Origin of the sequence: Aureimonas sp. Leaf454 (assembly GCF_001424685.1) — a bacterium.
Taxonomy (GTDB): Bacteria; Pseudomonadota; Alphaproteobacteria; order Rhizobiales; family Rhizobiaceae; genus Plantimonas.
This window is the reverse complement of the sequence record NZ_LMQT01000012.1, coordinates 453911-502430: the sequence shown is the minus strand read 5'-3', so window position 1 is coordinate 502430 and position 48520 is coordinate 453911. Positions and strand designations below refer to the sequence as shown.

The window sequence follows — 48520 nt, the reverse complement described above, 5'->3', positions numbered from 1 at the left end:
CTGGGCCGACATCCGCTCGGAATGGAAGTACGACGCGCATTCGGACATCGGCTTCGGCAAGTCGTCCTTTGTGGATGCCTCGTCGGGCTACGACCCGTTCAAGATCGCCGGCGGCGCTCTGACGATCACCGCGGTTCCCGACGCCACGCCCTACGGCTACAAGGGGAGCTGGGAGTCCGGGCTGATCCACACGAAGGAGAGCTTTTCCCAGACCTACGGCTACTTCGAGATGCGGGCCGACCTGTCGGATGCGGTCGGCTCGTGGGACGCGTTCTGGATGCTGCCCGTGGACGGCAAGAAGACCGCAGCCGGCTGGCAGGAGCTCGACATCGTCGAGCACTACGGCGCCTGGAACAAGGGCGTCTACAGCCACATTCACACCACCGACAAGTCGATTGCGAGCCAGGATCTCCAGGTCTACAGCGACAACACCGACACGACGAAGGGCTATCACACGTTCGGCCTGGAGTGGAACGCGAAGACGCTGAACTTCTACGTCGACGGGATCCTGAAGGGCACGCGCGCGACGCCGAACGACATGCACAGCGAGATGTATCTCCTGGCGAACCTCGCCACCCAGAGCACCGCCAAGGCGCCGATGTCGATGAGCATCGACTACATCCGTGCCTATTCCAAGGACCCGAACGCCGTCGCCGTCGCCCTCGACACCGTGTCCGCACCCGACGGAAAAGACCCGGGACTCTACGGCGCGACCTCGAAGGTCGTCGCCGCCGAGACGCCCCCAATGACATCGTGGCTTTGTCTGCNCCGCCAGATCCACCCGCGCCTGCCATGAAGGGCTATCACACGTTCGGCCTGGAGTGGAACGCGAAGACGCTGAACTTCTACGTCGACGGGATCCTGAAGGGCACGCGCGCGACGCCGAACGACATGCACAGCGAGATGTATCTCCTGGCGAACCTCGCGACCCAGAGCACCGCCAAGGCGCCGATGTCGATGAGCATCGACTACATCCGTGCCTATTCCAAGGACCCGAACGCCGTCGCCGTCGCCCTCGACACCGTGTCCGCACCCGACGGAAAAGACCCGGGACTCTACGGCGCGACCTCGAAGGTCGTCGCCGCCGAGACGCCCGTCCCTACGGATCTCGAGACCCTTCCGGTCCAGGCGCCGCCGGTCCCGGTCAATCCGACGCCGGCGGCTCCTCAGCCGACGACGTCGCCCGCCGTTACGCCGGTTCCCTCGCCGGCCGCCGTTGCGCCGCCCGCGGCGAGCCCGTCCGTGACGAACCCCGGACTGGTCCTCATGGGGACCGACGGTGCCGACAGGCTGACGGGCAAGGCCGGCGATGACGTCATCCACGGCGGAGCGGGCCGCGACGAGATCATCGGCGGCGCCGGTGCCGACAAGCTCTATGGCGGCGACGGCGACGACGTGATCCGCGCCGACGCCGACGACACGGTGATCGACGGCGGAGCCGGTCGCGACATCCTCTACGTCCAGGGAACGAAGGGCCTGACGCTCGATCTCGGCAAGGCCTCCATCGAGGAGGTCATCGGCGGTGTCGGCGACGACCTCCTCGATGGATCGCGCAGCACGGCGAACCTGAAGCTCCAGGGCGGAGAGGGCGACGACACGCTGATCGGTGGGTCCGGACGGGACGAGATCTTCGGCGGCGCGGGTGCCGACAAGCTCTATGGCGGCGACGGCGACGACGTGATCCGCGCCGACGCCGACGATACGGTGATCGACGGCGGGGCCGGTCGCGACATCCTCTACGTCCAGGGAACGAAGGGCCTGACGCTCGATCTCGCCAAGGCCTCGATCGAGGAGGTCGTCGGCGGGGTCGGCGACGATCGTCTCGACGGCTCGCGCAGCACGGCGAATCTGAAGCTGCAGGGCGGTGAGGGCGACGACACGCTGATCGGCGGGTCCGGCCGGGACGAGATCTTCGGCGGCGCCGATGCCGACAAGCTCTATGGCGGCGACGGCGACGACGTGATCCGCGCCGACGCCGACGATACGGTGATCGACGGCGGCGGCGGACGCGACATCCTCTACGTCCAGGGAACGAAGGGCCTGACGCTCGACCTCGCCAAGGCCTCGATCGAGGAGGTCGTCGGCGGTGCCGGCGACGATCGTCTCGACGGCTCGCGCAGCACGGCGAATCTGAAGCTCCAGGGCGGAGAGGGCGACGACACGCTGATCGGCGGGTCCGGCCGGGACGAGATCAGGGGCGGCGCCGGCAACGACACGCTCTACGGCGGCCTGGGAAGCGACATCCTGTCGGGCGGGGCCGGCGACGATCTTTTCGTCTTCAACGCGCCGAAAGCGGGGAACGTCGCCAACATCACCGATTTCGAGAAGGGACAGGATAAGCTGGTCGTCGATCTCAGCGCCTTCGGCTGGTCGCACGCTGCCGGCGCTCTCCCGGCCGACGCCTTCTTCGCCAGCGAGACCGGACGCGCGGCCGACGACCATCATCGCATCCTCTACAACGCCAAGACCGGAGACATTTCCTACGACGCCGACGGCAGCGGCGCAGGGAAGGCGATCGTCTTCGCCCATGTCGACGCGAAGATCCAACTCGCGGCGAGCGATTTCCAGCTGATGGTCTGATCAGGCCCGGCGCGCCGGCCCGACGCTACCGGACCGAGAAGGCGGCCGCGATCAGCGGCCGCCTTCTCGCGTTCGCAGATTCAAACGATGGGCAGGCCGGAGCTTGACGGACGAAGGCCCGCTGGAAAGCCGGCGCGCCCGGAACGGTGCACCCGCGCCCGTTCGCCTCGCGTTGGCCCCGCGCGCCTCGCATCGGGCGTCCAACCGGACAGGCGATCCGCTCTGCGGAACGCAAGCGAAGGGGTTTGTTCGCAGATGCAGCATTGGAGCCGCTGGTTGCGCTGCGCTGCAGGATCGAGTAATCAGCAGGGTGAGATTACGAATGTCCGAGCCGATCGGTCCTGGACAGGATGCTGCAAGCGGAGATCGATCCTTAGCACGTGATCCGTGAAACTCGTCATTGGCCGGGGCCAATCGAGGTGTGATGACTGCTATTCCCATCGCGATCTATTGGGGACTTGCCGTGTGGGGGCTGCTGTCGTCGCGGCCGGTGCTCCTCTACCTGTTCATGGGGTCCCTCGGCTTCTCGTCCTTCGCCGTCATTCCTCCCGCCGTGACCGCCGGTCTGACCTTCGTTCCGGCCACGATGACGGCCTTCCTCATCATCCTCAAGACCTTCAGCAAGAAGCAGCGGCTGCTGATCGCCATCGGTTCGTCGTTGAAGCTGAACCGCTTCGGAATCCTGCTGATCTTCCTGGTTCTATCCTTCGTCGTCACGCTCTTCATGCCGCGGATCTTCGCCGGCACGGTGCAGGTCGTCACGATGTCGGGCGCGACGGTGGCGCCCCTCTACCCGACGGTGCAGAACATCTCGCAGCTCGCCTATCTTTCCATTTCCGTTCTGGTCGTGATCGCCCTGAGCCAGGTTCTCAGCACGCGCGAGATGCGGCAGACGGCGTTGAAGGCGATCGTGGTCGGCAGCTGCCTCACCATCCTGACGGGCCTTCTGGACTATGCGTCGCAGTTCCTGCCGATCGGCCCGGTGCTGGAGATGTTCCGGACGGCGAGCTACGCGATGCTGGTCGACGCGGAGATGCTGGGCGGCAAGCGCGTCGTCGGCCTCGCGCCGGAAGCGTCCGCCTTCGGCAGCGTCTGCCTCTCCCAGCTTTGCCTTCTCTATTTCCTGCGGCGAGGCATGGCCGACGACTTCATCCGGGATCGTGTGATCCCGGTCGCGATCGGCCTCCTCGTCGTCCTGATCTGGCTGTCGACATCCTCCGCCGCCTATGTCGGGCTCGGGGTCTTCGCCGGTCTCGCCTGCGTGGAATGGCTGATCCGGATGTTCGATCAGCGCTACAACCCCCTGCGCAAGCGCCAGCTCGGTCTCGAATTCGGGATCGTCGCGACGGCCATCGGTCTCCTCGCGCTCTTCATGCTGGTCAATCCGAGAGTGATCGACGGCGTCCTGAACGCCATCGACGAACTGGTCCTGAAGAAGAGCGGATCCGACAGCTACATCGAGCGCAATATGTGGACGGCGGTGTCGCTGAACGCCCTTTTCGAAACCTACGGCCTAGGCGTCGGGCTCGGATCGACGCGCGCCTCGAACATCTTCGTCGCCGCCGTCAGCAGCGTCGGCGTGTTCGGCGCGATGGCTTACTTCGGCTTCATCGGCCAGTGCTTCCTGATGCGGGCGGACCCGCGGGATCCTGAGGCCGTGGTCCTCCTCAGCGCTCTGCGCTACGCCCTGATTCCCCCCTTCGTCGTCGGCGTCCTCATCGGAACGACCGCCGACTTCGGCCCGATCGGAGCGTTCCGCTACGCGATGATGATGGCGATCGGCTTCGGCGGCATGACCTATGCCTGGCAGAGGAAGCTTCCCGTCCGCACGTCGCTGAGAACCGCCTGATGCTGGGTCGCAAGGTCGCGTTGGGTGCAATTTGGCTGGTGATGGCCAAACTGGCCACTCGCTCGCTCGATCTCCTCTCCATGATGATCGTCGCAAGGCTTTTGGTGCCTGCTGACTTCGGTCTCTTCTCGTTGGCCGCCGGCGTGCTTCTCATCTTCGACGCTCTGACCGATCTCTCACTTTCGAACGCCATCGTTCAGATGAAAGATCCCCAGCGTTCGGCCTACGACACGGCGTTCACGCTGAATGTCATACGCGGCGTTATACTGGCCATGGCCGTCGTCGGAACCGCTGCGCCTTTCGCGAGCTACTACGGAGACCCCCGTCTCGAAGATCTCCTCACCTTTCTGGCGATTGTCCCGCTGGTGCGGGCATTCGTCAGCCCGAGACTGGCGCATTGGCAGCGAGAATTGAATTTTCGACCGCAATTCTGGACAGAGGCGAGCGGCACGTTCAGCGCCTTCCTCGTGTCCGTCGCGATCGCTGTCGCGACACGCAGCTATTGGGCGCTTGCCGCTGGTCTCGTCGCTTCTCCAGTGGTTGCGGTCGTCCTGTCTTATATCGCTGCCCCATATCGACCGCGCTTTTCCATCGCATCGTGGCGGGACATCATCGCCTTTTCCAGTTGGTTGACCCTTGCTAACGGTGTGAACACCTTGAACTGGCAAGCAGACCGCTTCTTTATTGGAAGTCGGCTTGGAACATCGGTGCTCGGGCAATACACGGTGGGCAATACGCTCGCTAGTCTGCCGACCAATACGCCGGTTGTGCCCATCATGCAGGCACTTTATTCGGGTTTTGCAAAGATATCGAACGATCTGCCCCGACTGCGGGCGGCTTATCTCTTTAGCCAAAGTGCAGTTCTCGCGATCGCACTGCCGATTTCGATTCTCGTTTCCGTTCTAGCAGAACCCATCATTCTGATCGCACTTGGTCCGGAGTGGCATATCAGCGTCGTGGTTGTCCAATACCTGGCACCTGTGTTCGCTATACAGATGATGGCAGGCCCTGCGCAGTCGATTGCGATGGTTTCTGGTCAAACGAAGCAACTCCTGAAGAGGGATCTGTGGATGCTTGCTATCCGACTTCCTCTCATAGTAATTGGTCTTTACATGGGCGGCTTATTCGGTGTGATCATCGCACGAATATTCAGTGGAGTTTTCGTGATATGGCAAAACCTAATTTTGGTGCGGAACATAATCGGTGTATCGATCCTCAGGCAAGCTTTCGGTCCCTGGAGAACCTTTATGGCGGCGATTTTGCTGTACGGGTTTCTATTGGGATTTCTTCCCGACTGGACAGATATGCCCGCGTCACTCGATGTCGAAACGTTGGCCCTCAGTGCCGTCGTGATCGCAGCGGGTCTTCTTTTGTACGCGTCACTTCACATCCTCCTCTGGCTCATCGGACGGCCCGAGGCCTCTTTCGAGGGGAAAATTCTTCAACGAATTGGAAGTTTTCATCGAAGGAACAAAGAGCGCAGAGCTCTTCGCAACCTTGGTTGAGATTGAACAAGACTAAGAAACGGGCTGAAGGTGACGAATGAGCAATGATACTGATGCGGCGAATGCCGGCCATGCCGGACGCCATGTTTCGGCGGCGGTCATCGACGAATTGAAGTCGATGATATTCTCCGGATTGGACGATCTCGTCGATCAGGAGGATTTCGCACTGCTCGATTTTCCTGGACACCCGAATGTAGGGGATTCCGCGATCTGGCTTGGAGAAGTCGCTTACTTCCGCGAGCGCCAGTCCAAGTCGCCCGCCTACGTCTGCGCTCTGAACTCATACTCGGCCGACAAGTTGAGAGAGCGCGTACCCAACGGGATTCTATATCTGCATGGCGGCGGAAATTTTGGGGATATCTGGGAGTCGCACCATTCCTTTCGCGAGATGATTCTCAACACGACGAAAGGACGGCGGATCGTTCAGTTGCCGCAATCCATACATTTTTCCTCTACCGCCCGACTTGACCAAATGGCGCGCCTCATCGAGGCCCACGGTCAATTTACATTGCTGGTTCGCGACCAATACTCCTTGGATCTCGCTCAACAGAAGTTTCTGTGTGAAACCCGACTGGTTCCGGACATGGCCTTCTGTCTTGGCCCGCTGAGTCCAAGCGCCCCATCGATTGATGTCATGGCATTGCTGCGCACGGATGTGGAGAAGATAGAACGTGCCGTCGTTGCACGTGACGGCGTTGCTTTCGAGGATTGGCTCGACGAAAATCTGACCTCGGTCCGTTTCAGCAAGTTGCTGGGCATGATGACGTCGACCATCGTCGCCGGTCCGGCCTCTGCGGAACTCGGGAAATTCAATGCTGGTGCCAACAACCGTTTAAGGCGTGGGCTGCGCCAACTCTCACGTGGCCGAACGGTCGTTACCGATCGACTGCACGCGCACATTCTTTCGGTGCTGCTTGGGCGCCCTCACGCGGTGCTAGACAATAGTTATGGAAAAATTAGTCGCTTCATGGCCGCCTTTTCAGGGCGCAGTCAACTCGCCAGAAGTTTCGTTTCGTTGGACGAAGCCTTGAGTTGGGCTAAGAAAGAAGCTTCTGATAAAAAACCAGAATAGCGGAAATTACAAGACGATGCCAATAGTTTCTTGCATTTTGCCTGTCTACAATGGCGAGCGGTTCTTAGCAGAGGCGATCGACTCTATACTCAGGCAGACGCTCGTCGATTTCGAGCTCATCATCATCAACGACGGCAGCAAAGACGGTACGGCATCGATTCTGGAAGAAAAACAGCGAAGCGACAGTCGGATACGTATCATCAATCAGCTTAATGGCGGTATCGTTTCTGCGTTGAATGCCGGTTTGGCGGAATGTCGTGGCGAATACATTGCTCGGATGGACGCCGATGATATCTCCATGCCTGGACGCTTTGCGTTTCAAGCGCATTACCTCGATACGCATCCGGGCTGCGTGCTGGTCGGAGGCGTCGCCACAACGCGCGAGCTGGGCGAAACCGCGAGCGAGCGGGTCACCGGCGGACCGCACAAGCGTACCGATCTGACGGTATTTCCGCCGAAGATCGCAGTTTCGGTTCATCCTTTGATCATGGTGCGGCGTACGGCGTTCGAAGTCCTAGGTGGCTATAGAGCAGAGTTTCCGCATGCCGAGGATTACGATCTCTTCATCCGCTTGGCAGAGCTCGGCACACTCGACAAACCGGACGAGGTGGTTCTCATCTATCGACGGCATGAGGACGCAATTTCGATCCGGAACATAGAACTGCAGGAGCGCAGTGCCGCTCGCGCGGAAATTTTCGCTATTGCCGAGACCGGGCAAGGGCCGGTGCCGGAATGGCTTTTCGAGGCTTACGTTCGCTATCGTATCCTACGCCGCTACAAGCGGGTGGATGCTAGACGAATTGAACCTCTGATTCGCCAAGCGTGGCGAGATCTCTTCGACCTGACGCCGACCCGTGTCTTCTCACGACGGTACTCGCAACTGCGGATGCGGTTCGCGAAAGTGATTCTGGGTTATTATTGGAAAGGTCTGAAACGCAGATAATCGAACATCGGCGAACGGACGGTATCACGGATCGTCAGCAGATCGACATCAAGGCTTCGTACGAGGATCGTGCGGCGCTGCCGCACATCGTAGGACTTGAAGGCCGAGTGCCGCTTGATGAGCCTATCCTGAAACCGGGAAACGATAGGCGTAGCTGTCATTTTCGTCATGTTTTTGCACGTTGGTGGCACGCCTTCGGACGGCAACGCCGTTCGACATTCTATAAATCAGTATGGGTCCAGACGAAGGCAGCGGAAGGATGGGCCTCATGCCATCAGAAAGAGAAGCGTGCTGAGACGTCGTCCGCCGACTGGCGCAATCTGATAGCGATATGACCGCGCTTCAATCTCGGATGACGGAAACGGCTTCGCCGGTCGCGCCGTGTATCGGCACCGGTCGCTCCGCTCGCAAGGCTCCGCAAGTCTGCAGGTCGGTATCCGTCAGTCCGAAGGGCCGGATGAACCCGTCCGGACGGTTTCGACGGCGGGATCCATCTGGACCTGGAGCGTGTCGCCGCCCTGCAGGACCGTGTCCTTGTCGATCTCGGTCGTGGTCGGCGCGCCCGCGATGGTCGTGGTGCGGAAGAAGCGGATGCCGACCCGGAAATTGCCGGCGCGGTCGATCAGCTTCTCCGGGGCGATCACCGAGGACTCCCGAATGAGCTGTTCGCCCTGGGCGATGCCGATTTCGGCCTTCGAGAGCTCGGCGCGCGCGCTCTGGAGCTCGTTGGCGGCCTGGGTCTTGAACTGGGTGACGACGTCGGCGCCGAGCCGCTCCGCTTCGTTGGCTTCGAGCTGGGCCGCGAGGCGCGCGTTCTGGAGATCGAGGACGCGGCCTTCGAGATCGGACAGGGTGCGTTCGAGTTCGAAGCGGCGGCTGGCCACGGTGAGGCCGCGCCCGACGAGGGATTCCACGCCATCGAGCTGCTCGCGCGCGAGCTTGACCTGCCGGTCGAGATTGATGGACTTCTCGTCCAGCGACTTCAGCTGCTCGAGAGACAGGGAACGACGGCTGCGAAGGCTCTCGAGCTGCGACTCCCGAGCCTGCTTGCGGATCTCCAGAAGCCGCTGCTCCTCGGGCAGGAACGCTTTCGCCCGATCCGCCAGCGGTTGCTTTGCATCCAGCTCGATCACCGTGCCGTCGGCGAGCTCGGTTTCCAGCCGATCGATCCGCGCGACGAGGCGGGCCGCGCTGTCGCGCGCGACGTCGAGGTCGGCTTCCGCCGTGATGATCTCGCGCTCAAGCCGAAGGGTGCCGTTGCCGCCGCGATAGAAGCCGCCGGCCAGTGCCACCGCCTCGATCGCCGTGAGGCCGGGCGTGAAGTCGACCTTGCCCGGCTGCTCGACGCCGCCGATGATGTAGATCGGCGAACGCCCCACGATCTCGACGCCGACATCCGGCCGCAGGGGAAGACTGAGATTCTTGCGGAGGCTCTCCGCGATCACGCGGGACAGGTCGGCGGTCGACTGACCGGCGACCGAGATCTCTCCGGCGAACGGCATATTGATGGTGGCGCCGGGCTCGACGGCATATTCACCGCCGACGGCCGTCCACTCCTTGTACTCGCCCTTGGCGGGCAGCCACTCCAGCACCTTGATCGACAAGCGGTCCTGTGGCCCGATCTGGTTGCGGGCTTCCTGAGCATTCGCGCTCGTGGATAAAGCCGCGATGCAGAGAAAGGCACCGGACAGCAGCTGCTTCATATCGAGAATAGATCCGTTGGTTCGAGAGCGTATAGCCGTCCTCTGCGCCTCAATAGGTTCCTTTGCAAGCCAGAACGGCCGGCACGGTTTTCACGATGATGGCGATGTCGTTGTTGAACGACCATGTCTCGCAGTAGGTGCGATCGAAGGCTACGCGGGCGTCGTAGGACGTGTCGCTGCGCCCCGAGACCTGCCACAGACCCGTGAGGCCCGGGCGAGCCGCGAAGTAGTGCCCGACATAGGGACCGTAGTAGCGCAGTTCGTCCTCGACCACCGGACGGGGGCCGACGATGCTCATGTCGCCGCGCAGGATGTTGATGATCTGCGGCAGCTCGTCGAGGCTCGTCTTGCGCAAGAAGGCGCCGATCGCCGTGACGCGCGGATCCTTGCGGAGCTTGCGGCTGCTTTCCCATTCGAAGTGGGCCTGCGGGTTCTCCGCGAGATGGGCTCGCAGGACCTCGTCCCCGTTCGAGACCATCGTCCGGAACTTCAGGCACTTGAAGGTCTTGCCCCCGAGGCCGACGCGCTTGTGGCCGTAGACGGCGCCGCCGGGCGACGAAAGCCGGACGAGGAGAGCCAGAAGGATCAGGAGCGGCGCCAGGACAAGCAGTCCCGCCGCCGAGAGCGTGACGTCGAGCGCGCGCTTGCGCCAGTCACCGATGACGCTCGTCGGCTCGGCAGCGGATGCGGAACGATACAGGATCGACAACGAGGGTTCGGACGGTGCGAAGGCGGCGCTCGAAAGTTCGTAACGAGCGTTATTCATGGATCGTTTTTCGGTCAGCACCAGGATGCTCCTTGCGACTGCGTTCATCGCTATAATGCACCGCAGCATGCGCCGAGCCAAATCGATTGAAATGCAGCAATGAACCGTTACCGCGCGTTATCCACGTGCAATTCGTAAGGAATGTAGATCATCTTGCAAGACTTACGCGTGACGACGACCGGGGAATTTCGGGCGACCGCAAGACAGCGATAAGATCAGGCTTGTTTCCGATCTCGTCGGGCCGCGATGCACCGAACCATGATGCATCGCGGCGCGCCTTTACAAGCGATTCATGCAATTCAGTGAGCGAGGAGTTGCGACGAACATTTCATTTTTAATGGAATGCGTCGAAGATGAGGCGGGCGCTCTGTCGAATTGGGCGGCATGCATGCCATCATTAGGTGGCTTGCATAAAATTTACCATGCAACCATTCATAAGACGATCACAATTGATTTTGTCTCGACTTTTCAGTGGGATGGGGCGAGACTGCGAGTCGTCGCGATGCCGATTCCATGGTCACCTCCGAGGTGGGCCTTTCAGCCGGGTCACATGGCTGCATAGCAGAATTGCAAATTCGCGGGCACTAATTGTCCGTTCGGACAGTTCCAACCTTTCGGTTCCCCAGCGGAACCATGCCGGGTTCCGTCCGGATCACCAGCGGGATTTCGCCCGGCGGAGATGGCCGGCCCGGCCTGTTGCCGCGTGTTTCCCGCGTTTCCGGACGATACCGGTTCTTTCCGGGAGGCTTGGACCCGTCGGCACTGATGGCAGGAGGTCCAGCAGTCGACCTCGCGCATGGGACACCCAGCACGTGGGTACACTCACGTTGGAACACTGACGATTTGACCTGAGGCCCGGTTGAATGACATGGAGGCTTACGTGTCGGAGGGCCGTCAGCTCCATGCCGTCCGCTGTCCGCCGATGCGGCTCGCGGCCATCGACCTGGACGGATCTTCCGGCGAAAACCCGTCGCGGTCTCCCTGCTCCCGCATGCCCGTCACCTGCCCGTTTGGAATGGATCGCCATGTTGAAGAATGCCGTGATCGCCGTTGCCATCGCGACCGCCGGACGCCGTGACGTGCTTGCCGATACGATCGACCATCTTCGCCGTCAGGAGCGGCTGCCGGACGAACTCCTCGTCTGCCCGGCCAGCCCGGACGACGTGGACGCGGATCGGTTGTCTCTCGCCTTTCCCGAAGCTCGGATCGTGACCGGCCGGCGGGGCCTTCCCGCCCAACGCAACGCGTTGATCGAGGCCTCCGGCGCGGACGTCATGGTCTTCATCGACGACGACTTCCTTCTGGCGCCGGACTTCCTGATCGAAGTCGGCCGCCTCTTCCGAGAGCGGCCGGACGTCGTCGTCGCGACCGGCCATGTCCTTGCCGACGGCATTATGTCAGCCGGTCTCGAGTTCGACGAGGGAGCGTCGATCGTTGCGGCAGCCGGACCGAATGCGGGCGGGGAGCCGGCCGACACCTACAATGCCTATGGCTGCAACATGATCGTGTGGCTGGAGCCGGTGCGCCGGCACGGCATCCGCTTCGACGAGGTCCTGCCGCTCTATGCCTGGCAGGAGGATGTCGACTTCAGCCGGCAGCTGGCGCCCTTCGGGGCCATCGTCCTCGCCCCCCGTCTGCGCGGCGTCCATCTCGGCACCAAGCGGTCTGGACGCAGTCCCGGCCGGCGTCTCGGCTATTCGCAGGTCGCCAATCCGATCTACCTCTGGCGCAAGGGCACCCTGTCCTCACGCCACGCCTTCGGCCAGGTCGCCCGCAACCTTGCCGCGAACGTAACGAAGTCGGCGCGGCCGGAACCCTGGGTCGACCGGCGTGGCCGGCTCCGGGGCAATGTTCTCGGCCTCGTCCATCTCGTCACCCGCCGCCTTAGCCCTTCCAAGGCGACGGATCTCTGATGGCCGTCGACGGAACGGAGACCAGAACGGGAAAGACCGGATTGAAGCCTTTTTCCATCAACGGCCGCTTCCTCTCGCAGAAGACGACCGGCGTCCAGCGCTATGCTCTCGAGATCACGCGCGAGATCGATCGGCAGCTGGGCCCCGGCCGCGAACTGCGGGGTACGCTGATCGCGCCCTGCGCCGTCGATCCCGGCGCCCACCCGAACCTCGCCACCGACATCGCGGCCGGGCCCGGCAACATCTTCTGGGAACAGACGACGCTCGTCCGGCGCGCGAAGGGCATGCTCCTCTGCTTCGGCAACACCGGTCCGATCGCCTACCGCGACAAGATCGTCTGCATCCACGATGCCAATGTCATGCTGGAGCCACAAAGCTATTCCCCCAAATTTCGCGCCTATCTCAGGTTGATCACGCCGCTCGTCGTCGGCACCTCCCGCCACATCGTGACGGTCTCGGATTATTCCGCGCGCATGCTCGCCGAAACCGGCATCGCGCGCCGGCACGACATTAAGGTCGCGCCGAATGGCCACGAGCATGCCTTGAGATGGTCGACCGAAGCCTCCGGCGTCGCGGCCGAATACGGCATCGACCGCCCGTTCGTGCTCCTCGTCGGCAGCCTCGCCGCCCACAAGAACTGGGCTGTCGTCGCGAAGGTCGCGCGCGAACTGGCGGAGAAGGGAATCGACGTCGTCGCCTGCGGCGCGGGCGGTGCCGAGTTCAGCCGTCTCGACGAAGCGGGATATGCGAGTTTCAAGATGCTTGGCCGGATTTCCGACGACGATCTCGGCTGGCTCTATCGCAACGCGGTGTGCCTCCTCTTTCCCTCCACCGTGGAGGGGTTCGGCATTCCGCTCGTCGAGGCGATGGCGCTCGACTGCCCCGTCGTCGCGTCAAACGCGTCCTGCATGCCCTCGATCGTCGGGGATGCCGGTGCGCTCCTCGATCCGCACGATCCCAAACCCTGGCTCGATGCGGTACTTGCCTTGAGTGGGGCCCCCGAGCGGCGGCGGCTGTTCGTCGAACGGGGCCGCGAACGCGTGAAGCAGTTCTCCTGGGCGAAGTCGGCCGCGGTCTATCTGGATCTGCTCTGACGGCACGCGTCACGAGGCTTGCGCGGGAGCGCTGCCGGCGGATGGATTTATCATGACAGCGGAACGGTTTGGATCGGAGGGCCGTGGTTCGATATTAAGGAAGCGCAGACTTATCGCGCGGTAAGGTGGTTTTGCGATCACCGACCGAAGAACGTGACCAGACATGCGCTCCGAACTGTCGAACTGCCTCGTTGAATGCCGGGGCGCGTTCCTGTCGATCGGTCTCCTCAGCGGCGTTGCCAACGTGCTGGCGCTCACCGGCTCGATCTTCATGCTGGCGGTCTACGACCGGGTGATCCCGAGCGGCAGCGTCTCGACGCTCGTGTCGCTCGGACTGATCGCGCTCCTCGTCTACGTCTTTCAGGGCCTGATCGACATCGCGCGGGCGCGGCAGCTGACGCGGGTCGGGCTGGTCGTCCAGGAATCCCTCAACGCCCGCATCTACGACACGACGGTGCGCAAGGCGGCGCAGGGCAACGCCAACGGCGCGGGCGCCGTGCGGGACATGGACCAGATCCGCGGCTTTCTATCCTCGATGGGTCCGACCGCGCTCTTCGACCTCCCGTGGCTGCCGATCTATCTCGGCATCTGCTTCGCGTTCCACTGGGCGATCGGGGTGAGCGTCGTGGTCGGCGCGCTGGTCCTCGTCGGGATCACCGTCGTCAGCGACCTCGTCACCAAGGGCCCGTCGACGGCCCTGGAGGAGGCTGTGAACCGTCGCTCCGCGATCACCCTAGCCAGCCAAAGCCAGTCGGAGACCCTGCAGGCGATGGGCATGACGCTCGCGATGTCGGCCTCGTGGAACCGGGTCGGCGAGCGGATCGTCGCCCTCAGCCGCGACATGGCGGACATGCAGGCCGTTCTCAACACGTCCTCCCGCACCGCCCGCATGGTGCTGCAGTCCTTCGTTCTCGCCGTCGGCGCCTACCTCGTGATCAATCAGGAAGCGACGGGCGGCATCATGATCGCGAGCTCCATCCTGTCCGCGCGCGCGCTGTCGCCGATTGAGTTCTCGATCGCGCACTGGAAGAGCTTCGTCGCGGCGCGGCAGAGCTGGACGCGGCTGGACGAGGCGCTGCAGTGCAATCCGGTGGAACGCTCGCCCTTTTCCGTGCCCGTGCCGAACCGCATGCTGGTCTGCGAGGCGATCTCGCTCGCTCCGCCGAAGGTCGGTCGCCTCGTCGTGCGCGATGTCTCCTTCGCCTTGACGGCGGGGGAGGGCCTCGGGATCATCGGCCCGACCGGATCGGGGAAGTCGACGCTGGTGCGCGCGATTGTCGGTCTCTGGTCGCTGGAGATGGGCGCCGTCCGTCTCGACGGCCATTCCCTGTCGCACTGGTCGTCGACCGAGCGGGGACGGTTCGTCGGCTATCTCCCGCAGACGGTCGCCCTGTTCGAGGGAACGGTCGCTCAGAACATCGCGCGGTTCGACGGCGACGCCGACCCGCTCGCCATCGTGCAGGCTGCGCGCGCCGCGGGCGTTCACGACATGATCGCCCGCCTCCCCGAAGGCTACGACACGATGATCGGCGAAAACGGAGCAGGGCTCTCCGGCGGGCAGAACCAGCGACTGGGCCTCGCCCGCGCCCTCTACGGCGATCCCTTCCTCATCGTCCTCGACGAGCCGAATTCCAATCTCGATCACGACGGCGAGGCAGCGCTCCAGGCGGCCATGCTGGCTGCGCGGGCGCGCGGCGCCATCGTGCTGATCGTCGCGCATCGACCGAGCATCCTGTCGGCCGTCGGTCACGTGATGATTCTCGGCGAAGGCCGCGTGCAGGCGTTCGGCCCCCGCGACGAGGTGCTGGAGAGGGTGTCGGGTCGCGGCGCGGCTCCCCTTCGGACGGCCGCCGCCGGCAAGGTAGGATGACGCCATGATCGCGAAGCTGCGTCAGATCGCAACGTCCGGCGGCGAGAGCGTTCGCGAGAGCGGCACCGTCCACGCGCTCCATCCGAGGACATTCGAGACGGTTCCGTCGCGGCGCCCCGAGGCGGCGACGCTCGAAGCCGTCCCGGTGGAACGGACGGGGAGCTTTCGCTCCCTTCGGGGGACGATGCGGACCACCGGCTGGATCGCCGGCGGTTTCGTCGCGACCCTCGTCGTCTTCCTGTCGCGCACGGTGATCGCGGGGGCGGTGGTCAGCCAGGGCGTTCTCGTTGTGGACACGGGCGCCAAGAAGATCCAGCACCAGAGCGGCGGCGTCGTTCGCGAGCTCCTGGTGTCGGAGGGGGACCGGGTGAAGGCGGGGCAGCCCCTGGTGGTTCTCGACCGCGTCGTCACGGACGCGCAGTCGGCGGCGGTGGCGAGCAGCCTCGTCCAGAAACAGGCCCGGCTCGACCGCCTCATCTCCGAGCGCGACGGCGCCGAGACCCTGACCTTTCCGAGCGTCCAGCCGCCGGTTCTGCGCGGGCACACCGCCTTCGAGCGCTTTCTCGATGTCGAGCGCCGCCAGTTCGAGATCCGCCGCCAGGATCGCGACGGGCAGCGGCGGCAGCTCCTCGAACGCGTCCGGCAGGCGGAGGACGAGATCGGCGGCAATGCGGCGCAGTTCGCGGCGGTGTCGCGCGAGGTGGAGGTGGTCGAGCGCGAACTGTCGGGACTGCGCGCGCTCTTTCGCAAGAAGCTCGTCACCAACGAACGCCTGTCGGAGATCGAGCGGAGCCTGGCTCAGCTGGAGGGGCGGAAAGGGTCCCTTCAGGCCGCCATCGCCTCCGGCAAGGGGCGGGTCTCGGAAATCCAACTCCAGATCCTTCAGGTCGACCAGACGCTTCGATCTGACCTCACCGACCAGATCTCCCAGACCCAGCAGGAGGTCTCCGACCTCGCGGAACGGCGCGTAATCGCCACCGAGGCGCAGCAGCGTAGCGTCATCATCGCACCGCAGGACGGCGTCGTGCACGAACTCGCCATCCATACGATCGGCGGCGTCATCCAGCCGGCCGAGGTGCTGATGCTCGTCGTGCCGGAAGCGGACGCCCTCGTCGGCGAGATCCGGGTGCGGCCGAACGACATCGACCAGCTCTTTCCCGGCCAATCCGCCGAGATCCATTTCTCGGCCTTCGATCGGGGCACGACGCCCGCACTCAACGGAACCCTCGCCCGCGTGTCGCCGGATCTGGAGCAGGATCCCCGAACGGGCGCGATGTTCTACAAGGCGCGAATCAGGCTGGCGGCGGGGGAACTCGGTCGGCTGGGGGACTTGCCGCTTGTCGCCGGCATGCCGCTCGAAGTCTTCGTTCGCACGAGCGACCGCACGATCGCGTCCTATCTCACCAAGCCGTTGACCGACCAGATCAGCCGTTCGTTCCGGTGACGCGGTCGGCCGACAGCATCGTCCCGAAAACTGGACTCGAAGTTCGGAAAGACCGATGCTTCGATTCAAGCCGTAACAGCGTCCTTCGCGCGACCGAAAGGACACACGGCGCTCTCATGTGCGGCAAGGTGCGTGCAAACGGCTCGTCCATCCCCTTCGTCGAGGCTCCGGCTTGGGGAGCGGGATCTTCGTTCACATCAAAGGGATCAGGCGCGACGTCCCCTGTGTCCCCGCCGTCCCGGCCTCTAGATGTCGGGCTTGAAGGGAGACGACGATGCCGAGACGGATCGACGACAGGAGTCTCGAACTCCCCGAGCCCAAACGTCGAGACCCTAGGTCCGAAGAGGCTCTCTCGCCGGCGAGGGGCCTCGCGCTGGGCCTGACGCTGTCGGGCGCCATATGGGCCGGGATCGCCGCGCTGTTTCTGCGCAAGGGCCGATGACGCGGCGGGCGGAGTGAACGCCGTCCAGCCGTCGGGTCGCGGCCTGATGGCGTTCGGCGCGGGCCCTGTCGCACGCTGAACGAACCCGTGCCGGACGGCTGAGGACTGCGCAGGCGGGACGCTTGCGCAGTCCTCAATCCTGTTCCGCTTATGCTTTCGCCTCGCCGGGTCAGGCCGCCGGATCGATCCGCGGCGGCACGTTCCAGGGGTTGGCGTCGCGCAGCGCTTCCGGCAGAAGCGCGTCGGCGAGCGACTGATACGAGACCGGTCGCAGGAACCGCGCGATGGCGAGACTGCCGACCGAGGTCGTCCGGCCATCCGACGTCGCGGGGTAGGGGCCGCCATGCACCATCGCATGGGCCACCTCGACGCCGGTATCGAAGCCGTTGGCGATGATGCGGCCGGCCTTCTTCTCCAGAAGCGGCAGCAGCGCCTTCGCCGCATCCCGATCGCCCTCGTCGAGATGGACCGCGATCGTCAGCTGTCCTTCCAGATGCGACACGACCTCCGTCAGGCTGGCCGCATCCTGGGGACGGGTTCGCGCGGCCTTCGGCATCGCTTTCGAAGGGCGCGAGCAAGNCAGCGCCTTCGCCGCATCCCGATCGCCCTCGTCGAGATGGACCGCGATCGTCAGCTGTCCTTCCAGATGCGACACGACCTCCGTCAGGCTGGCCGCATCCTGGCAGCGGATGATCAGCGAGGAGGCGCCGAAGACCTCTTCCTGAAGTTCGGAATGGGCGAGAAACGCCTCGTCCGTCGTTTCGAACAAGGCGGCTCCTTCGCCGCCCTCACCGGGACGACCGCCGGCGAGCGTCTTGACGTTGCCGTGCGAGCCGAGCTTGCCGACACTGTCGCGATAGGTCCTTGCGATGCCGCGCCGTGGTGAGCCAAGGCAATTTCGTCGTCGCGACGGGTCCGAAGACGATCCAGCATCCGACGGGCGGAATCGTGCGCGAACTGCTCGTCTCGGAAGGGGACCACGTGACCGCCGGTCAAACCCTGGTCGTCTTGGACCGGGTCGTTACCGATGCGCAGGCCCATGCGGTCGCCAGCAGCCTCGTGCAGAAGCAGGCCCGGCTCGACCGCCTCATCGCCGAGCGCGATGGGGTGGACACGTTGACCTTCTCCCATGTTCAGCCTCCGGTCCTGCGCGGCCACACCGAGTTCGAAGATTTCCTCGAGGTCGAGCGACGCCAGTTCGACAGTCGGCGCGAGGACCGCAACGGGCAACGCAGGCAGCTCCTTCAACGCGTGTCGCAGGCGGAAGAGGAAATCGCGGGCGATGCGGCGCAACTGGATGCCGTGACCCGCGAGGCCATGAGACCCACAAACGCAGAACCCGTCGAAGTTGAGCGAACCGGTAAAGAAGTTTTGGGGTGTTGGTCGATAGGGTGGAGATGACGGACCCAGTGGCGGAGAACCCGCTGTCGGCCCCCGAAAGCGGACGCAATGGCTTGGACCGGCCTGCGAAAGCCTTCGGTTGGAAGCTGCACCAGGTCGCCTCGACGCAGGCCGTTCGGCAGTTCGGCGGATCGATCGCCCGGCCTTCGCGTTATGGATTTGAAGGGAGACGGACATGCAAAGATTGGTTGCCGATCGAGGCTACGAGCTTCCGATGGTCGAGCGGACGGACCGCCGATCGGACAAGATTTTGAGCCCCGCCCAGGGTCTGACCCTCGGACTGGCCGTATCAGGCATGATGTGGGTCGGTATAGCGGCGCTTTTTTTTTAAAACCGCGACCCTGAAACGGGTCTAGACGTCGCCTCGGGCATGCGGACGACGTCGCCCGCATGCCCGAGGCTTTTGCCGTTGTCTCAAGCCGCAGGATCGATCCGCTGCGGCACGTTCCAGGGGTTGGCGTCGCGCAGCGCTTCCGGCAGAAGCGCGTCGGCGAGCGACTGATACGAGACCGGGCGCAGGAACCGCGCGATCGCGAGGCTGCCGACCGAGGTCGTCCGGCCGTCCGACGTCGCGGGGTAGGGGCCGCCATGCACCATCGCATGGGCCACCTCGACGCCGGTGCCGAAGCCGTTGGCGATGATGCGGCCGGCCTTCTTCTCCAGGAGCGGCAGCAGCGCCTTCGCCGCATCCCGATCGCCCTCGTCGAGATGGACCGCGATCGTCAGCTGTCCTTCCAGATGCGACACGACCTCCGTCAGGCTNGCGCCCTCGGCAGATCGCCGCCGAATTCGTCCGAAGCCGTTGGCGATGATGCGGCCGGCCTTCTTCTCCAGGAGCGGCAGCAGCGCCTTCGCCGCATCCCGATCGCCCTCGTCGAGATGGACCGCGATCGTCAGCTGTCCTTCCAGATGCGACACGACCTCCGTCAGGCTGGCCGCATTCTGGCAGCGGATGATCAGCGAGGAGGCGCCGAAGACCTCTTCCTGAAGTTCGGAATGGGCGAGAAAGGCCTCGTCCGTCGTCTCGAACAAGGCGGCCCCTTCGCCGCCCTCGCCGGGACGACCGCCGGCGAGCGTCTTGACGTTGCCGTGCGAGCCGAGCTTGCCGACACTGTCGCGATAGGTCCTTGCGATGCCGTTGGTGAGCATGGTCTGGCGGGCGGCCGCATCGACCGCGGCTCCCGCGGCCGTCACGAAGTCGTCGTAGCCGTCGCCCGCCGTCGTGAGGATCAGGCCGGGATTGGTGCAGAACTGGCCGGCGCCGAGCGTCAGGGCTGCGACGAAATCCGTGCCGATCTTCGCGCCCCGCGAGGCGAGGGCGTTTTCGAGGACGATGACCGGGTTGATCGAGCTCATCTCGGCATAGACCGGGATCGGCTCGGCGCGGTTGGCGGCGATCTTCATCAAGGCCGTGCCGCCCGTGCGCGAACCGGTGAAGCCGACGGCCTTGATGCGGGCATCGGCGACGAGGCCCTGGCCGATCGCGCGCCCCGTATCGAAGAGAAGGGCGAAGGTGCCCGCCGGCAGTCCGCAATCGGCGACGGCCTTCTGCACCGCCCGGCCCACCAGTTCGGACGTCCCGGGATGGGCCGAATGGGCCTTGACGATCACCGGGCAACCCGCGGCAAAGGCGGAGGCCGTGTCGCCGCCGGCGACGGAGAAGGCGAGGGGAAAGTTCGACGCGCCGAAGACCGCGACCGGGCCGACCGCGATGTTGCGCATCCGCAGATCGACGCGGGGAAGCGGGGTGCGCTCCGGCAGGGCCTTGTCGATCCGCACGTCGAGAAAGCGCCCTTCGCGCACGACCGAGGCGAAGAGGCGGAGCTGGCCGACGGTGCGGCCGCGCTCACCCTCGACACGGCCCCGGGGAAGGCCGGACTCGGCGACGCAGCGGTCCACGAGCTCGGGACCGATGGCGAGGATGTTCTCCGCGATGGCTTCGAGGAAGGCGGCGCGCGCCTCGAGCGAGGTTTCGCGGACCGTGTCGAACGCGGCATCCGCCAGGGCGCAGGCTTCTTCGAGATCGGCCTGCGTCGCGCCGCCGAAGCCCGGTTCCAGCTTTTCGCCGGTGGCGGCGGCGATGCCGCGCAGCTCTCCGTTGGTGCCGCGGCGGCCCTGGCCGTTGATGAGGTTCTCGCCTGAGATGCTCATGTCAGTCATACTTTCCAGTGAAATCATCGAGGACGTCGAGGACGATCTTCCGGTCGTCCTCGAATCAGGATGTCGTTGTAGCGCCTTACTGCGCCCAACGCATGACGAGAGGCTCGACGCGCCGCACCAGTTCGATCAGCCCGGCGCGGGTCGCGGGGTGGATCTGCTCCAGGGGATGGCGGACCGCCTCGCAGGCGATGACGCCGAACTCGGCCATCGCCGTCTTGGCGGCGCGAAGGCCGCACTGGCGGTTCTCGTAGTTGATGAGCGGCAGGATCGTCTCGTAGGCCTCGGCCGCACCCTCACGGTCGCCCGCGCGATGCTTGTCGAAGACCGGGCGGATGAGGTCGGGCAGGAGCGCGCTCGACATCGTGCCGGTGGCGCCCGCATCGAGATCGGCCATCAGCGTGATCGCCTCCTCGCCGTCGAACGGTCCGACGATCGCATCCCCGCCGGCCGCGATCAGCGCCCGAAGCTTGGCGGCCGTCTGCGGCGTCTCGATCTTGAAGTGACGGACGAGCGGCAGTTCCCTGGCGAGCTTGACGAGGAAGGGGACCGACAGCGTGACGCCGGACAGCGGCGCATCCTGCACCATGATCGGCAGGCCGCTCGCCTCGCCGACCCGGCTGAAATGCTCCAGCGTCAGGCTTTCGTCGATGCGCATTCCCGTGCCGTGATAGGGGGGCATCAGCATGAGGAGGCTCGCTCCGCAATCCGCCGCCAGCTTGGCGCGGGCCGAAGCGACCCGCGTCGAGAAGTGGCTGACCGTGACCATCACGGGAACGCGCCCGGCGACATGCTCGATGCAGAGCCGCGTCAGCGTCTCGCGTTCGTCGTCGGCGAGGAGAAACTGCTCGGAATAATTGGCGAGAATGCAGATGCCGTCGACGCCCTGGTCGATCATGCAGTCCATGACGCGGCGCTGGCTCTCGAGATCGAGATCGCCGTTCTCCTTGAAGGGCGTCGGCGCGACGGGAAAGAGGCCTGAAAAGACGGGCGGGGTCGATGACATGGCGTGGGTGTCCCGGACGAGAGGTCATACGGAGCCTCCCGCTCCGTCCGCCGTGTCATAGACGAACGCGCGCCGCCTGTGCAGCCGAAAAATATGATAATTGGCGTCGCCGTGCAGGTGCAGCGGCCGCGGCGGTCTGTCGGCACGTCGCAACGCGTGGGCGGGACGGCCGAACGAGGTGCCACGAAATCGCCGGCGGCGCCGCACGGCCGCGCGCGTGGTATCGGGCGCGGTTCGCGCCCGTCGGAGAGCGCGATCGTCAGTTCTCCCACCGGCAGGTTGCCATCGCCCCTGAACCTCGCCTAGCAAGACGGGGATCGATCCCGGTCGGTCTCCATGGCGCGCTGCGACAGAGAGGGAAATTCGGATGTCGAGCCTGAAATTTGGAACGAGCGGTCTGCGCGGCCTGGTGGTGGATCTCGTCGGTCCCGCGACGTCGGCCTATACGGCGGCCTTCCTCCGTCATCTCGACGGCGCCGCGCTGCCGGGCGGGCGCCGGGTGCTGGTCGGGCGCGACCTGCGGTCGAGCAGCCCGCGCATCGCGGGCGACTGCGTCGCGGCGGCCAAGGCCGCCGGCTGGACGGTCGTGGATTGCGGAGCCTTGCCGACGCCGGCGCTGGCCTTGGAATCCCTGGCGCTGCAGGTTCCCGCCATCATGGTGACGGGAAGCCACATCCCGGACGATCGCAACGGCCTCAAATTCTACACGCCCGCCGGCGAGATCACCAAGGCCGACGAGACGGGAATCCTTTCGGCCTTGAGCGCGGGCGACGCGCCTGCCGAAACGGCCGAGCTCGAAGAGGGGGCCGGCTCCGACGTCCTGGAGCGCTATCGGGCGCGCTACCGCACGGCCTTCGGCCCGACCTATCTCGAAGGTCTGACCGTCGGCGTCTATCAGCATTCGACGGTCGCGCGCGACGTCCTCGCCGAGATCCTCCGCTCGCTCGGCGCGGCGACCGTGCCCTTCGCCCGATCCGACCTCTTCATCCCCGTCGACACCGAAGCGCACCGGCCGGAGGACATCGAGATCCTCGCCGACTTCGCGGCGGAAACCAGGGTCGACGCCATCGTCTCGGCGGACGGAGATGCCGACCGGCCCCTCGTCGCCGATGGCGCGGGCCGTGTGCTGCGCGGCGATACGCTGGGTCTCGTCACGGCCATGGCGCTCGGCGTCGCCGCCATCGTGACGCCCGTGACGTCGGCCTCGCGGATCGAGGCGGCCGCAGCCCCCGCCCGGGTCCGCCGCACGCGCGTCGGCTCGCCCTTCGTGCTGGCCGGAATGGACGAGGCAGCCAAGGCCGGGGCGGGCGCCGTGCTCGGCTTCGAGGCGAATGGCGGCGTTCTCCTCGGCTCGACCGTCGAGATCGACGGACGCAGCCTTCCCGCTCTGCCGACCCGCGACGCGGTTCTGCCGATCGTCGCGGTTCTCGGCGAGATCGTCCGGCAGCAGAAGCCCTTGGCGGAGATCGTCGCCGCTCTCCGGCTCGGCTTCGCCGCCTCCGACCGCCTGAAGGCCGTGCCGAGCGAGATCGGCGCACGCCTCGCCGAGCGCCTGCTCGCCGATCCCGCAGAGGCCGCCGCCTTCTTCGGCGATGTCGGCGAGATCGCGGAGGTCGACCGGCTCGACGGCGCGCGCTTCGTCTTCCGCAATGGCGCGATGGTCCATTATCGCCCGTCCGGCAATGCGCCGGAGCTGCGCTGCTACGTGGAGGCGGACAGCGAGGAGGCCGCAGCGCGCCTCCTGCAGGTCGGGCTCGCCAAGGCTGCCGATTTCGTGACGGCGCAAGGCTGATCCGATCGAGCGTCGACGACATCCGTTACCGGATCGGTTCGCGCCGGATCCGCCTCGGCTTCCCGACCGTCCGGCCGGCCGGCGCGGCAACGACGGGGCTGGGGACGAGGACGGCCGCGCCCGCGTCCGTGCACACGCCGTCTTCATCAAGCCGTGCCAGGATCGACCGATGGGTTCGGAGGGCGCAGGATCGGGTTTCGACGCGCCCGGGGCGGCGAAGAGCCATCGGAGCCGATGCCGTGCCCGGCAGCTCGATCCGTCGTGTTGCGATGCAGAATGTGCGGTGCAATAAGAAAGCGAAGTCTCGCTGACAAGATGCCGGTTCCGTCCTGGACCGGCGGCGTCGGACGAAGGCGGCGGAGCGTCCGCCGCGGAATCCGCGATAGAAGGATGACCTCATGACCACGCGTATCGTTCCGATCATCATGGCGGGCGGCGCCGGCACCAGACTCTGGCCGATCTCGCGCGATTCCATGCCCAAACAGTTCATTTCCCTGATGTCGGGCGAACGCTCGACCTTCGAGACGACGCTTCAGCGCGTGTCCGGCGCCGATTTCGAGCGACCGATCGTCGTGACGAGCGATGCCTTCCGCTTCATCTGCGCCGAGCAGCTGCGGGCGGCCGGCGTCGAGGCCGACATCGTGCTCGAACCCGAGCGCCGCGATTCGGCCGCCGCGGTCGCCGTCGGCGCGCTTCTCGCCGCGCGACGCGATCCGCAGGCGATCTGCGTCGTCCTCGCCTCCGATCATGCCATTCTGGACGGCGGCGCTTTCGTCGCCGATTGTCGGCGCGCCGCGGCGCTGGCCGAGCGCGGCATCGTCATGACCCTCGGCATTCCCCCGACGCATGCCTCCACCGCCTACGGCTATATCGCGCCCGGCGATGCGCTGGACGGGCATGGCGCGCACAAGGTCGCCCGCTTCGTCGAGAAGCCCGACGCCGAGACCGCCGAGGACTTCATCGCCAAGGGCTATGTCTGGAACTCCGGCAACTTCATCTTCCGCACGGACACGATGCTGGCCGAGTTCGAGGCCCATGCGCCCGAGGTTCTCGCCTCCTCGCGTCTGGCCGTCGACGGCGCCGTTCGCGATCTCGATTTCCTGCGGCTCGATCCCGATGCCTTCGCCAAGGTGCCGAAGATCTCCGTCGACATCGCCGTCATGGAGAAGACGCGCCGGGCCGGCGTCCTGTCGGCAAGCTTCGACTGGTCGGACATCGGGTCCTGGGATGCGCTCTACGACATCAGCGACAAGGACGCCGAGGGCAACGTCCTGTCCGGCAATGTCGAGGTCTTCGAGGCCTCGGACAATTTCGTGCGCAGCGACGGCATGCTGACGGCCGTCGTCGGACTGAAGGACACGATCGTCGTGGCCACCAGCGATGCCGTCGTGGTCGCGGCCAAATCCGCGGCCGGCCGCGTCAAGGACGTCGTCGCCTCGCTGAAGGCCAAGGGCCGGCGCGAGGCGAGCGAACACCTGCGCATGTTCCGTCCCTGGGGCTGGTATCAGCGCATCGACATCGGCCAGCGCTTCCAGGTCAAGCACATCTGCGTCAAGCCGGGCGGCATCCTCAGCCTCCAGCGCCACTACCACCGCGCGGAGCATTGGATCGTCGTGCACGGCACGGCGGAGGTGACGGTCGACGGAACGGTGAAGCTCTATCACGAGAACGAGGCTGCTTATCTGCCGATCGGCTGCACCCACCGCCTCCACAATCCCGGCAAGATCGAACTGAAGCTGATCGAGGTCCAGGTCGGCAGCTACACGGGAGAAGACGACATCGTGCGCATCGAGGACGTCTACGCGCGCACCTGACCGGCGCGGCGGCGCGGCGGCTCAGGCCGCGCCATGGAAAGCCTTGAACCAGTCGGCGAAGCGGCGCAGCCCTTCGTCGATCGAGGTCTTGGGATCGTAGCCGAAGTCGCGGCGGCTCGATGCGATGTCCGCGAAGGTCTCGCGCACGTCGCCCGCCTGCATCGGCTTCATCACGCGCTCGGCCTTTCGGCCGAGAGCGTCTTCGAGCACGTCGATGAAGCGGCCGAGCGGCTCCGTCCGGTTGTTGCCGAGATTGTAGATCCGATAGGGCGGCTCGCCCGCAGCCGCCTCCGCCGGGGGCCGATCGAGCACCGCGAGGATGCCCGCGACGACGTCGTCGACATAGGTGAAGTCCCGTCGCATGTCGCCGTTGTTGAAGACCTCGATCGGCCGGCCTTCCAGGATCGCCTTGGCGAAGAGGTAATAGGCCATGTCGGGCCGTCCCCAGGGGCCATAGACCGTGAAGAAGCGAAGTCCGGTCGTCGGCAGCCGGAAGAGATGGCTGTAGGCGTGGGTGATCGCCTCGCAGGACTTCTTCGTCGCCGCGTAGAGCGAGACCGGCCGGTCCGTCCGGTCGCTCTCGGAAAAGGGCACCGCGTCGTTCAGTCCGTAGACCGAGGAAGAGGACGCGTAGACGAAGTGACGGAGCCGGCCGAGCGCCTTGGCCGCCTCGAGCAGAACCACCTGGCCCATCACGTTCGATTCGACATAGGCGTAGGGATTCTCGATCGAGTACCGCACCCCCGCCTGCGCCGCGAGATGGACGATGCCGTCGATCTCGCCGTCCCCCGCGAACGCGCTGCCGATCGCCTCGCGGTCCGTGATGTCGATGCGGCGAAGCGCGAAACCCTCATGGCGCGCGAGGCGCTCCAACCGGGCTTCCTTCAGACGCGGATCGTAATACGCATTGACGTTGTCGATCCCGAGCACGCGTTCGCCCCGCGCGAGCAGCGCTTCGCAGACATGATAGCCGATGAAGCCGGCGGCGCCGGTGACGACGATTGTCATGATGAACGCTGACCTCGCGACGTTGAAGTGTACCGGCCTCATCCCTTTCGGGATGAGTTCGGACCTTCCTGGGCCCATGGGGGCGGGAGCGGCCGCCCCTCGTCCCGGTGGTGCCTTCCTATAGGTCAAGACGAGCTTCCGGACTAGGGCGAAGAGCCGGCGCCGGTGACCCCCTGCGAGCGATGCGTGACCTTTCCGAAGGTCCGCACCGCGCTTCAGCGCCGCGCGGCCCGCGTTTTCAGCCAGCGGTCGAAGGCGACCGCCAGGATCAGGATGACGCCGATCAGGACCTGCTGCGTGTAGGAGGAGACGTTGTTGAGGACGAGCCCATTGACGAGGACGCCGATCAGCGCCGCGCCGATCACGGTGCCGCCGACGCTGCCGATCCCGCCGAAGAGGGACGTGCCGCCGATGACGACGGCGGAGATGACGGTCAGTTCGTAGCCGATCCCGGCGACGGCCTCCGCCGAGTTCAGCCGCGCGGCCAGAACGAAGGCCGCCAGCCCCGAGAAGAAGCCGACGATCACGTAGACCGAGATCACCACGCGGTCGACGCGGATGCCGGACAGGCGCGCCGCCTCCGCATTGCCGCCCACCGCATAGACCGAGCGTCCGTAGCGCGTGTAGGTGAGGACGAGGTGACAGGCGAGCGCGGCGAGCGCGAAGATGATGACCGGCACCGGAACCGGTCCGACGAGCCCCGTGCCGAACCAGCGCATGGTCGCGTCGAAGCCCGAGATCGGACCACCGCCCGACAGGGTCAGCGTCAGGCCGCGGAAGATCGTCAGCCCGCCGAGCGTGACGACGAAGGGCGGGACCCTCAGCCGCGTGATGGCGAAGCCCTGTACGGCGCCTGCCGCGATGCCGACCGACAAGGCCGCGAGAAGCGCGGCGAACCAGCCGTAGCCGGCCCCGGCCCCGGCGCTCAGCGAGAGCGTGTTCGCAGCTCCGCCCTTGGCGACGATGGCCGCGACCATGCCGCAGATCGCGACGAGCGATCCGACGGAGAGATCGATGCCGGCGGTGAGAATGACGAAGGTCATGCCGAGCGCGATCAACCCGGTGATCGAGATCTGGCGCATGACGTTGAAGAGGTTGGTCGGGTTGAGGAAGTTCGGATTGGTCAGCGCGAAGACCGTCATCAGCGCCAGGAGGAACATCAGCGGCCCGAACCGCATGACGATCTTGAACAGGTTGACGCCGTCTCGCGGGGCGCGCTCGATCGTGGTCATGCCGTCGTCTCCTGAACGGAATCGGTCGAAGACCCGATCGCCATCAGCGCCATCAGACGTTCCTCGCTCGCCTCGCCGGCCGGCATCTCGCCGGTGATCCGGCCCTGCCGCATGGTCACGATCCGATCGCTGACGGCGAGGATCTCGGGAAGTTCGGACGAGATGACCAGGATGGCGATGCCGCGGGCGGCGAGCTGGACGAGGATCTGGTGCACCTCCGCCTTCGCTCCGACATCGACGCCGCGCGTCGGCTCGTCGACGATCAGCACCTTCGGGTCGCGCGCCAGCCAGCGCGCGAGGATGACCTTCTGCTGGTTCCCGCCCGACAGGCTCGAGATCGGCTGTTCGGCGCTCGTCATGCGGATGTTGAGAAGGCTCTTGTGTTCGAGAAGGTCGCGACGCTCGCGGGACTGCGCCATCAAGCCGAGCGCGTTGGAATAGGCGCGCAGCGAGGCGACCGAGAAGTTCGGGAGAATGCCGAGCGCGGGAAAGATCGCCTCGTGCTTGCGGTCTTCGGGCACGAGACCGATGCCGAGCGCGATCGCGTCGGCCGGGGAGGCGGGGGCGATCGGCCGCCCGTCCAGCGTGATCGTGCCGCCGGCGATCCGATCCGCCCCGAAGATCGCGCGCGCCATCTCCGTCCGTCCGGAGCCGACGAGACCGGCGACGCCGAGGATCTCGCCGGCCCTCAGATCGAGATCGACCCCGTCCAGTACGATCGCGTGCGGCGCCTCGGGATCGCGAAGGGTGCGAAGGCCGCGCACGGAGAGGCGCACCTCGCCGGCGGTGGCGCGCTCCGCCGGCCGAGCGTAGAGGTCGCTCGCCGCGCGGCCGACCATGCGCTCCACGATGCTCGGCGGAGGGATGGCGCGGCCGCCCTCGCGGCTGAGATGGCCCGCCAGACGCCCGTCCCGCAGCACGGTCATGCGGTCGCAGATCTCGGATGCCTCGTCGAGGCGATGCGTCACGAACATGATCGCGACCCCGTCGAGCCGCAGTCGGTCCATGATCGCGAGGAGCCGGGTGACCTCGGTTTCCGAGAGGGCCGAGGTCGGCTCGTCCATGATGATGAGACGGGAGGAGAGCGACAGCGCGCGCGCGATCTCGACCATCTGCTGCTCGGCGACGGAAAGCGCGGACACCGGCGTCTGCGGATCCATGGCGAGGCCGACCCGCGCGATGATCTCCCGCGCCTCGCGCCGCATGCGGCCCCAGTCGACCAGGCCGAGCCGGCCGAGCGGCGCGCGTCCGATGAAGATGTTCTCCGCGACCGAAAGGGTCGGGATGAGGCTGAGCTCCTGATAGATCGTGACGATGCCCGCGCGCATCGCGTCCTGCGGTCCCTGGAAGGATACCGGCTGACCGTCGAGACGGATCTCGCCCGCCGAGGGCGGCTGCACGCCGGACAGGATCTTGAGGAGCGTCGACTTGCCGGCCCCGTTCTCGCCCATGAGCCCGAGCACCTCGCCGGCTGCAAGGGTCAAGGACACGTCCTGAAGCGCGGTGACGCCCGTGAAATGCTTGGTGATGCCGCGCATTTCGAGAAGCGGAACGGCGGGAGGGGCCGCGGGTTCGGAAACGGCGGCTGTGGATGACGTCATGCGGGATCGGCTCCAGCCGGGTCGTCGAGATGATCGAAGAGAGGGGCGCCTCGCGTCGGGCTCCGAGCGAGGGCGCCCCGAACCTCTACTTCGTCTCGGAGATCCGCTCGGCCTTGTCGAGATTGTCCTTGCCGATGACGATCGGCGTCAGGAGAACGAGGGACTCCGCCGGCTTCGTCCCGGTGCGCGCGAAATCGACGGCGATGCGCAGAGCCCGGCGCGACTGCTCGCCCGGAAACTGCTCGACCGTGCCGGCGAGCCCGCCGTCGCGCACCGAGGCGAGGGCCTCGGGAAGCGCGTCGAAGCCGTAGATCTTGACGTCGGTGTGGCCCGCCGCCGTGCAGGCTTCGAGAGCGCCGAGCGCCATGTCGTCGTTGGCGCAGACGATGACGTCCGGCTTCCCGTTGGCCGAGAGTCCGGCTTCGGTCACCGACAGAGCCTCGGCCCGGGCGAAGTTGGCCGTCTGCTCGAAGACGATCTTGTAGGCGTCCTTGCCGTCGAGAATCGCGTGGACGCCCTTGTTGCGGTCGATCGCGGGACCCGCGCCCGGCTGGCCCTGGAGGTGGAAGATCGTCGCGCCGTTCGGGAACGCCGCCAGGATGGCCTGGGCCTGGGCCTCGCCGCCCTTGGCGTTGTCGGCGCCGACATGGGCGAGGATGCCCTCCACGCCGTCGACGCGCCGGTCGATCGTGACGACGGGAATGCCGGCCTGCACGGCCTGCTCGACGGCCGGCGCCAAAGCGTTCACGTCGAGCGGCGACATGACGATCGCATCGACCTTCTGCACGATCGCGGCCTCGACGTCGCCGGTCTGCTTGGGCGCGGAATTCTGGCCGTCGCTCTCGATCAGCGTGATGCCGCCCGTCGAGGCGGCTTCCGCCTTGATCTGGTTCAGCATGTGCACGAAGAACGGAAAGCCGAGGCTCGGAACGGAGGCGAGGATGGTCAGCGCCTTGTCCTGCGCGAAGGCGGAGGGCGCGAGACCGGCCAGCGCACCGGCGGCGACGGATGTCATCAGGAATTGACGTCGGGTCTGCATGGTGATCCTCCCCAGGAAAAAGCCGGCGGTCGCTCGTTGTCGACGTCGTTCCGGCCCGGCTGGGATACTAGACGCGCTGTTCGGGCCACCGCAAGGGGGCCGAACCATGGCCGCGGGGCTGGCCGGGCCGGCGCGGCCGGCATGTCCGCGATCGTTTCGGCGGCGCGGGACCGATGGGGGTTGAGGCGATGACGACGGCGGAGGCCCAAAGGGGCGTGATGGCGGACGACCGGGAGATCCCCGGCGATCCCGCCACCCGGAACGGCACGGCCTTCGAGGTCTTCCGGGCCTTCCTGATGCTCGGGCTGACCTCCTTCGGCGGTCCGGTGGCCCATCTCGGCTATTTCCGGCAGGCCTTCGTCGTCCGGCGCGGCTGGATCTCGGATGCGGCCTATGCCGATCTCGTTGCGCTCTGCCAGTTCCTGCCGGGTCCGGCGTCGAGTCAGGTCGGCATGGCGCTGGGGCTGCGCCGGGCCGGCGGCTGGGGCCTGCTGGCGGCCTTCCTGGGGTTCACCTTGCCCTCGGCGCTGATTCTCCTGGGCTTCGCCCTTGGCGCTTCGGCCGTCGGGGGCGCCGGCGGCGCCTGGGTCGACGGGGTGAAGGCCGCGGCCGTCGCCGTCGTGGCGCAGGCCGTGCTCGGCATGGCGACAAGCCTTGCAGCCGGCCGCAACCGCGCGGCCGTCGCGGGCGCCGCGGCGATCCTGGCGCTGCTCGTGCCGGGGGCTCTCGGACAGGTGCTCGCCATCCTCTTCGGCGGTCTCGCGGGGCTTCTCGCCGTCGACGCGGCGGCGGCCGGCGCGAGCGCGGCCGACTCGCTGGACGTTCCCGTCCGGCGGCGCACCGCGGTCGCCGCCCTCGTCCTCTTCGCCGCGCTGCTCCTCGTCCTGCCGCTTCTCGCGGCGTCCACCAGCGCCGGCTGGGCGATCATGGCCGACGGTTTCTACCGCTCGGGCTCGCTCGTCTTCGGCGGCGGCCATGTCGTGCTGCCGCTCCTGCAGTCCGAATTCGTGGAGACCGGGCGAATCGGGCGCGAAGCCTTTCTCGCCGGCTACGGCGTGACGCAGGCCGTGCCCGGTCCGCTCTTCACCTTCGCCGCCTATGTGGGCGCCGCGAGCGGTCCGGCGCCGAACGGCGTCGCGGGCGCGGCGCTCGCGATCGGCGCGATCTTCCTGCCCTCCGCTCTCCTCGTCGTCGGCGTCCTCCCGTTCTGGCAGTCGCTGCGCCGGTCGACCCGCGCGCGGCGAGCGCTTGCCGGCATCAACGCCGCCGTCGTCGGCCTCCTCGCCGCCGCGCTCTACGATCCCGTCTTCACCGAGGGCGTGACCTCGGCTCCGACCATGGCGATCGCGATCGCGAGCTTCGTCGCCCTCGTGGCGTGGAAGGTGCCGGCCTATGCCATCGTCGGCGCCGCCGCCCTGGCCGGTTTCGCCGTCCTCTGAGGCGCGTCCGCGGGCGCCGGAAGGCTTTTTTCTCTTCTGTTCCAGCGATATCGCGCCTTCGTCGTCATTTCGCCTCATGGGGGAGGTTGGAACGCTGGCCCGTCAGGTGTAATGACGGGTACGGTTCCCGTTCCCGCAAGACCCAGAGGTCGCCATGCCCGCCTATCGTTCCCGCACGACCACCCACGGCCGCAACATGGCCGGCGCCCGCGGTCTCTGGCGCGCGACGGGCATGAAGGACGAGGACTTCGGAAAGCCGATCATCGCGGTGGTGAATTCCTTCACGCAGTTCGTGCCCGGCCACGTCCACCTGAAGGATCTCGGCCAACTCGTCGCGCGCGAGATCGAGGCGGCCGGCGGCGTCGCCAAGGAGTTCAACACGATCGCCGTCGACGACGGCATCGCGATGGGCCACGACGGCATGCTCTACTCGCTGCCGAGCCGCGAGCTGATCGCCGACAGCGTCGAGTACATGGTCAACGCCCATTGCGCGGACGCCATGGTCTGCATCTCGAACTGCGACAAGATCACCCCCGGCATGCTGATGGCGAGCCTGCGCCTCAACATCCCGACCGTCTTCGTTTCCGGCGGTCCCATGGAGGCCGGCAAGGTCGTCTGGCCGGACAACACGGTGAAGAAGCTCGACCTCGTCGACGCGATGGTCGCCGCCGCCGACGAGCGGATCTCCGACGAGGACGTGAAGATCATCGAGCGCTCGGCCTGCCCGACCTGCGGCTCCTGCTCCGGCATGTTCACGGCCAATTCGATGAACTGCCTGACCGAAGCCCTCGGCCTGTCGCTGCCCGGCAACGGCTCGACGCTCGCCACCCATGCCGAGCGCCGCCGCCTCTTCGTCGAGGCGGGCCATCTCATCGTCGATCTCGCCCGTCGCCATTACGAGCAGGACGATGCCGGCGTCCTGCCCCGCGCCATCGCGAGCTTCGCGGCCTTCGAGAACGCGATGACGCTCGACATCGCCATGGGCGGCTCGACCAACACCGTGCTCCATCTCCTTGCCGCCGCGCACGAGGGCGAGGTCGATTTCACCATGGCCGACATCGATCGCCTGTCGCGCCGGGTGCCCGTCCTCTGCAAGGTCGCGCCCTCCATCGCCAACGTCCACATGGAGGACGTCCACCGCGCCGGCGGCATCATGGGCATTCTCGGCGAGCTCGATCGCGCCGGGCTCCTCGACACCTCCGTCGGGTCGGTCCATGCCGAAAGCCTCGGAGCGGCGCTCGATCGCTGGGACGTCAAGCGCACGGACAGCCGGACGGTCCACGACTTCTTCCGCGCCGCGCCCGGCGGCGTGCCGACGCAGGTCGCCTTCAGCCAGGACCGCCGCTACGACGAGGTCGACACGGACCGCGAGGGCGGCGTCATCCGCAATGCCGATCACGCCTTCTCCAAGGACGGCGGGCTCGCCGTGCTCTACGGCAACCTCGCCGAGGACGGCTGCATCGTGAAGACGGCGGGCGTCGACGCCTCGATCCTCACCTTCACGGGCCGGGCCCGCATCTTCGAGAGCCAGGATTCCTCGGTGAAGGCGATCCTCTCCAACGAGGTCGAGGCCGGCGACATCGTCCTCATCCGCTACGAGGGGCCGCGGGGTGGGCCGGGCATGCAGGAAATGCTCTATCCGACGAGCTACCTGAAATCGAAGGGCCTCGGAAAGGCTTGCGCGCTCGTCACCGACGGCCGCTTCTCCGGCGGCTCCTCGGGCCTGTCCATCGGCCACGTCTCGCCGGAAGCGGCCGAGGGCGGCCTGATCGCGCTGGTGGAGGAGGGCGACACGATCGAGATCGACATCCCGAACCGCAAGATCAGCCTTGCCGTGCCCGATGCCGAGATCGCCGCGCGCCGCGAGGCGATGCTGGCCAGGGGCGCCGACGCCTGGAAGCCGGTCGAGATCCGCAAGCGCAAGGTGACGACGGCCCTGAAGGCCTATGCCTCCATGACGACGAGTGCGGCACGGGGCGCGGTCCGCCAGGTCGACTGAGCCTGAAAGACCGTTCGCTTCCTCCGCAATCTGCGGCAATTGGTGCCGCGCCCTCCGGTTGATGGGGGGCGCAGCACCGCTAAGTGACGGATCCGTCGCCGATTCCGGTGCCTGGATGTGTTCGACGTGCCTGACGCCTATCTCAACCGCATCGCAACCGCCGTTCCGTCCAACGAGGTCCACGGCTTCTTCCTCCGCTTCGCAGCCTCGCAGCTTCGCGACGATCCCCGCCGACAGGCGGTCTTCGCGCGGATGGCCGATCGCGGCGGTATCGTGAACCGCTTCTCCTGCATCCGCCCGGCCGGCGATCCCGACGGCGAGAGCGTCGACGTCGAGGGCACGTTCCGCCGCGGCGCGTTTCCCGGCACGGGCGAGCGCATGGCCCTGTTCGAGGCCTGGGCGCCGCATCTCGCCGAGGCCGCGATCGGCAAGCTCGACCTCGGCGAGGATCGCAGCGGGATCACCCACCTCGTCGTGACGAGCTGCACGGGTTTCTCCGCGCCGGGCATCGATCTCGACATCGTCGCGCGCTGCGGCCTGTCGCCCTCGGTCGAGCGCACCATGATCGGCTTCATGGGCTGCTATGCCGCCATCAACGCGCTGAAACTGGCCCGCCACATCGTCCGCTCCGAGCCGCAGGCGCGGGTGCTCTGCGTCAACATCGAGCTCTGCACGCTGCACCTCAAGGAGACGACGGACCTCGAACGCCTCCTGTCCTTCTGCCTTTGGGGCGACGGCTGCGCCGCGGCGCTCGTGACCTCGGATCCCAAGGGACTTCGCCTCGACGGCTTCAAGGCGTTGCTGGCCGCCGACAGCCGCGAGCTGATGACCTGGAACGTGCGCGACGACGGCTTCGACATGGTCCTGTCCGGCCGTGTTCCCAAGGCGATCGACACGGTTCTGCGTCGTCATTCCGCCGAGGTCCTGAAGGGGCGACGGCCGGACGAGATCGATCTCTGGGCCGTCCATCCCGGCGGCCGATCGGTGCTCGACGCCGTTTCCGAGGCCCTCGACCTCGCCGACGACGCGCTCGACACGTCGAGAGCCGTCCTGCGCGAGAACGGCAACATGTCGTCGGCCACCGTCATGTTCGTGCTGGAGCGGATGCTGGACCGGCCTCGGGGACTCTTCGGCTCCGCCATGGCCTTCGGCCCCGGCCTCACCGCCGAGACGATGCTGTTCGAGACGGCGGGATGAGCGGCGGGCTGTCCCGCCGGCGCGTCGAGCCCGAAATCCTCGACGACCTGAGCGAAGCCGATCCCCGCGCCGTCGCCTCGCGCCGGGACCTTCGCCGGGTGAACGCGTTGATGCTTCATCGCGGCATCATGACGAACCTCCTGCGCGAGAGCCTCGTTGTCCCGCCGCGCCGCATGCTCGAGATCGGAGCCGGCGACGGAACCTTCATGCTGGCGGTGGCGCGAAAGCTGGCGCACCGATGGCCGGACGTCGAACTCGTGCTCCTCGACCGCCAGAGACTGGTGACGGACGAAACGATCCACGCCTATCGCGGCCTCGGCTGGCGCGCCGAAGCGGTCGCCGCCGACGTGTTCGAATGGACCGGGGGCGGGACATCGTCCGGCTTCGACGCCGTGACCGCCAATCTCTTCCTGCACCATTTTCGCGAGGCCGAACTTGCGCGGCTCCTCGCGGCTTTGTCCGCTCTCGCGCCGGTCGTGATCGCCACCGAGCCCGCGCGCGCCGGCTTTGCGCTCTTTGCTTCGAACCTCCTCTGGGCGATCGGAGCGAACGACGTGACGCGCAACGACGCGCCGGCAAGTGTTCGGGCGGGCTTCGCGAAGACCGAGATCTCCGCGCTCTGGCCCCCCGGCGAGGGCTGGCACCTCCGCGAAGGGCGGCGCGGGCTCTTCACGCAGGCCTTCGTCGCACAGAAGGCCGCGCCATGAGATTCGATGTCGTCGTGATCGGGGCCGGGCCGGCCGGCGCCACCGCCGCTCTGTCGCTGGCACGGGCCGGACGCTCCGTGGCGCTTGTCGAGAAGGCCGTCTTTCCCCGCCGCAAGGTCTGCGGCGAGTTCATGTCGGGCACGAGCGTCGCGGTGATCGATCGCCTCGGCCTCGGCGGCGCATGGCGCGACCGGGCCGGGCCGGAGGTGCGCCGCCTCGCGCTCTTCTCCGGCGAGCGGATCGTACCGGCTCCGATGCCCGGCGCGGCGACCGGTCCTCTCGGCCGGGCGCTGGGCCGGGATGTCCTCGACACGCTCGCCGTCGAAGCGGCGACGAAAGCCGGCGTTCAGGTCCTCCAGCCGGCGCGCGTCGTCGGGATCGAACGGAGCGGGCCGGGGCATCGCGTCCGCATCGCGCGCGAGGGGGCGCAGGATGAGGTCGACGCCGACATCGTGATCGCCGCCCACGGGTCCTGGGAGCCCGGCGCCCTGCCGACGCAGGGAGCCAAACGGAACGGACCCGGCGACTTCCTCGGCTTCAAGGCGCATTTCACGAACGGCCGTCTCGATCCCGACCTCATGCCGCTCCTGTTCTTTCCCGGGGGCTACGGCGGCATGGTCTGGGCCGATTCGGGGCGGTTGTCGCTGTCGCTCTGCATCCGGCGCGATGCGCTCGCCGAGGCCCGTCGCCGCCACGCGGCCTCGTCGGCGGCCGACGCGGTCTTCGCCCATCTCCTCGAAACCTCCCGCGGCGTCCGCGAGGTGCTGGCCCTGGCGAGCCTCGACGGACCCTGGCTCGCCGCGGGTCCGATCCGGCCCGGCATCCGGCGCGGTTACGACGACGGCATTTTCCGCGTCGGCAATGTCGCGGGCGAATCCCACCCGATCATCGCGGAGGGGATCTCGATGGCGATCCAGTCGGGCTGGCTCCTGTCGAACGCGCTCGAGCGCGTCGACCTGCGCGATGCCGATGCGCTCGCCGGGGCCGGCCGCCGCTACGAGGCGGCGTGGCGACGGCAGTTCTCGACCCGGATCAGGGCCGCCGCGATCTTCTCCGCCATCGCCGTCCGGCCGGCCATGGCCGACCTCGCGGGCCGCGTCTCGCAGGCGGTGCCGGGTGTCCTGACGTTCGGCGCCGCGCTGAGCGGGAAGACGCGAGCGCTGGCGGCGGGGTGAGGGGGTGGTGCGCCAAGCGTTCGACCCTCGCGCCACCGGGACGCGGGGAGGAGCCGCTCAGAGGACGGGCAGGATCCCCGCCGAGATCGCGCCGGTCAATGCCCCGGATCGGACCAGTTCCCCCGCCGCCGCGAGATCGCCCGCGAGATACCGATCCTCTCCGAGCGGCTGGACGACGCCACGGATCACCGACATCGCCTTCCGGAGTTCCGGTCCGGTCTCGAGCGGTGCCCGGTGCTCGACGCCTTCGGCGGCGGTGATCGCCTCGATCCCGATGATGGCGGACAGGTTCTGCGCCATGGGGAGCAGGCGGCGGGCCCCGTGGCAGGCCATCGAGACGTGGTCTTCCTGGTTGGCGGAGGTCGGCGTGGAATCGACGGAGGCGGGATGCGCCATCTGCTTGTTCTCGCTCATCAGCGCCGCCGACGTGACCTCGGCGATCATCAGGCCGGAATTGAGCCCTGGATTTCGGGCGAGGAACGGCGGCAGGCCGAAGGACAGGGCGGGATCGACGAGGAGCGCGATGCGGCGCTGAGCGATCGCGCCGATCTCGCAGATCGCGAGCGCGATCGTGTCCGCGGCGAAGGCGACGGGCTCTGCGTGGAAATTGCCGCCCGAAACGACCGAACCGTCCGAGAGGACCAGCGGATTGTCGGTGACGGCGTTGGCCTCGATCTCCAGCGTTCGCCCCGCCTGCCGCAGGAGATCGAGACAGGCCCCGCCGACCTGCGGCTGGCACCGCAGGCAATACGGATCCTGCACCCGCTCGTCGCCGTCGAGATGGCTGTCGCGGATCGCCGAGCCGGCGAGAAGCGCGCGCAGGGCCGCGCCCGCGTCGATCTGCCCGCGATGGCCGCGCAGCGTATGGATCTCGGGATGGAAGGGGGCGGACGAGCCCATGGCCGCGTCCGTCGAGAGCGCGCCGGTGACGAGCGAGGCCTGGAAGGCGCGGGTGGCGCGGAAGAGGCCGGCCAGCGCCAGCGCGGTCGAGACCTGCGTGCCGTTGATCAAGGCAAGCCCTTCCTTGGCGGCAAGCACGACGGGTTCGAGACCCGCAGCCGCCAGCGCCTGCCGCGAGCCCATGCGCTCGCCGTTCCAGACGACCTCGCCTTCTCCGATCATCGCGGCCGCCATGTGCGCGAGCGGTGCCAGATCGCCGGAAGCGCCGACGGAGCCCTGCCCGGGAATGACGGGCAGGATGTCGGCTTCCAGCATGGCCTCGATCAAGGCGACGATCTCCAGGCGCACGCCGGACGCGCCATGGCCGAGCGAGAGGAGCTTGGTCGCCATGACGAGGCGCACGACGCCCGAATCCAGCGGTCCTCCGACACCGCAGCAATGGGAGAGGATGAGGTTGCGCTGGAGCGTCGCGACGTCGCCCGGCGCGATGCGCACGCTGGCGAGCTTTCCAAAGCCCGTGTTGATGCCATAGACGGCCCGGTCGCCCGAAGCGATCTCCGCGATCCGGCGTGCCGCCGCCTCGACGGCGCTCCGGCAGCCGGGATCCAGCCGCACGGGACCGGCGCCGCCGTAGATCCGTTCCAGCGTTTCGAGCGTCACGGCACCGGGAACGAGGACGAGGGTCATGCCGGTCTTCTCCGAACGAAAGGGGGTGGGGCCCGCCGACGATATCTCCCGACGAGGGTCGGGCGGGCCCGGCTTCAACTCTCATACGCCATCGCGGCGATGCCGCCAGCCTTTCGGCGCGGCGACGCGGGCGGGCTTATGCGGGAACCCGATAGCCGGCTTCGACGGCGGCGCGATCGAAGGCGAGCGTCCGCTGGAAATCGGCCGGGCCGACCGTTCGAAATCCCTCGATGGCGAGCGCCTCGCCGATCGGCGGGAACCAGGAGCGGCCGGCCGCGTCCGCGAAGGCGCCGGCCAGCTTCGTTCTGTCGGCCGAAGACAGCGCCGGCGCTGCGACGAAGGCCGGCATCGGGGCGGTTTCCGTGACGTCGAGGACGCGGATGCCGGAGACGAGACCGGGCTCGTGCCGGCGCATGAGAAGATGCCAATAGGCATCGAGCGGGCCGATGTCGATCGTGCCGTCGAGAACCGCGTCGAGCACCCGGCGCGGCGTGACGAGATCGCCGACCGACTGCGCGTAGAGATGGGGCCGTCGTGCCGTCCGGTGGCGCAGGAGATGATGACGCACCGCATTGAAGCCGGAATGGGAGTGCGCCGCCGTCCAGCCGATCCGTCCGCCGAACGTGTCCTCCAGCCTCTCATAGGGGGCATCCGTGCGCACGACGAGTTCGGTCCGGTAGATCGCCGCGCCGCCCGCCCAACTCGCCGCGGGCACCGGCGCTGCGATCGGCCGGATGTCGGCGAGCCCGAGGGCGATGGGATAGCCGCACATGAGGACGGCGCCGAGATCCGCCCGCCGCCAGAGCGGCTCCAGCGGCTGCGGCGCCGGGTAGCGGAGATAGGCGAGGGGAACGCCGGCATCCGCTGCCACATGCTCCAGAAGCGTCTCCCAAGTCGCCTCGATCCGAGGCGTCGCGGCATACATGCGGGCATTGGCGATCGGCGTCATGGGAAACTCCTCCAACCGGTCGCGCTGTCGGCCGCGGCGGTCTTCGTGACTTGGCCGGGAGCACGACCGGATCGTCCTCCCGTGTGATGCGATCGCGTCGACCATCACCATACCGCGCTGATGAACGATCCGCCGTGTTCAGGGAAACGATCTCATCCGATCGAGCGATGGCATCGTCGCCAGGCTCGAGGTCGTCAGGCTCGAGACAGGGGGCGGGTGCAACGCTCGGTGCGACATCGCCGGACGCTGACCTGGACCTCCGGGATGACGCCGGTGTGTCAAGATCGCTTGACTTATAGTCATATCACCAAACGTTTTTTTTCGCTCCAAAATGATGAAAAGATACCATTTGTCGATTTTGTGAATTTAACGGCGACGATCATATCGATTTGCGGTTTAATGTCGCATCATTAACCTTGCCGAAATTCGGACGGACGCGCTCTCATGGACCCGGGGACATCGCAGTCTGGCAGGGGTTCGATGCAATGCAAGATGAGGTCGGGGACATCCGGGGGGCGTCGCGGCGTCGGCGGACGGTCGAGGCGCCGACGCTCGTGCTGGCAGCCGTCATCTACGGCGGCTTCGCCGCGGTCACCTTCGCGTATGACACGATGCCTTGGTGGCTCTTCGCGGTCCTGGGTGCCTGGCTCGTCGCCTGGCAGAGCTCCCTCCAGCACGAGATCCTGCACGGCCATCCCACGCGGTCGCGCCGGATCAACCGCGCGCTCGCCAACGTGCCCCTGTCGCTCTGGCTTCCCTACGAGACCTACCGCCTTTCCCATCTGCGCCACCACCGCGACGAGCGGCTGACCGATCCGCTGGACGATCCGGAATCGCGTTACGTGACTCCGGAGGACTGGTCGCGCCTCGGACCGCTCGGACGCCGGATGCTGGCCGCGCAGAAGACGCTGGCCGGTCGTCTGGTCCTCGGGCCTGCCTGGATGATCGTCCATTTTCTCGCCGACGAGACGAGCAAGATGGTCGACGGGGATCGTGCGACGCTTCGCATCTGGGTCGGGCACCTCCTGCGCGCCGTGCCGGTCGTCGTCTGGGTGACGGTCGTCTGCGACATTCCTCCGCTCACCTATGTCGCCCTCGTGGTCTACCCCTCGGTCTCGCTGCTCCTCATCCGATCCTTCGCCGAGCACAAGGCGGCGGACGGCGTGGCGGAGCGCACCGCGATCGTGGAGAACAGCCCGGTGCTCGGCCTTCTCTTCCTCCACAACAATCTCCACGCCGTGCATCACGAGCGCCCGTCCATGCCCTGGTACGAGATTCCCGCCTGGTACCGCGCCAACCGCGCACGGCTGATCCTGGAGAATGGCGGCCATGTCTATGACGGCTACGGCGCCGTCTTCCGCCGCTACCTCTTCGCCTCGCACGACAGTGTCGTCCATCCGATCGCGGCGGCGGCTCCGTCCTCCCGGCCGGAGGTCCCGACCGGCGCCAGTGACGGCCTCGTTCTCACCTGATCTCCCGAACGTCCTATCGGATCTCCGAGAGGAGATCGTCGAGGAAGCCGGAAATCTGATGCGGCTGGACGACGGCGAGGCGGATCAGCTCGTCGAAGCGGCGGCCGAAGAGGCGGACGTGCTCCACGGCGTTGAGCACGAGATAGCTGGTGCCGAGAAACAGTGCGACGCGCTTCGGACCGAACACGGTGAAGGGGCTCGAATAGACCTCGCTCAGCGTGTAGCCGTAGATTCGCAGGCTCGGATAGAGTTCGACATAGAGGTGTTTCAGGTGTTCCAGCTGCTCGATGCGCATGGCGAGGGGAAGGCCCTCCCACTTGCCGCTGGCATGGGCGAGCATGGTGAAGGACTGAACCGCCGCGCAGATTTCCAGCTCGCTGTCCGGCCGACGCATGATGTCGAGCCGCGCGCCGACCGAGCCGACCACCGATTCCGGCGAGCCGAAGGCCGCCGCGCGATATTCGAAGCGAAGGACGTTTTCCGTCTTCAGGAAGTCCGGCAGGTTTTCCGGAACGGTGCGGATGCGAAATCCTTCCGCTTCGCGCAGCCAGCGTGCGAAGCGCTCGTCGATCGGCGAACGCGTGTGCGGCTCGATCTGCAGCATGGCCTCGATGATCTCGGCGCCGATCTCCTCGCGCTGGCTGAGCCCCAGCAGCCAGTCGACGGACACCCGGCAGGCCGAGGCGATGGCGATCAGCGTGTCGGCCCGCGGCAGGCGCGGCGTGTCGCCCGCGAGAAGCTGCGAGAGGGTCGAGCGGTCGACATCGGCAAAGCGCGAGAAGGCCGCCTGTCGCATGCCGGTGCGCGCGATCACCTCCGCCAGACGCTCGCGGAAGATCTCGGCCGCGCCCGGTCTGCCATGCGGCGCCTGCTGTATCATCGGGTCTCGTTCCGTTCGTCGATGAAACATTATCAAACTTCGGCAACGTTTCGATGCGCGAACTGCCGCGCCCTCTCGCGAAAAGGCGTCGTGTCCATGCTTTTCAGGACGCTGTCCGCATGAGGGACCTGGCGCTCGGCGCGGGGCCGATCGATCTTGCCGGTCTCGTACGCGCTGGCGCGGCCGGAACGCGGCTTCGCCTGGCTCCCGGAACCGCCGATCGTCTCGCCGCCTCGCGTCGCGTCGTGGATCGATATGCGGACGGAAACGAGCCGGTCTACGGCCTCAATACGGGCCTGGGCGGCAATCTCCGCCATCGCTTGCGGCCGGAGGAGATCGCGACCTTCCAGACCGGAATGGTTCGCGGACGCACGATCGGCATCGGCGAGCCCTTCGACGAAGCGACCTGCCGTTTGATCTTCCTCGCCCGGATCGTCGGGCTGACGAGTGGCGGGGCGGGGCTCGGCTCCGAGACGGTGGAGGCGATCCTCGCCATCTGGAACGCCGGCCTGACGCCGGTCGTGCCGCGCCGGGGCTCCATCGGCGCGGGCGATCTCGGTCTTGCCGCCCACATCGCCTCCGCCCTTCTCGGTCTCGGACAATTCTACAGGGACGGCCGGCCGAGACCGGCGGCCGAAGCTTTGGCCGAGGCCGGGCTCCAGCCGATCGCCTTGGGCGCGAAGGACGGCCTCGGCCTCCTCAACTGCAGCTCCGTCGCCGCCGGGCACGCCGCGTCGGTCCTCGCCGATCTCTCCGACGTCCTTCTGCTCTCGGCGGCGACGGCGGCACTGTCCTTCGAGGCCTATGCCGCCAATCCCCGCATCTTCGACGAGCGCCTGTCCGCCGCGCGTCCGGCGCGCGGGCAGGTCGAGGCCGCGTCCCTGTTCCGCGCGATCCTCCTCGGCAGCGGGCTCCATGCGCCGGGTGCCGCCCGCTCGATCCAGGACGCCCTGAGCTTCCGCACGATCGCGCCCGTCTTCGGCGCGATGCTGGCGAGCATGGCGACGGCGATCGCCGACGTCGAGACGGAGATCAACGGACGGCCGGACAATCCGCTGGTCCTCGTCGACGATGGGCTCATCCTGTCGACGGCGAACTTCCACACGCCGGTCGTCGCGCTCGCCTTCGACACGCTCGCGATCGCAGGAGCCTCCCTCGCCACGGCCTCGGCCTACCGCACGACCAAGCTGATGAACGCGGACCTCTCGGGCCTGCCGAAATATCTCTCGCCGGTCGGCGGGGCTTCCAATGGCCTCAACTCGCTGCAGAAGACCGCCGCCGCGCTTCATGCGGAGATCCGGCTGAAGGCGACGCCGGCGAGCCTCGACGCGCTGCCCGTTTCGGAAGGCGTCGAGGACCACGCGCCGCAGACCCCGCTCGCCGTCGCCAAGTTCGGCGAACAGGTGACGCTTCTGCGGATGCTCGCCGCCGTCGAGGCCCTGGCGGCGGCCCAGGCGGCCGATCTCAGGGGCAGCCGCTCCGCGTCGGTGACGGGCCTGCTCTTGTCCGCGATCCGCGAACACGTGCCGAAGCTGGACGTGGACCGGGAACCCGGCTTCGATGTCGATCGCCTCGTTACCCTCTTCGAGGACCCGGCGCTGCCCGACGCCCTGCGATCGGCGCTGGTGCCGGCGGGGCCGGCGGTTCTCGGCCCCCTCGCTCTGTCAGGGCGCGGCTGACGCCACGGCGACGCCGTCCGGAATGTCGCGCTCGGCGCTGCTTTGCCGGTTGCGCTCGTTGCGCTCGGCGGCCATCGCCTTCACGGCGGCCCGCACCTCGGGATGGCGCGACATGAAGAGCGCGAAATCGCGCCGCTCCAGCATCAGGAACTGGCAATAGTCCATGGCCGTCACGTCGGCCGTCCGGCGCGAGCCCGTGAGCAATGCCATCTCGCCGAAGAAGGCCCCGGCTTCGAGATCGACGACATCGCCGCCGGGCAGTTCCACCTCCACGCGGCCGGAGCCGATGAAGTACATGCCGTCCGCTCGGTCGCCCTTGCGGATGACGCGCGTTCCCGGCGCCGCGGTCTTCGGGCGAAAGAGCAGGAGGAGCTCGTCCTGCTCCTCGGGCCCGACCGAGCCGAGAACCGGGAACGTGTCGAGCAGCGCCTGCAGCTCCAAAGCGCGGGCCTCGCCGCGCGCCTCGTTGCGGCGGCGATTGGCGGCCAGATCGTCCTCCAGCGCCTCCTGCCGGGCGCGCCCGAAGGACAGGAGGTCTGCGCGTCCGGACGCGCCGATCCGCCTGCGCAGCGCCTCGACGACCCGGAACGCGACGGGGTTCAGCGTGATCGACAGGATCGCGGCGGCGAGGATGAGGTCGTGCCCCGCCTCCGGCAGGAGACCGAGCGACAGGCCGAGCCCGGCGAGGATGAAGGAGAATTCGCCGATCTGCGCCAGGCTGGCGGAGACGCCGAGGCCGAGCGACAGGGGAAAGCCGAGGAGGACGACGATCCCGAAGGCGATGATGCTCTTGCCGACCATGACGAGCGCGAGGGTCGCCAGCACTTCGAGCGGCTGGCGCACGAGGATCGAGGGATCGAAGAGGAGGCCCACCGACACGAAGAAGAGGACGGAGAAGGCATCCTGCAGCGGCAGCGAATCGCGCGCCGCGCGATGGCTGAAATGGGACTCCGAGAGGACGACGCCCGCGAAGAAGGCGCCGAGCGCGAAGGACACGCCGAACACCGCGGCCGATCCGAAGGCGATGCCGAGCGCGAGCGCGAGGACGGACAGCGTGAAGAGCTCGCGCGAGCCGGTCCGCGCGACCTCGGCGAGAAGCCAGGGCACGATCCGCGGCCCGATCAGCATGGCGATGGCGACGAAGGCGGCGACCTTGCCGAGCGTCACGGCCAGCGTCAGCCCGAGCGAGGCGTCTCCGGCGATTGCCGGTGCATGCCCGCCCGCCTCCGCTCCCGTGCCGCCGAGAACGCCGGCAAAGGCGGGAAGCAGCACCAGCGCGACGACCATGGCGAGATCCTCCACGATCAGCCAGCCGACGGCGACGCGGCCCTTCGGCGTGTCGAGGAGATTGCCTTCCTCGAGCGCCTTCAAGAGCACGACGGTCGAGGCGACGGAGAGGCTGAGGCCGAAGACGATGCCGGCGCCGAGCGTCCAGCCGAAGAGATGCGCCAGACCCATGCCGAGCAGGGTCGCGAGGAGGATCTGCCCGATCGCGCCGGGAATGGCGATGCGGCGCACCGCCATGAGATCCTGCACGGAGAAGTGCAGGCCGACGCCGAACATCAGGAGGATGACGCCGATCTCCGCCAATTGTCCCGCCAGCGCCGCATCGGCCTGGAAGCCCGGGGTGAAGGGGCCGGCGAAGACGCCGGCGACGAGGTAGCCGACGAGCGGCGGCAATCGCAGTCGGCTGGCGAGATAGCCGAACACGAAGGCGAGCACGAAGCCGATCGCGATCGTGGCGATGAGTCCTGTTTCGTGCAGCGTCCTGCTCCTCGTCTCGGCATCCGCGGCGGCGGTCGTCAGGCGATCCGATGGAATCGACTCGTCTCCCGCTCCATCTTGGAACCACATTCGCTTCCGCATCGCAAACGATGGAGCGGACGGAAAAAAGGGAGAGCAGGCATGACCGACCTCGAACGTTTCGTCTCGGCGCAGGCGCCGGTGTTCGATGCGGTCCGGCGGGAGCTCTCGGCCGGGCAAAAGACCAGCCACTGGATGTGGTTCGTCTTCCCGCAGATCGCCGGCCTCGGCTCCAGTCCGACGGCGCGGTTCTATGCGCTGTCATCCCTGGCGGACGCCAAGGCCTATCTCGCCCATCCCCTGCTCGGTGCCCGGCTGGCGGAAGCGACCGGCCTCGTCCTCGCCCTGTCCGAAGGGACCGCGCATGAGATCTTCGGCTCGCCCGACGACCTGAAGTTTCGCTCCTCGATGACCCTCTTCGCGGCGGCCGATCCCGCCGATCCGCTCTTTCGCCGGGCGCTCGATCGCTTTTTCCGGGGCGAGCCCGACGAGAGGACGCTGAGCCTTCTCGGCAGGGGCTGAGAGATCATGGGCGGCGAGCGATCGTGCAACATCCCGTCCGTCGATCCGTTGGTCTTGCGAACACGACGAGGAGAACGACGATGTCGGATATGAAGAACGACCTGTCACCGGACATTCGCGACCAGAGCGACCTGATCGAAGACGGCATGACCGACGAGATCGAGGCGCTGGAGGCGCTCGCCGAGGACGAAGAGCGCCGCGCGCCACACGGCGCACCGAAAGACGAGGGCGGCCAGCCCGAACCGGCGCCGGAAACGCTCTGACCGGATCGTCGGTCGCACCATTGGATTCGCGGGCCCGTCGGACGCGGGGCCCGGTCATCGCAAGGGCCGCCCCATTCAGGCGCCGGCCCGCTCCTCGCGGAACAGGCGGCCCCGGATCGGGCGCACGGAAACGGTGGTGCCGCGGGCCGGGTCGAAGCCGGTCTCGGCGGGTAGATCGACCTCGATCCGCTCGCCGGTCTCCTCCAGCGCGAGCTCCAGGATGCGCGCTCCGCCGGCTCGGCGCGAGAGCGAAACGGCGCCCGTGAGCGCACCGGCACCGGGTTCGACGAGTTCAAGATCGTGCGGGCGCACGTAGAGCTTGGCCGGACCGTCGCCGGTGCCCCGTCCGAGCCCGGAGCCGAGCGGCCGGCCGCGATAGAGCGCTTCCCCGTCGGCCACCGTGACGGGCAGGGCATTCGACGCGCCGATGAAGGAGAAGACGAAGGAGGAGGCGGGACGGTCGTAGATGTCGTCGGCGCCGCCCACCTGTTCGATCCGCCCCTGGCTCATCACGACGACGCGGTCGGCGAGCTCCAGCGCCTCTTCCTGGTCGTGCGTGACGAAGACGGTGGTGTGGCCGGTCCGATCGTGCAGTTCGCGCAGCCAGCGGCGCAGCTCCTTGCGCACCTTGGCGTCGAGGGCGCCGAAGGGCTCGTCGAGAAGGAGAACGCGCGGTTCGATGGCGAGGGCGCGGGCGAGCGCCACCCGCTGGCGTTGCCCGCCGGAAAGCTGCGCGGGATAGCGCCCGCCCAGTCCCGACAGCTGCACGAGGTCGAGAAGCTCCTCGGCCTTCGCGCGGATCACGGCTTTGGAGGGACGCTCGCGGCGCGGGCGCACGGACAGGCCGAAGCCGATGTTCTCGGCGACCGTCATGTGCTTGAAGAGCGCGTAATGCTGGAAGACGAAGCCGACATGGCGCTCCTGCACGCTCTTGGTGGAAGCGTCGTCCGCCCCGAAATGGATCGTGCCGCTCGTCGGGAATTCGAGACCTGCGATCAGCCGGAGGAGCGTCGTCTTGCCGGAGCCGGACGGCCCGAGCAGCGCGATCAGTTCGCCCGAGCGGATGTCGAGCGAGACGTCGTGAAGGGCGGGGTAGCGGTCGAACTCCTTGCGGATGTTCCTGACGCCGATATCCATGATGTTCGTCCCGATCAGTGGCCGGCGCGGCCGGTGGCGGCGAGATCGCCGGCGAAGCGCGCTTCGAGCAGCGCCTTGAAGCCGAGCGTCAGGAAGGCGAGCGCGGCGAGGAGGGTCGCCACCGCGAAGGCGGCGGAGAAGGCGTATTCGTTGTAGAGGATCTCGACATGCAGCGGCATCGTGTTGGTCACGCCCCGGATGCGCCCGGAGATCACCGACACCGCCCCGAACTCGCCCATGGCGCGCGCGTTGCAGAGAAGGACGCCGTAGAGGAGAGCCCATTTCACGTTGGGCAGCGTCACCCGCCGGAAGGTGCTCCAGCCCGATGCGCCGAGCGAGACGGCGGCTTCCTCGTCGCCGGTTCCCTGTTCCTGCATCAGCGGGATCAGCTCGCGCGCGACGAAGGGAAGCGTCACGAAGATCGTGGCGAGCACGATGCCGGGAATGGCGAAGACGATCTTGATGCCGCTCGCCGCGACCAGCCAGTGAAGGTAGCCCTGCGCACCGAAGAGCAGCACGAAGACGAGGCCGGCGATGACCGGGGAGACGGAGAAGGGCAGGTCGATGAGCGTGATGAGGAGGCTCTTGCCCTTGAAGTCGAACTTGGCGACCGCCCAGGCTGCGGCGAGGCCGAAGACGACGTTGAGCGGCACCGAGATCGCGGCGACGATCAGCGTCAGTCGGATCGCGGCCAGCGCGTCCGGCTCGACGAGGGCGGCGAGGTAGGCCGAGAGCCCGTTGCGGAAGGCCTCCACGAAGACCGCGACAAGCGGCAGGAACAGGAAGAAGCCGAGGAAAAGGAGCGCCACCGCGATGAGCGACCACTTCACGAGGGGCGATTCCGTCGCGACGGGGCGCGGCTTTCGGGGCGCGGGCGCGGGCAGGGCGGGCAGGGTGTCAGCTGGCATGGCCGTAGCGCCTCCGGCTCCAGGATTGCAGGAGATTGATGACGAGGAGCAGGGCGAAGGAGATCGCCAGCATCATCGCCGCCACCGCCGTCGCGCCGGCATAGTTGAACTCTTCGAGACGGATGACGATGAGGAGCGGCGCGATCTCGGACACGTAGGGAATGTTGCCGGCGATGAAGATCACCGAGCCGTACTCGCCGACGGCGCGGGCGAGCGCCAGCGCGAAGCCGGTCACGAGCGAGGGCAGGACGATCGGCAGGACCACCCGCGTCACGGTCTGAAAGCGATTGGCGCCCAGCGTCGCGGCGGCCTGTTCGAGCTCGGCGTCGACCTCTTCGAGCACCGGTTGCACGGTGCGCACCACGAAGGGCAGCGAGACGAAGGTCAGCGCCACGATCACGCCGAGCGGCGTATAGGCGATGCGCAGGCCCTCGGCGCCGAAGAGGAAGCCGAGCGCGCCGCCCGGCGCGAAGGCCTGCCCGACCCAGCCGTTCGGCGCATAGAGGGCGGTCAGCGCGATGCCGGCGACGGCCGTCGGCAGGGCGAAGGGAAGGTCGATCGCGGCATCGACC

37 protein-coding genes and 4 pseudogenes (1 of these 41 only partly in view) are annotated in these 48520 nt (G+C 67.1%); 23 read left to right on the top strand and 18 right to left on the bottom strand.

Annotation, left to right across the window (positions count from 1 at the left end; translation table 11 throughout):
* Window positions 1-70: 70 nt before the first annotated feature.
* From ASG43_RS11090 to ASG43_RS11065, 6 genes and pseudogenes are all read left to right on the top strand, one after another.
* Window positions 71-767: pseudogene (locus ASG43_RS11090) on the top strand (glycoside hydrolase family 16 protein); the annotation flags it as partial.
* A gap of 1 nt (window position 768) precedes the next feature.
* Window positions 769-2580, top strand: a 1812-nt coding sequence (locus tag ASG43_RS11085; protein ID WP_210168275.1) for a family 16 glycosylhydrolase, incomplete at its 5' end; no start/stop codon positions are given.
* A 424-nt stretch (window positions 2581-3004) separates the two neighbouring features.
* Complete coding sequence (locus ASG43_RS11080; RefSeq protein ID WP_056504387.1) at window positions 3005-4429, top strand: hypothetical protein; 1425 nt, start codon at window positions 3005-3007, stop codon at window positions 4427-4429.
* Window positions 4429-5934 carry a lipopolysaccharide biosynthesis protein gene (locus ASG43_RS11075; RefSeq protein WP_056504385.1) on the top strand — a complete coding sequence of 502 codons (1506 nt, stop codon included), beginning with the start codon at window positions 4429-4431 and terminating at the stop codon, window positions 5932-5934. Before ASG43_RS11080 ends, ASG43_RS11075 begins: the two co-directional genes overlap by 1 nt.
* A gap of 37 nt (window positions 5935-5971) precedes the next feature.
* Window positions 5972-7006, top strand: coding sequence for a polysaccharide pyruvyl transferase family protein (locus tag ASG43_RS11070; RefSeq protein WP_056504384.1), 1035 nt, complete (start codon window positions 5972-5974; stop codon window positions 7004-7006).
* 16 nt (window positions 7007-7022) lie between these two features.
* A complete protein-coding gene (locus ASG43_RS11065; protein WP_056504381.1) occupies window positions 7023-7949 on the top strand; it encodes a glycosyltransferase in 927 nt (308 codons plus the stop codon).
* A gap of 440 nt (window positions 7950-8389) precedes the next feature.
* On the opposite strand, the gene ASG43_RS11060 is transcribed toward ASG43_RS11065, so the two are convergent.
* Both ASG43_RS11060 and ASG43_RS11055 read right to left on the bottom strand, forming a co-directional pair.
* A complete protein-coding gene (locus ASG43_RS11060; protein WP_056504378.1) occupies window positions 8390-9652 on the bottom strand; it encodes a polysaccharide biosynthesis/export family protein in 1263 nt (420 codons plus the stop codon).
* 49 nt (window positions 9653-9701) lie between these two features.
* Complete coding sequence (locus tag ASG43_RS11055) at window positions 9702-10418, bottom strand: sugar transferase (RefSeq protein ID WP_056504375.1); 717 nt, start codon at window positions 10416-10418, stop codon at window positions 9702-9704.
* Window positions 10419-11443: 1025 nt separating this feature from the next.
* Between ASG43_RS11055 and ASG43_RS11050 the strand changes: the two genes are divergently transcribed.
* The 5 genes from ASG43_RS11050 to ASG43_RS22740 all read left to right on the top strand — a co-directional run bounded on the left by ASG43_RS11050 (window position 11444) and on the right by ASG43_RS22740 (window position 17181).
* Entirely contained in the window at window positions 11444-12331 is an 888-nt protein-coding gene (locus tag ASG43_RS11050) for a glycosyltransferase (protein ID WP_056504372.1), read from the top strand.
* Window positions 12331-13425, top strand: coding sequence for a glycosyltransferase family 1 protein (locus ASG43_RS11045; RefSeq protein WP_056504369.1), 1095 nt, complete (start codon window positions 12331-12333; stop codon window positions 13423-13425). The genes ASG43_RS11050 and ASG43_RS11045 overlap by 1 nt, the downstream gene beginning before the upstream one ends.
* A gap of 163 nt (window positions 13426-13588) precedes the next feature.
* Complete coding sequence (locus ASG43_RS11040; protein ID WP_056504367.1) at window positions 13589-15295, top strand: type I secretion system permease/ATPase; 1707 nt, start codon at window positions 13589-13591, stop codon at window positions 15293-15295.
* Window positions 15296-15299: 4 nt separating this feature from the next.
* Window positions 15300-16739, top strand: coding sequence for an HlyD family type I secretion periplasmic adaptor subunit (locus ASG43_RS11035; protein ID WP_082490823.1), 1440 nt, complete (start codon window positions 15300-15302; stop codon window positions 16737-16739).
* A 274-nt stretch (window positions 16740-17013) separates the two neighbouring features.
* Window positions 17014-17181, top strand: a complete 168-nt coding sequence (locus tag ASG43_RS22740; RefSeq protein WP_156386631.1) for a hypothetical protein — start codon at window positions 17014-17016, stop codon at window positions 17179-17181.
* 169 nt (window positions 17182-17350) lie between these two features.
* Here the strand turns inward: ASG43_RS22740 and ASG43_RS23530 are convergent.
* A pseudogene (locus tag ASG43_RS23530) lies at window positions 17351-17760 on the bottom strand (aldehyde dehydrogenase (NADP(+))); the annotation flags it as partial.
* A 1-nt stretch (window position 17761) separates the two neighbouring features.
* Window positions 17762-17950 (bottom strand): annotated as a pseudogene (locus ASG43_RS23390) (aldehyde dehydrogenase); the annotation flags it as partial.
* A gap of 113 nt (window positions 17951-18063) precedes the next feature.
* Here ASG43_RS23390 and ASG43_RS11025 point away from each other — a divergent pair.
* The gene (locus ASG43_RS11025) at window positions 18064-18582 is read left to right on the top strand and encodes a biotin/lipoyl-binding protein (protein ID WP_162244711.1); all 519 of its coding nucleotides are present in this window, start codon (window positions 18064-18066) and stop codon (window positions 18580-18582) included.
* A 414-nt stretch (window positions 18583-18996) separates the two neighbouring features.
* Here the strand turns inward: ASG43_RS11025 and ASG43_RS23525 are convergent.
* From ASG43_RS23525 to ASG43_RS11015, 3 genes and pseudogenes are all read right to left on the bottom strand, one after another.
* Window positions 18997-19344: pseudogene (locus tag ASG43_RS23525) on the bottom strand (aldehyde dehydrogenase (NADP(+))); the annotation flags it as partial.
* Between the two features lies 1 nt (window position 19345).
* Window positions 19346-20733, bottom strand: a 1388-nt coding sequence (locus ASG43_RS11020) for an aldehyde dehydrogenase (NADP(+)) (protein ID WP_156386643.1), incomplete at its 3' end; no start/stop codon positions are given.
* An 85-nt stretch (window positions 20734-20818) separates the two neighbouring features.
* Window positions 20819-21745 (bottom strand): dihydrodipicolinate synthase family protein, encoded by a 927-nt coding sequence (locus ASG43_RS11015; RefSeq protein WP_056504355.1) that lies wholly within the window; start codon window positions 21743-21745, stop codon window positions 20819-20821.
* Window positions 21746-22112: 367 nt separating this feature from the next.
* On the opposite strand from ASG43_RS11015, the gene ASG43_RS11010 reads away from it, so the two are divergent.
* Together ASG43_RS11010 and ASG43_RS11000 are read left to right on the top strand one after the other, a co-directional pair.
* Window positions 22113-23537: a phosphomannomutase gene (locus ASG43_RS11010; RefSeq protein ID WP_056504353.1), complete on the top strand. Its 1425-nt coding sequence runs from the start codon at window positions 22113-22115 to the stop codon at window positions 23535-23537.
* A gap of 398 nt (window positions 23538-23935) precedes the next feature.
* Entirely contained in the window at window positions 23936-25351 is a 1416-nt protein-coding gene (locus tag ASG43_RS11000) for a mannose-1-phosphate guanylyltransferase/mannose-6-phosphate isomerase (protein WP_056504346.1), read from the top strand.
* A 21-nt stretch (window positions 25352-25372) separates the two neighbouring features.
* Here the strand turns inward: ASG43_RS11000 and ASG43_RS10995 are convergent, their stop codons facing one another.
* The 4 genes from ASG43_RS10995 to ASG43_RS10980 all read right to left on the bottom strand — a co-directional run bounded on the left by ASG43_RS10995 (window position 25373) and on the right by ASG43_RS10980 (window position 30231).
* On the bottom strand, window positions 25373-26359 hold the full coding sequence (locus ASG43_RS10995; RefSeq protein WP_056504341.1) for an NAD-dependent epimerase/dehydratase family protein: 987 nt from the start codon (window positions 26357-26359) through the stop codon (window positions 25373-25375).
* Between the two features lie 215 nt (window positions 26360-26574).
* Complete coding sequence (locus ASG43_RS10990; protein ID WP_056504335.1) at window positions 26575-27591, bottom strand: ABC transporter permease; 1017 nt, start codon at window positions 27589-27591, stop codon at window positions 26575-26577.
* Complete coding sequence (locus ASG43_RS10985) at window positions 27588-29192, bottom strand: sugar ABC transporter ATP-binding protein (RefSeq protein WP_056504332.1); 1605 nt, start codon at window positions 29190-29192, stop codon at window positions 27588-27590. Before ASG43_RS10985 ends, ASG43_RS10990 begins: the two co-directional genes overlap by 4 nt.
* 85 nt (window positions 29193-29277) lie before the next feature.
* On the bottom strand, window positions 29278-30231 hold the full coding sequence (locus tag ASG43_RS10980; protein WP_056504329.1) for a substrate-binding domain-containing protein: 954 nt from the start codon (window positions 30229-30231) through the stop codon (window positions 29278-29280).
* Window positions 30232-30449: 218 nt separating this feature from the next.
* Between ASG43_RS10980 and chrA the strand changes: the two genes are divergently transcribed.
* From chrA to ASG43_RS10955, 5 genes are all read left to right on the top strand, one after another.
* The gene (chrA, locus tag ASG43_RS10975) at window positions 30450-31670 is read left to right on the top strand and encodes a chromate efflux transporter (RefSeq protein ID WP_056504555.1); all 1221 of its coding nucleotides are present in this window, start codon (window positions 30450-30452) and stop codon (window positions 31668-31670) included.
* A gap of 154 nt (window positions 31671-31824) precedes the next feature.
* Window positions 31825-33669, top strand: coding sequence for a dihydroxy-acid dehydratase (ilvD, locus tag ASG43_RS10970; protein ID WP_056504326.1), 1845 nt, complete (start codon window positions 31825-31827; stop codon window positions 33667-33669).
* A gap of 117 nt (window positions 33670-33786) precedes the next feature.
* Complete coding sequence (locus tag ASG43_RS10965) at window positions 33787-34866, top strand: type III polyketide synthase (RefSeq protein WP_348271075.1); 1080 nt, start codon at window positions 33787-33789, stop codon at window positions 34864-34866.
* Entirely contained in the window at window positions 34863-35573 is a 711-nt protein-coding gene (locus tag ASG43_RS10960) for a methyltransferase (RefSeq protein WP_056504324.1), read from the top strand. Before ASG43_RS10965 ends, ASG43_RS10960 begins: the two co-directional genes overlap by 4 nt.
* The gene (locus tag ASG43_RS10955) at window positions 35570-36748 is read left to right on the top strand and encodes an FAD-dependent oxidoreductase (RefSeq protein WP_056504321.1); all 1179 of its coding nucleotides are present in this window, start codon (window positions 35570-35572) and stop codon (window positions 36746-36748) included. Before ASG43_RS10960 ends, ASG43_RS10955 begins: the two co-directional genes overlap by 4 nt.
* 57 nt (window positions 36749-36805) lie before the next feature.
* Here ASG43_RS10955 and hutH read toward each other — a convergent pair whose 3' ends face one another.
* Both hutH and ASG43_RS10945 read right to left on the bottom strand, forming a co-directional pair.
* On the bottom strand, window positions 36806-38335 hold the full coding sequence (gene hutH / locus ASG43_RS10950) for a histidine ammonia-lyase (protein WP_056504318.1): 1530 nt from the start codon (window positions 38333-38335) through the stop codon (window positions 36806-36808).
* A 136-nt stretch (window positions 38336-38471) separates the two neighbouring features.
* On the bottom strand, window positions 38472-39284 hold the full coding sequence (locus ASG43_RS10945; protein WP_162244710.1) for a PhnD/SsuA/transferrin family substrate-binding protein: 813 nt from the start codon (window positions 39282-39284) through the stop codon (window positions 38472-38474).
* Window positions 39285-39769: 485 nt separating this feature from the next.
* On the opposite strand from ASG43_RS10945, the gene ASG43_RS10940 reads away from it, so the two are divergent.
* Window positions 39770-40756 carry a fatty acid desaturase gene (locus ASG43_RS10940; RefSeq protein WP_082490820.1) on the top strand — a complete coding sequence of 329 codons (987 nt, stop codon included), beginning with the start codon at window positions 39770-39772 and terminating at the stop codon, window positions 40754-40756.
* Between the two features lie 13 nt (window positions 40757-40769).
* Here ASG43_RS10940 and ASG43_RS10935 read toward each other — a convergent pair whose 3' ends face one another.
* Window positions 40770-41636 (bottom strand): helix-turn-helix transcriptional regulator, encoded by an 867-nt coding sequence (locus tag ASG43_RS10935; protein ID WP_056504314.1) that lies wholly within the window; start codon window positions 41634-41636, stop codon window positions 40770-40772.
* A gap of 119 nt (window positions 41637-41755) precedes the next feature.
* On the opposite strand from ASG43_RS10935, the gene ASG43_RS10930 reads away from it, so the two are divergent.
* Window positions 41756-43315 carry an aromatic amino acid lyase gene (locus tag ASG43_RS10930; protein ID WP_056504310.1) on the top strand — a complete coding sequence of 520 codons (1560 nt, stop codon included), beginning with the start codon at window positions 41756-41758 and terminating at the stop codon, window positions 43313-43315.
* Here ASG43_RS10930 and ASG43_RS10925 read toward each other — a convergent pair.
* Entirely contained in the window at window positions 43301-45079 is a 1779-nt protein-coding gene (locus ASG43_RS10925) for a cation:proton antiporter (protein ID WP_056504548.1), read from the bottom strand. The two genes, ASG43_RS10930 and ASG43_RS10925, sit on opposite strands and share 15 nt — an antisense overlap.
* Before the next feature lie 141 nt (window positions 45080-45220).
* On the opposite strand from ASG43_RS10925, the gene ASG43_RS10920 reads away from it, so the two are divergent.
* Together ASG43_RS10920 and ASG43_RS10915 are read left to right on the top strand one after the other, a co-directional pair.
* Window positions 45221-45640 (top strand): DUF1810 domain-containing protein, encoded by a 420-nt coding sequence (locus ASG43_RS10920; RefSeq protein WP_056504309.1) that lies wholly within the window; start codon window positions 45221-45223, stop codon window positions 45638-45640.
* An 80-nt stretch (window positions 45641-45720) separates the two neighbouring features.
* Complete coding sequence (locus ASG43_RS10915; RefSeq protein WP_056504306.1) at window positions 45721-45903, top strand: hypothetical protein; 183 nt, start codon at window positions 45721-45723, stop codon at window positions 45901-45903.
* Window positions 45904-45978: 75 nt separating this feature from the next.
* On the opposite strand, the gene ASG43_RS10910 is transcribed toward ASG43_RS10915, so the two are convergent.
* The 3 genes in view from ASG43_RS10910 to cysT are tightly spaced (at most 14 nt apart) and all read right to left on the bottom strand, a layout consistent with a single transcriptional unit that may run on beyond the window.
* Window positions 45979-47040: a sulfate/molybdate ABC transporter ATP-binding protein gene (locus tag ASG43_RS10910; protein WP_056504303.1), complete on the bottom strand. Its 1062-nt coding sequence runs from the start codon at window positions 47038-47040 to the stop codon at window positions 45979-45981.
* Window positions 47041-47054: 14 nt separating this feature from the next.
* Window positions 47055-47948, bottom strand: coding sequence for a sulfate ABC transporter permease subunit CysW (gene cysW, locus ASG43_RS10905; RefSeq protein WP_082490817.1), 894 nt, complete (start codon window positions 47946-47948; stop codon window positions 47055-47057).
* A protein-coding gene (gene cysT, locus ASG43_RS10900; protein ID WP_056504300.1) for a sulfate ABC transporter permease subunit CysT crosses the window boundary here: on the bottom strand, window positions 47938-48520 show its 3' portion. Its footprint extends 293 nt past the window's final position; 583 of the gene's 876 nt are visible here — the last part of the coding sequence; the start codon falls outside the window, past its right edge; its stop codon occupies window positions 47938-47940. Before cysT ends, cysW begins: the two co-directional genes overlap by 11 nt.

Excerpts from the sequence above, each read along its gene's own strand:
- ASG43_RS10935 (WP_056504314.1), bottom strand. The coding sequence starts at position 41,636 with ATGATACAGCAGGCGCCGCATGGCAGACCGGGCGCGGCCGAGATCTTC.
- ASG43_RS10920 (WP_056504309.1), top strand. The coding sequence starts at position 45,221 with ATGACCGACCTCGAACGTTTCGTCTCGGCGCAGGCGCCGGTGTTCGAT.
- hutH (WP_056504318.1), bottom strand. The coding sequence starts at position 38,335 with ATGACCCTCGTCCTCGTTCCCGGTGCCGTGACGCTCGAAACGCTGGAA.
- ASG43_RS10960 (WP_056504324.1), top strand. The coding sequence starts at position 34,863 with ATGAGCGGCGGGCTGTCCCGCCGGCGCGTCGAGCCCGAAATCCTCGAC.
- ASG43_RS10930 (WP_056504310.1), top strand. The coding sequence starts at position 41,756 with ATGAGGGACCTGGCGCTCGGCGCGGGGCCGATCGATCTTGCCGGTCTC.
- ASG43_RS11070 (WP_056504384.1), top strand. The coding sequence starts at position 5,972 with ATGAGCAATGATACTGATGCGGCGAATGCCGGCCATGCCGGACGCCAT.
- ASG43_RS10915 (WP_056504306.1), top strand. The coding sequence starts at position 45,721 with ATGTCGGATATGAAGAACGACCTGTCACCGGACATTCGCGACCAGAGC.
- ASG43_RS10990 (WP_056504335.1), bottom strand. The coding sequence starts at position 27,591 with ATGACCACGATCGAGCGCGCCCCGCGAGACGGCGTCAACCTGTTCAAG.
- ASG43_RS10995 (WP_056504341.1), bottom strand. The coding sequence starts at position 26,359 with ATGACAATCGTCGTCACCGGCGCCGCCGGCTTCATCGGCTATCATGTC.
- ASG43_RS11080 (WP_056504387.1), top strand. The coding sequence starts at position 3,005 with ATGACTGCTATTCCCATCGCGATCTATTGGGGACTTGCCGTGTGGGGG.
- ASG43_RS11045 (WP_056504369.1), top strand. The coding sequence starts at position 12,331 with ATGGCCGTCGACGGAACGGAGACCAGAACGGGAAAGACCGGATTGAAG.
- chrA (WP_056504555.1), top strand. The coding sequence starts at position 30,450 with ATGGCGGACGACCGGGAGATCCCCGGCGATCCCGCCACCCGGAACGGC.
- ASG43_RS11075 (WP_056504385.1), top strand. The coding sequence starts at position 4,429 with ATGCTGGGTCGCAAGGTCGCGTTGGGTGCAATTTGGCTGGTGATGGCC.
- ASG43_RS22740 (WP_156386631.1), top strand. The coding sequence starts at position 17,014 with ATGCCGAGACGGATCGACGACAGGAGTCTCGAACTCCCCGAGCCCAAA.
- ASG43_RS10945 (WP_162244710.1), bottom strand. The coding sequence starts at position 39,284 with ATGACGCCGATCGCCAATGCCCGCATGTATGCCGCGACGCCTCGGATC.
- ASG43_RS11035 (WP_082490823.1), top strand. The coding sequence starts at position 15,300 with ATGATCGCGAAGCTGCGTCAGATCGCAACGTCCGGCGGCGAGAGCGTT.
- ASG43_RS11065 (WP_056504381.1), top strand. The coding sequence starts at position 7,023 with ATGCCAATAGTTTCTTGCATTTTGCCTGTCTACAATGGCGAGCGGTTC.
- ASG43_RS11060 (WP_056504378.1), bottom strand. The coding sequence starts at position 9,652 with ATGAAGCAGCTGCTGTCCGGTGCCTTTCTCTGCATCGCGGCTTTATCC.
- ASG43_RS10985 (WP_056504332.1), bottom strand. The coding sequence starts at position 29,192 with ATGACGTCATCCACAGCCGCCGTTTCCGAACCCGCGGCCCCTCCCGCC.
- ASG43_RS11040 (WP_056504367.1), top strand. The coding sequence starts at position 13,589 with ATGCGCTCCGAACTGTCGAACTGCCTCGTTGAATGCCGGGGCGCGTTC.
- ASG43_RS11000 (WP_056504346.1), top strand. The coding sequence starts at position 23,936 with ATGACCACGCGTATCGTTCCGATCATCATGGCGGGCGGCGCCGGCACC.
- ilvD (WP_056504326.1), top strand. The coding sequence starts at position 31,825 with ATGCCCGCCTATCGTTCCCGCACGACCACCCACGGCCGCAACATGGCC.
- ASG43_RS10980 (WP_056504329.1), bottom strand. The coding sequence starts at position 30,231 with ATGCAGACCCGACGTCAATTCCTGATGACATCCGTCGCCGCCGGTGCG.
- ASG43_RS11055 (WP_056504375.1), bottom strand. The coding sequence starts at position 10,418 with ATGAATAACGCTCGTTACGAACTTTCGAGCGCCGCCTTCGCACCGTCC.
- cysW (WP_082490817.1), bottom strand. The coding sequence starts at position 47,948 with ATGCCAGCTGACACCCTGCCCGCCCTGCCCGCGCCCGCGCCCCGAAAG.
- ASG43_RS10910 (WP_056504303.1), bottom strand. The coding sequence starts at position 47,040 with ATGGATATCGGCGTCAGGAACATCCGCAAGGAGTTCGACCGCTACCCC.
- ASG43_RS10940 (WP_082490820.1), top strand. The coding sequence starts at position 39,770 with ATGCAAGATGAGGTCGGGGACATCCGGGGGGCGTCGCGGCGTCGGCGG.
- ASG43_RS10955 (WP_056504321.1), top strand. The coding sequence starts at position 35,570 with ATGAGATTCGATGTCGTCGTGATCGGGGCCGGGCCGGCCGGCGCCACC.
- ASG43_RS11050 (WP_056504372.1), top strand. The coding sequence starts at position 11,444 with ATGTTGAAGAATGCCGTGATCGCCGTTGCCATCGCGACCGCCGGACGC.
- ASG43_RS11010 (WP_056504353.1), top strand. The coding sequence starts at position 22,113 with ATGTCGAGCCTGAAATTTGGAACGAGCGGTCTGCGCGGCCTGGTGGTG.
- ASG43_RS11015 (WP_056504355.1), bottom strand. The coding sequence starts at position 21,745 with ATGTCATCGACCCCGCCCGTCTTTTCAGGCCTCTTTCCCGTCGCGCCG.